This is a genomic window from Motilimonas sp. 1_MG-2023 (genome assembly GCF_030547455.1).
Taxonomy (GTDB): domain Bacteria; phylum Pseudomonadota; class Gammaproteobacteria; order Enterobacterales; family CBDFNC01; genus Motilimonas.
In genome coordinates, this window is the sequence record NZ_JAUOPX010000037.1 from 1 (window position 1) to 45,209 (window position 45,209).

Below are 45,209 nucleotides of genomic sequence, written 5' to 3' on the forward strand. Positions count from 1 at the left end.
GACATATTGATACCTGCTTAGTTACGGTGATCTTATCACCTCTAATCAGGTGGCCAAAATAGTTGTACCACTACATATTGACTTGTTAGTCTGCCGCGTGAGGGGGATAGCTTGCTATGGCGTTTTAACGCAACGCTTAGCTAGCTGATTTAATTTTGAGGACCAATATACTGAGTTCGAGGTAATTTGGATAGTCTTTATGCCCATATTTATCTGAATGTTACGAACGCTCAAGCCTTCCACGCTAGCGTAGAATTTTCGCCTATCCCGTTTTAGTGCAGCTGTATTTCTGATTGTCTGATCACCCCCATATTGAGCTTCACGAGGCTGACCACATTCTTTGCAACAAGTGGCTTGCTGGCCTTGCTCCATTAAATCCTGCCACTTAATGGCTTTGCTTTTGCTGACGGTAATTTGCCCCCATTCGGCTCTCGCTTGGTTTAATTTTTCAACGCATCGGCTGTGGTACAAGCCCATGTATTGATATTGCGGTTTTTTCGGCAACGCGATGTGAGCCAGTATTCGCTGGATCAAATCTTGATGGCTTAAGGTCAGAAATTCACGCCGCTCAGTTTGGTACGATTGGTAGCTAATTCGCACGTTTGTTTCCGTTAATTTAAGTAATTGATTGTTCTTGATCGCGCCACCTCGAATGTACCGAGACAGGTATTTCACCACGCCATTGCCATGCGCGAAGGCTTTTGCACAATGCACCACCCAGTCTAACCGCCCCCACTTATTAAACAGGTTACTGAGGGTTTGCGGCGTATCGCCTTGCGGCACTTTTAATTCGTTATTTTTGAGTGCGAGTCTGAGTTTGCTCAGGTACTTCCCTCGAAATAGCTGCATCATGACTTTGGCAGATAAAAAACTTTTCCGTTTCGGGGTTTGCTAGTGGTCTTCAACATCTAACCCGCCATGACTGTTTAAGCAGTGAATATGAGGGAAATTTAGGTGGGTGTCCCCATTATTTTTTAGCAATGAGTTCCTAGCAACTCAAGGTCTGGTATCACTGAAGGACATTTAGATAAAGGTTCATTACGGAAGATGAACCGCCCATTGCACATCTTCTCAATCAAGAGTGCATGATGGGTGGTGTGGGGGCTGGTGGTTAGAGACCTCCGGCTAACCGATTATGCGAATTTTTCAACTCTGCTGATTGAATAGTCGTGGCAATAAGCTCTTCAAAAAGTTCTAACTGTCCAGCTGGGATTAATTGATTCTGTATAGCTTTTCGTTTACTTGAGTCAAACAGCCGCTCTGCCAGCCAACCAATTAGATACATTAGTGAGAGACAACCTCCGGCAGTGGCTACGTTACCTTCTATCACGAGAGGTAAGTCTTGAACGTCTCCTCCCATGCTTTGTAGAACACTCTTAGCGTCTGGATTCGTGGTTAACGGCTTACCTTTTAGTATACCTAGCTCATGAAGGATAAATGACCCCGCACAAATCGAACCAATTAGCTGCTTATTTGGGTCAAGATTCAGCGCTGACATAAATCCAGTATCTCTCATGGCGGCTGGAATGCCACGTTTACCACTCGTTATAAGAACGACATCTTGATTCGTTACCTCAGAAACATGTCCGTCAGTTTTAACTTTCATACCAAGATGGGAATAATGTTCAGGTTTAGTTCCCAGTATGCTAACTGACCAACTATCAGTTGTTCGCCCAAGCAAGTCATACATAAGAAAGAAGTCTACATCTGTGAAATCATCAAATAAAACAACGCCAACTTTATACATTAAATTTTATCTCTTTCGTTGATCTCATAAGTCGCATGCGCGCGAACTTGTGAGCGTCGTAGGTGCCGCAGGCCCCGAAAGCCGCGATTTGTTATGCATCATTTCCGTTTTATACCATATACCCAATCCAAGCCTTGAATGGCCGTAGTCGGGAATGCTGTGGCGTGGCTGGCGCCTGAAACGACGGCAAAGTTTAGCTCCATCTCTGCGTTGCTTAATGCTGTAATTCTGTCTCTGAGCTGCATAGCACCTGCAACCATGTCTTGCCTTTCGCCAAAAGCTGGCGTTTCATACTCGCCTACGGATAAATATACTTTTATCTTCGCCTTTGCTTTGGTTAAGGGGATATTTAGTATTGCGTAATCATCAAACCAAACCGATGGGCTCCCCAATATGTAGCTGGAAAACAAATCCGGTTCAGTAAATAGAATATAAGCACCAAATAAACCGCCCAGTGAATTACCGACAAAGGCTCGATCCGTTTTGCTCGCCCTATATTGGCTTTCAATAAATGGCATTACGGTTTCACGCAAAAAAGTTGTGTGCGCTTTAGCATTTCCAGTCTGCAACTTCCAGGCTTTCGCCGATGTTGGCGTGTAGTCTCTGATCCTGCTGCTGGCACCCTTCGAACCTTTCTCATAAGACATTGCAACAATGATTGCATGCTGCATTAGGCCGCTATTCATCGGAAAACGCATAGCACCACTCACAATTGGAAAGCTGTAATGCGCGTCGGTGAGGTAAATTACCGGGTAAATCTGGTCAGTATTCGTCGTGTAGGAAGGTGGCAGTTGAATAAACAAGGGGTAGATACGCCCACTAGATTTTTCTTCAAGCTCGATTACTGAGCTTCGTGGTAATTCATAGGGGGTGTTAGCACTTGACGTAAAACAGACGAACAGAAATGCCAAACATATAAACAACTTCATTTGATAATCCATGATGTATAGCGGGCCTGTAGAATTTTTCTTTGAATAATATTTAGTGATTTTTTTTGAGTCTCTGTATCGCATTCTAAGCCATTAAAACGACTTTGCTAATGCATTTACAAACCTTAAATCACACTTGTTTTTGTTAAAATCGAGTAATTCTACAGCCTCAACGCCCGGCTCAACTGCAGGAGGTCAGATTGCAGCCGCTTGTTATGTGATTACTCTTCTTCATAAACCAAGCCTTCTTCAAGCCACTTTTGAAAGCTTGAACTAACTAACTCTTTAAGGCTCGGAACCATACTTCCACGCCCAACTGCATACACATTTGAATCATTTTCATTGAGGCTCAGAATGAAAGCCATACCTCCACCATTGTCTCCAATACTGATATAGCCAGGAGCATATTCTTTCGTTTCATAGCATTCATTTCGTTCAATCAAATCTTCAGGAAGATATAGATAAACATCTCCATCAAGTTCACCCTGATGACTTGAAAGAAATTCACGATACTCCTTTGGTAAAGGGCTATCAAAATACTGTTCGATTATAGAGATATTCTTCATGCTCGCTTCACATAACGAGCCTGTAGAATTACTCGTTCTAAAATATATTTTTATGATGCACCAAACCATAGCTGAGTTCTTGTTTTGACTCAATTGTTTAGTCTTTTTCTGCTGGGATGAAAATCATTGTGATTTGACGCTTGTATGGGGGCTGGAGGTTAGGGACTCCAGCTACCCGATTATATGTCTTTACCAGATACCATTGGTAATCGCCTCTAATTTCTGATTGATATTCATGTATACCTCTATGCCTAACGCCTATATTAAGCGGACAAAATAGTTGGTTATAATGTGTCGCGGAGCGGAACCTAACCAACTGTTTTAGTTCTGTTTAAATTTAGCCGTAAAGTCAAAGCAGTGATGCGCCTACTCGGTAAATACCTAAGAGCAGGCATTGCAGACGCTGAAACCGGTCTTTGGTTAGAGTCATGCAAAGGCGTACCACAAGGCGGGCCGTTATCCCCTTTGTTGTCGAATATTTTACTGGATGAACTAGAACAAAAGTTGGCGCGTCAACAACCTAAGTTTGCGCGTTACGCTGACGACATCATCATCCTAGTGAAGACGAAAAGCCAAGGCATAGCGGTCAAAGAAGAGCTGACTAGGTTTATCACCAAGCGGCTTAAATTGCGGATAAATGAAGAGAAAAGTCGAGTCGGCCCTGTGTCTGGCTCCAAGTTTCTCGGGTTTACCTTCCGTTACGGCAAAATTCAGATCCACGACAGTGCATTAAAGCGATTTAAGGCCAAAGTCAGGGAGCTAAGCAACCGTAATTGGGGGATCTCAATGGCCCTACAAATTCATAAATTGACGCAATATTTACGCGGCTGGGGATATTACTATCTGGTCGCTAACGCTTATCAGCTTACCGTGGATCTAGATCATTGGATCCGGCGCAGACTGAGAATGTGCTACTGGCGACAGTGGCGAAAACCGCGCACCAAAGTGAGAAGTTTAATCAAGTTGGGTGTCAGTGAACGTCTCGCCATTGCTTGTGGTATCACCAGCAAAGGGCCCTGCAGAAGCTCGAAAACCAAAGGAATCAATATTGGCATAAGCAATGAGTTCCTTGCTGCTCAAGGTCTGGTATCACTGAAGGACATTTGGATTACTATTCATTACGGAAGGTGAACCGCCCATTGCACATCTTCTCAATAAAGAGTGCATGATGGGTGGTGTGGGGCTGGAGGTTAGAGACCTCCGGCTACCCGATTAGGTTTTTTTATGGCTGATTTTTCGTTTAAATCTCTGAAGAAGATGTTTGTCATTGGCACAAGCATGGAGCCTTTGAATGGCGCTTGTATCATTTTGATTTTTGCCAAGCACCTTTCCATAAACACCATAATCTTCATTAGCCTGTTTATTTTCAAATGTGGCTAAAATTAGCCTTGTTGATTCAAGTGATTTCAAATAGCGTGTAGCAATCTCTACCAGATCATGAGTCTTAATGTTAGATATAACGTACCGATGTATTACACGATTCCTTAGTTGGTATAGAGCATTTAATTCATCGAATTTTTCATCGTCAATAATGCCAAATTCTTTAGCATGCTCGTATATTTTTCGCTCCATTATTCCCCATTCGCCATCTGCTTGGAAAAAGTATTTAACATCGATATCGTTAGTTTGGGCCTTTATTTGTTTTGCGATCACAATACTCAATCTAAGGTAAGCATCTATTTGATTAGCTGCAATAGCAATTATTTCAATATAAGACTCAGATTCAATGGCAGAAAACAGTAAATCATGAGATGCAGCTAATGAAGCGTGAAACCTATCGGATTTATCTAAATCGGCAGCAAGTTTACGATCCGTTTGCGGGACAATTACGACAGTATTTAATATTGTCCTTACAATTTTAAGTTGTTCTTCTATACGAGGATCATTTATTAATTTTGTGTCATGAATATATTTTCCGATTAGAGCTTGATCACCTAAAGCACCGTGGTATAAGCGAGTGCAGAATTCAGAATCATCAAGATTAGATTCTCTCCACTCTAATTTTTTTATACCTTCAGGATTCGCATTTGCAACTTTAGGAGCCAATTCCTCCAACGGGTAACAACTTAATTGAAAACAACCAATTGATTCGTCGTAAGGTTGAAAGCTATAAGGTGAGATTTCTTCCTCACCTTTAAAGGCTGGATTGAGATATTGCCAATCAATAGGAATTTGTATTATTAGTATACCGTTTGGCTCAGTCCAATGTTTCATTCGATACTCGATGCTATACCTGCTAAAAACCTAACGCTTCAATCAGCCTCATCGTTTCTTCCGCATCACTTAACCACCGCGACCTTACTCGATGTAGGTTGCATTGACCTTGTTAAGTCTGCCGCGTGAGGGGGATAGCTCGCTATGCCGTTTTAACGCAACGCTTAGCGAGCTGATTTAATTTTGAGGACCAATATACTGGGTTGAAGCGGGTTTGAATAGCCTTTATTTTCTCTATTTATCTGGATGTTACGCAGGAGCAAGCCTTCCACGCTAGCGTAGAATTTTCGCCTATCCCGTTTTAGTGCAGCTGTATTTCTGATTGTCTGATCACCCCCATATTGAGCTTCACGAGCCGACTCAACGGCTGACCACATTCTTTGCAGCAAGTGGCTTGCTGGCCTTGCTCCATTAATTCCTGCCACTTAATGGCGTTGCTTTTGCTGACGGTAATTTGCCCCCATTCGGCTCTCGCTTGGTTTAATTTTTGAACGCATCGGCTGTGGTACAAGCCCATATATTGATATTGCGGTTTTTCGGCAACGCGATGTGAGTCAGTATTCGCTGGAGCAAATCTTGATGGTTTAAGGTCAGAAATTCACGCCGCTCAGTTTGGTGCGATTAGCTAATTCGCACGTTTGTTTCCGTTAATTTAAGTAATTGATTGTTCTTGAACGCGCCACCTCGAATGTACCGAGACAGGTATTTCACCACGCCATTGCCATGCTCGTAGGTTTTTGCACAATGCACCATCCAGTCTAACCGTCCCCACTTATTAAACAGGTTGGTGAGGATTTGCGGCGTATCGCCTTGCGGCACTTTTAATTCGTTATTTTTGAGTGCGAGTCTTATGTTTGCTCAGGTACTTCCCTCGAAATAGCTGCATCATGACTTTGGCAGGCAAAAAACTTTTCCGCGTCGGTGTTTGCCAGTGACCATCAACATCCAATCCACTATTGACTGTTTAAGCAGTGAATATGAGGGAAATTTAGGTGGGTGTCCCCATTATTTTTATTTGATGTTAGATTAGGTGTTCGACGAGACTTATCAATGAGCGCATTAATCCCGCCATCTTCAACCAACTCTTGATAACGATAAAATTTATCTCATGATACACCCATGACTTTGCAGGCGCTCGATACATTGCCAAGTTCTTCGGCAAGATTGAGTAAACCAGCTTTGTGTTTGATGATAGGATTGTTAGTATGAAACATGAGAGTTACCTCTTTTTATGTTTTGATTTAAGATTAGACACCTTTATCAAAACGGGTAACTTTCACTTTTTCAAGTAGATGTGTCAGATCTTGTCTGAACTAATACACATCATTGCGCTAACGACAAAGGAATAGGGATGCGCCCGCAACTAAAAACTATTTTAATCTGTGTATCGGCCTTGTGTACTTTGTGGCTATGCGTAACGTCAGGTCACACCGCTTTTGCTATTTGTTTCTTTGCTATTCCAATCGGATTAGCCAAAATCATAGAACAGCTTACCGCGGCGTTAAAAAAGAGAGCATTTTCAGCGCTGCGCTTGGTTAGTTTCATTATCATCGCTTCTTCTGGACCTGTTGGCTTGATATATGCCCATCATGGGGTAGAAACCAATGCAGCACCATTAATCGTTGAGTTAGGTAAGTATCACCAAAAACACGGACAATACCCAGCGTCATTAACAGAGATAACCGCTGTTGATATTCCAAAGTGCAAAACTTCTCATGACATGTTCTATTGGCGTAATGAAAGCAATGATAGCTATACTCTGGGATGTGTGACGTTTGCGTTTAATAAGTTTTTATATCATTCCAAAACCGAGCAGTGGGGCAATTTTGACTAACTCACTCGCCTTATCAAGCGCATTGAATTTTGTTATTTGCTTCTTTGTATTGTATCTGGATACTCATTCTAATACGTACTGACCGCTCTTAAATGCTGCTCGATAATATAAGGCTTTTGTGGTAGTTTAGCCGCCTAAATTTTCGGAGTGTTTTATGATCCATAACCTTGTTTTACGTCGCCTGCGTTACGCGTTGAATTTAAAAGAAACTGACATGCAAGCGATCTTTGCTTTAGCTGGCCATAAGATCAAGCCATTTTCCATTAGCTTGTTATTGAAAAAAGAAGACGAACAAGGCTATTTAGAGTGTAGTGACGCGGTGCTCGAAAAGTTTTTAGATGGATTAATTATTCAGCGCCGCGGTGTGCGTGAAGGGCAAGCGCCTGCAACAGCACAACGTATGAATAACAATTTGATTTTGAAAAAAATCCGTATTGCGTTTGAATTAAAAGAAGATGACTTGCTCGATATTATGGATAAAGCGGGTTTTGCTTTGTCTCGCCCTGAGCTCAGCGCACTGTTTCGTAAATATGATAGCCGCAACTACAAAGCGTGTGGCGATCAATTACTGCGTAACTTTTTACACGGCATTTGTGAGCATTACCGACCTAAAAAAGGTTAATGCTTAAGTGTTAGTGCGCAGCTTACTGCTGCGCGTTTGCTTACTTTTTCTTGGCGTTAAACACCGCCATTTTCTCATTGGTAGCGGGCAGCTTATTCGCTGCACATCTGTTTGCCTATTTATTTTTAGCGTTAATCGCCACCATTTGCTCATTGGTAGTGGGCAGCTTATTCGCTGCACATCTGTGTGCTTATTTCTTTTTAGCGTTAAACGCAGCCATTTGCTCATCGGTAGCGGGCAGCTGGTGCTGCTCTTTCCATTGTGAATAGGGCATTTTGTAAATCCACTCTCGCGCTTCATCATCTGTTAGCTCAACATTACGCGCTTTCGCTTCAGCGGCTATCCACTTACTTAAGCAGTTACGGCAAAAGTCAGCGGTGATCATCAAATCAATGTTTTGCACTTCTTTATGCTCGTCTAAGTGAGCCAGTAGGCGGCGAAAGGCGGCGGCTTCAAGCTCGGTTTTGGTACTGATATCCATGGTAGAACCTTGTTTAGAATGGGCTAAAGATTGCTGCAGCAATGCCGATAACGTGATTAAGTATTCGTTATTTTATGGCACATTATGAACATAACGCCGCAACGTGATGGGGTCGATGTTAATCCATCCCTAGTTAGGCCACAAGGGCCGACTGAGGTAAAGGAAGACCGCCTCGAGGGCGTGGGTCATCCGCCACCACCACCGCCGACTAGCGATACGGTCACCATTTCTCCGCAAGCGCGTGAGCTGCTGGCAAAAGAGCAGGGCGGGCAAGGGCGAGATAAGCCAAAAGTCAGTGATGAATTAAAAGAGCAAATGCTTAGCCAGCGCCAGCAAGAGCTAAGTAAAGGCAGTAAAACCAATGAAGATGTGAAGCAAGAGCAGATTCAAGCGACCAAAGATGAAATAAAGAAGGTAAAAGAGGCGCTGCAAAAAATACAGCATGAAACCAGTGAAATGGCTGAAAAACAACGTGACCAGTTAAACTTGGCGTTGGTGCAATTGAATACTCAGCTGCTGGAGTTGATGCGCAGTTAACCCCTTATTAACCGCAATTCTGGATCAGTAAAATATACTTTACCCGATTGTAATAAGCTTAAGTAAAGCTGAGGTTTATTAATAATTGCGGCAGGGCAAGAGCATGAACGTATTTCAAACAATTTGTGATTACTTATTAGACGAATATTTGCAGCATGGATGCAGCAACTAAGCCATCAACAGCTTTTGAAGGATGATTTTACGGCGATTTGTATAATAATTAATCACTTATGCGTTCACCCTGATCATTGCGGTGACAACCCCAAGCGCAACACTTAGCAATGAACACTTAGCGATGGCTTGGGGGCAGAGGCATTGTTTGCCTTAATTATGGCTAACTTGTTAAAGAAAAATTATTCGGTGATCCAACCTTTGGCACACTCAACCGCACGTTTCCAGCCATTATGGCGGCGTTCACGTTTGCCGTCGTCGGCACAAGGTTGGAACGAACGATCCAGCACTGATTTGTGTTTAAGCTCTTCAATGCTGCCCCAGAAACCCACCGCTAAACCTGCGAGATAAGCCGCGCCTAATGCCGTTACTTCTGTTACTACTGGGCGCTGAACTTCGGTGTTTAACACATCAGACTGGAACTGCATTAAGAAGTTGTTGGCCACCGCGCCGCCATCCACTTTTAGAAAATCGAGCTTGATGCCTGAATCTGCCTGCATTGCGGAAATAACATCTAATGATTGATAGGCGATACTTTCCAATGTGGCACGGATTATGTGATTGCGGTTTACCCCACGGGTTAACCCAACAATGGCACCGCGGGCATACGGGTCCCAATGTGGTGCGCCTAGGCCAGTAAATGCTGGCACCACATAAGCGCCATTTGAGGTGTCTACTTTAGTGGCAAAATATTCGGTGTCGGCAACATCGCTAATTAGTTGTAGCTCATCGCGCAGCCATTGTACGGATGCGCCGCCCATGAATACTGCCCCTTCTAGTGCATAGCTTACTTCGCCTTTTGGGCCGCAGGCGAGGGTGGTTAACAGGCCGTTTTTGGAGGTAACTTTCTTATCACCCGTGTTCATTAATAAGAAACAACCTGTGCCGTAGGTGTTTTTGGCTTGTCCGGCTTCTACACACATTTGGCCAAATAAAGCCGCTTGCTGATCCCCTGCAATACCGGCGATGGGAATACGTGTGCCGCCTTTACCACCTATGTTGGTTTGTGCGTATACTTCCGATGATGATTTGACTTCTGGCATCATGGCGCGAGGAATACCTAATGCATCAAGTAGTTTGTCATCCCACTCTAGGGTATTGATGTTAAATAGCATGGTACGGCTGGCATTGGTTGGGTCGGTGACGTGGGTACGACCTTGGGTCATGTTCCAAATCAGCCATGAGTCCACGGTGCCGAACGCTAATTCACCTTTTTCTGCTTGCTCACGTGCACCTTCAACATGGTCTAAAATCCATTTTACTTTGGTGCCGGAGAAGTATGGGTCAACCACTAGGCCAGTATTTTCGAGAATGTATTCTTCTAAGCCTGCTTGTTTTAGCTCTTCACAAATGCTGGCTGTACGGCGACATTGCCAAACTATGGCGTTATAAATAGGCTTGCCCGTTGCGCGGTTCCAAACAATGGTGGTTTCACGTTGGTTGGTAATACCAATGCCGGCGATCTCATCAGAATGCAAACCTCCCTTAGCTAACGCTTCAACCAATGTTGAGCTTTGTGACGCCCAAATTTCTAATGGATCATGCTCAACCCAACCTGCTTGCGGATAAATTTGGGTGAATTCACGTTGTGCGCTACAAACAATATTGGCATCACGATCGAGTACGATAGCGCGAGAGCTAGTAGTGCCTTGGTCTAGAGCAACGATGTATTTCTTTTCCATGATAATGTCCTATTTTCTTTAATTGTAGATCGTGATGTTTATGCGTTTGTTGAAACTTGTGGTGCGTTTTCAGCGGGTTCATTTGCTGTTTGCTCGTCATTGGTAAGGTAAATACCAATCACTTTTGGATAGAGCCAGCCGCCGAGAGATGCGCCCATGATGGGAGCTAAAATGGGTACAATGAAATACGGAATGTCTTTACCGCCGGTAAGCGCTATATCACCCCAGCCGGCCAGGTAGGCGAAAAATTTCGGGCCAAAGTCACGCGCCGGGTTCATGGCAAAGCCGGTTAGTGGACCCAACGAGCCACCAATTACCGCGATTAATAAACCAACCAGTAACGGCGTGGCGGCACCATTGGCTGCGCCATTGCGATCATCCCCTAACGCTAGAATCACAAACATCAACACCGCAGTGATCACTAATTCTACTGCGAAGGCCCCGCCAAAGCTGAGTAATGGGTTGGGGTAAGTAGAGAAGATCCCCGCCAGCGCTAAGCTTTCTTGGCTGCCTCGTACCATGTTGTGAGTGAGTTCATAGTCAATAAATAAATTACTGTATAAGGCATAGACCAGTGCCGCGGCACTAAACGCGCCCAGCAATTGTGAACCGATATACGGCAGCACTTTACGTCTATCAAAACCGTGGCTTAACGTTAATGCAATGGTGACGGCTGGGTTAAGGTGAGCGCCAGAGACACCACCCGAGCAATAAATAGCCATCGCGACGCCTACGCCCCAAATAATGCTTATTTCCCACTGACCAAATGTTGCGCCTGTTAACACTAATGCAGCCACACAACCAACACCGAAAAAAATCAGTAACCCAGTACCGATAAATTCTGAGAGGCATTCTCCGAGCAATTGTTTCTCATTATTTTTTCTCATAAAAAATTAACCTATTTGTTGTTTTTTGGAAGAATTCGAACGCAAAGTTACAAGATGTTTACAAGTTGTAAACAAAAAACAGTTAAAAATGTGCGTACGCTCATAATTTTAACTTGATTGCTCATTATCGAGCCTTTTTGTCTCTTTTATATGCCCTTTTTTCACCCTTTTATTAGGTGGTTGGGGTGTTTAAATCTTATACCTATGGTTTTTTTGTATTAATTTATTTTACAAAACAGCTTTTTATGGGGGTTTTGTTGTGCTTTGTAAAATAATTAACAAAAAATACACTAGACTTAATTGTAATTTTCGGTAGATTAACCACAAATGCTCGAACGAACATTAAAAATTACCAATTCGAACAGAGGTTGAAAATGAACAAGCAAGAAAATGTAAATGAGGTGTTAGATCTGATTATTGTTGGTGGTGGCATTAATGGTGCGGGCATTGCCGCCGATGCGGCGGGCCGACAGTTAAAGGTCGGTTTATATGAATCAAGTGATTTTGCTTCTGCCACTTCTTCTGCGAGCTCTAAGTTAATTCATGGTGGACTGCGCTACCTAGAGCATTATGAGTTTCGCTTAGTGTCAGAGTCCCTTGCTGAGCGTGAAGTATTACTCAAAAAAGCCCCTCATATTGCTAAGCCCATGCGCTTTCGTTTGCCTCACCGTCCTTTTTTACGACCGGCATGGATGATCCGTGCAGGCTTATTTCTATATGATCACTTAGGCAAACGCACCACCTTAAAAGGCAGTCATGGCGTTGATTTTCGCCAAACCCACGTACTTAAAGATGAGATGGTAAAAGGCTTTGAGTATTCTGATTGTTGGGTAGATGATGCGCGCTTAGTGCTGCTGAACATTCAACAAGCAGCGCAACATGGCGCGGAAGTTAAGAACTATTGCCATGTTGAGAAAGCGCAGCGGGTGGGCGAACTTTGGCAAGTTACGTTATTTGATAAGCGCACCAACACGCGTTTTCAGCGCCAAGCTCGTGCACTGGTTAATGCAACTGGCCCTTGGGTGCGCAGTTTTATTACCGATAATATGGACGCGAAGTCACCTTACGGCATTCGTTTAATTAAAGGCTCACATATTATTGTGCCGAAAATCCATAATGAAGAACAAGCATACATCTTGCAAAACGATGACCAGCGCATTGTGTTTGTGATCCCGTATCTTGAAGATTACTCGTTGATTGGCACCACTGATGTTGAATTTAAAGGTGATGCCAGAAAAGTTGCGATTGATCAGCAAGAAGTCGACTATTTGATTGAGATTGTGAATAAGCATTTTATTCATCAAATTAAGCGTGATGATGTGGTGTCGACCTTTAGTGGCGTTCGGCCATTATGCGACGATGAGTCTGACTCACCCCAAGCGATCACCCGTGATTACACTTTATCGCTAGAGCAAAAAGAGTCGGGGGCGCCATTGCTGTCGATTTTTGGTGGCAAGCTCACCACTTACCGTAAACTCGCGGAATCGGCGATGAAGCAGCTGGCACCTTTCTTTCCGCGCATGGGCGGCAGCTGGACCGCTGACTCGTTACTCCCTGGCGCGCAAGGCTACGATGAAGCTGCATTAAGCAATCAGTTACGCCAGCAGTGTGCTTGGTTGAGTGATAAAACCATTCGTCGTTACTGCCAGTTGTACGGCACACAGGTAAATACATGGTTACAAGGGATAACTACAGAGGCGCAAATGGGGCAGCACTTTGGTCAAGGCGTGTACCAATGTGAAATTGATTACCTAATCACAGGTGAGTATGCTTTTACTGCACAAGATGTATTATGGCGCCGGACAAAGCTTGGCATCATCTTAAATGCGGATGAGCAAAGCTCCGTGAGCAACTATGTTGCGCAGCAGTTAGGGCGAACCCCTAAAGCGCAATCTGCTGTGGTTCAACCTTTGTTCGAAACCAATCAAAAAGTGGGTTAAGTTGCACTAACTCAGACTTTATCTGACAGTTACCCGTTTTTAATCGGTGACTGTCAGTTTCAATTTAAGCTAAATTCTTTCAGCCTAAATCGATTTACCACCCACTAATACTCCTAGTGGCGTTCTGCCACCGCACATTTGGCCTTGATACATTCGCTAAGTTAGTGGCATATCCTGAAGTTGTTTGGATATAAGAAGTCGTTTGGGTATAAATTGCCTTTTATTGCGCTTATCACGTAAACTAATTGCCACTCAATAGGGCTGTTGGATATAAGGAAAGAGCGTGAAAGCGAGCGAAAGACATGGAAAAATCATTGAGATAGTGAAAGCTCAAGGTTATGTCAGTACGGATGATTTGGTTGCGATGTTCGAGGTGAGCCCGCAAACGATTCGCCGTGATTTAAATGAACTCGCTGATGCTAATAAAATTCGCCGTAATCACGGTGGTGCCACTTTAGCCAATAGCGCTGAGAACTCCCCTTATAGCGCACGAAAAATCATGAACCAACATGAGAAAAATCGCATCGCGCAAGCCTTAGTCAAACACATCCCCGATGGCGCCACGCTATTTATTGATATTGGTACCACGCCAGAGGCGGTGGCAAAAGCGTTACTTGATGAGCATCAACAGCTGCGTATTGTGACCAACAATATCAATGCGGCCATTATTTTAATGAATAAGCCTGACTTTAAAGTGATTTTAGCCGGGGGCGAGGTACGTAACCGAGATGGCGGCGTTACCGGTGAAGCTACGCTCGATTTCATTTCTCAGTTTCGTTTAGATTTTGGCATTTTAGGCATCAGTGGCATTGATTTTGATGGCTCATTGCTCGACTTTGATTATCACGAAGTACGAGTGAAGCGCGCGATTATTGAAAACAGCCGCGCAGTATTTTTGGCGGTTGACCATTCTAAATTTGGCCGTAATGCCATGGTTAACTTAGGCTCGATTAAAGACGTTGATTTAATCGTGACCGATCAAACACCGCCAAAAGAGATAGATGACTTAATAAAGGCATCCGGCATCCAGTTGCAAATACAGCAATAGCGGGTTGTTGTACATCACCCGAGTTCTGGCTAAGCAAAATAGTATATTTCCCCTGCAAAAACGCGGTGGATATGTCCCTATACGCTTTGCGTTTTCATCCCTGAAAACGAAATTTTGCAGTCAAAATATACTTTATCCACTCGTAATATACCCAATCAACTTGAAGATGCATGTTTCAGAGCACCACCGTGTTTTCAATACTAGGCACGCTAATGCAGGAATGTAGGCACCTTTCAATTTAGCGTAACAACGTAGTGGAAACACGGCGGCGCTCCCAAAGGGCAAGTTTTACACGCGTTTATGCTGTGTTATTGATTTTGATAAGGGGAAGCCATTACCTGCAATCAATGCCTTGCCTAAACGCGTGTAAAATCTTGCTGAAATCAAGCATCTCCAGGTTGATTGGGTATAGACTTAAGAAAAGCAGAGGTTACATCCTTTTTTAATGGTCAGGGCGGATATCTCTTTGGCCAAAATGCGCTCGAATAAAGTCGATAAAACAGCGCACCTTAGGGGATAAAAATTGTCGGTGTGGGTAAACCGCATAAAGACCATAGGTTGACGCGTTATATTCAGGCAATACTCTTACTAGCCTGCCTTGATTAATGGCAGGCTCTGCTAGGAAGGTGGGCAACATAGCGATGCCTGCGCCAGCAATAGCAAGTGAAGCGATCGAGCTTGAACTATTAATCGTCATCCTGCCCTTTACATTGACACTCTCTGTTTTGCCATCTCTATCGGTTAACGTCCATCTGTGAGGTTGGCTATGGTTACTGTCTATCAGGCAGTCTAATGTTGCCAGATCGGCAACGGCTTTGGGGGGATTTACCTTTGCTAAATATTCCGGTGCAGCACAAAGCATGAGTGGCAGTTGATTGATTTTTTGCGCGACTAAGCTGGAGTCTGCCAAATGGCCGATCCGAATGGCCAGATCAATACCACCCGATAATAAATCCACTTTTTTGTTGGTTAGTAGAATATCTAACTCAACCTCTGGATACATTGCTAAAAATGTTGGCAGTAAAGGGGCGAGTAAAGTATCGCCAAAAATAACTGAAGTGGTGACGCGTAGTTTACCTTGAGGTTGATGTTGGGCATGTGTGGCACTGGCCTGCATTTTTTGGTAATGCTGCAGCAGAATAAGTGCTTGTTGGTAATAATCTTGGCCGACAGGGGTTAAAACCACTTGTCGCGTGGTGCGATTGAATAACCGCGTACCAAGCTGAGCCTCTACTTGCCCCACATATTTACTGACTAACGCTTTAGATATATCCATACGCTGGGCTGCGGCGGTAAATGAGCCCGTTTCTACAACAGCAACGATGGTGTTTATGCCCACTATAGTATCCACTAGATCACCAATTAGAGTTATTGTTAACTATTTGTTGATAGAGATTCTACGTTAAAATGGTTTTTCTCGTCGCAATTTTTTCCCATACTGCATTTGCTTAGTTATTTGAATTAAAGGAAAAAAAGATGACAAATTTAATACTCCATAGCCATCCTTTATCGGGCCATAGCCATCGTGTGGCGTTATTTTTATCAATATTAAAATTGGACTATACCTCTGTAACAGTGGATTTAGCTAAGGGCGAACAACAACAGCCGGCATTTTTGCAGCTTAACCCGTTAGGACAAGTGCCAGTACTACAAGATGATAACGAGATAATCGCTGACTCAAATGGGATATTGGTCTATCTAGCCCGTCAGTATGATGAGTCTGGTCAATGGATGCCACAACAGCCGATAGAGCAGGGGCGAGTTCAAGGTTTTTTATCCCTCGCTGCTGGTCAGCTAGCGAATGGTCCCGGTGCGTTAAGGAGACACAAGTTATTGGGGGTAGCAATTGATATCGATGCTGCAATGGCGACGAGTGAGCAGTTATTAGCTTATTTGGAACAGCATTTATCCGGACGCGATTGGTTGGTGGGTAAAACTCCGACCATTGCAGATCTTGCGATCTATACCTATACCAAGTTAGCACCGCAAGGAGGAATCAATTTAGCACCATTCCAGTCAATTAACCTTTGGCTTGCTCGGGTTGAAGCGCTTGATGGGTTTATTGCGCCAACTGAAATTAAGTAACCTGAATATTGGATAAATGAAATAGTATGCTTTCCTGCAAAAACGCTGTGAATATGTCCCTATAAGCTTTGCGTTTTCATCCCTGAAAACGAAATTTTGCCGTCAAACATACTTTATCTGGCTGTGTTAGGCTTAAACAGGGTAGAGGTTAAGTAGCGAGCGTAGTAAGTACTAAAGCAGAGGCATTGACTCGGCTGTTCCTTTAAATGAAGGCGATGAAAGATAACCGACACTATGATAAAAAATAGGAGACGCTAGCGTCTCCTATTTTTGTTACTTAGTTAAACTTTGGAAGAGGTTTTTTTACTTCTTCCATACACCCCATGGGCCAGTGGTCGTTGGGTTTTCACCGCGTGTCCACCATTGAGCAGTGTAAGTTACGCCATTTACAACCACTGTATCGCCTGTGTTGTAAATAGTGCTTTCACTCCAAGTGGTATCACCTGTTGGTGGCGCAGTAGGTGCTACTGTAGGTGCTACTGTAGGCGCTACTGTTGGTGCAACGGTTGGTGCTACTGTTGGAGCTGAAGTTGGCTCAGCAGTAGGCGCAGCTGTTGGTTCAGTGGCAACTCCACAAGAAATTTCTTTCCAGAACCAGTTAGTAGCAACCGGTGATTCCCAAACGCCTGGGTTGTTTTGTGCTACAAAACATTTACCTAGGTGGGTTACTTTATCACCGTTGTTTACTTTAGTTGAACCCGCTTTCCAAGTGATAAAGTCACCCGCTGGAGGCTGAGTTGGTTCAACCGTTGGTGCTACAGTAGGCGCTACCGTTGGCTGAGGTGTCGGCGCCACAGTCGGTGCAACTGTTGGTGTTGGAGTAGGCGCAACAGTTGGCGCTACCGTTGGTTTAGGCGTAGGAGCCACGGTTGGTGCTACTGTTGGTGCAACAGTTGGCTCTGCAGTCGGTTCTGTTGTTGGTGTAGGACCTTGGATTTGCTTCCATGGGCCACCTTTACTTGGTTCATCACCTTGAGTGTACCATTTTGCTTCGTAGGTACTGCCCGCATAGCTAACTTTGTCGCCACCAGTGTAAACTTTACTTGCATCCCAAGGGGACACGCCGCCTACAGGAGGCTCAGTTGGCGTTGGTGTTGGATCAACAGGCCCATCAATAACACGCACTTCTGGCCAGTTGGCATGAGACTCGTAAAAGTTAGTCACACACTTCTCGTAATCACCTGGTACCAGTGCAGAGTAAGCCGTTTGGAAACCAACCAATTCACATTCAAATGATTGGCCACCTGGGCGATCGTTGTAGTATTTCCAGTTACCGTCCCAGTTAGTGTAAAGCACGTCAGTGGCGCCGTTTAGGTTTAAGCTGCCGTATGGAAGTTGTTGATAACAAGTGTTTTTCTCATCATCTTCGATTGGGATTTGGTAATGTGAAGAGAGACCTTTCCAGTAACGGATACGGTTAACAGGCTGACCCTTGTTTTTGTTTTGCTCACCACATTCAATACCACCGTTGATAACGTTGATTGTGGTACCAAAACCGTAACCAATACCTGCGTCAATCTCGCGCTGTGAAGGCTTCCAAGTGCGGTCAATTACGTGCAACATGGCTGGTTTTGGCGCTTGTGGCGTTAGGAAGAACCAAATAGCAGAAGCTAAGTTCAACCAAGAATCTGCGACTAGGCCTGGGTTATCAAGTAGTACGGTTGCATCGCCGTCAAACATGACTTCAGAGAATGCGCCGTAGTTAAAGTGGTATGAAAGTTGTTTTGCACCGCGACCAAAATAGCCTTGACCTGCAGCACATGGCCAACGTTTGTTTTGCCAATCATTTTGGCCACAGCCTGTAGTATAACCCGCTTGGCCTTCTGACCAACCCATTTCACGAACGTGGACGAGTGCTTGTTGCCACTCTTCAAGACCTAGTGGGTTGTCCCAAGTATTGTCTTTAGCAATGTGACCACCCGTTTCTTGTGAGAAGTGAGCAAATGCGGTGATGATAGATTTCTTACAAATGGCATCTGAATCACGGCCGTCGGTGTATTCGCCACAAAAGGCTGGGAATTTACCAATGGCACGTAGGAAGCGGGTGTAAGTGTATTCAGGAGCAGCCATGCCCGTTAAGAAGTCCCACTCAGCTTGCGGGAACACGCGCTCAACACGTTTAACGTTTTCAGGGTTACTGGCCGCACCTGGCTCAATTGCTTCAACGACCGAATTTGGACGAGTGCGTAGGGCTTGTGCCCAAACATCGTACATAGGGTTCATTGTTTTCGCGTCTTCAGCGGCTTGAATTTCTGCTTTAGTAACAGTGTAACCCGTTGGGTTGAGAGGGTCTGGCTGAGGGTTCATGGCGTAGCTATTTGCTGCAATACCGCAGCCAACCATTACGGTTAATAGTTTAAGCTTAAACATGTTATATCCTTATTAAATTACCCTTACGGGTAAGGTCCATGAGTGACCAAATACCGCATGTTAAACAGTACTTGGTTGATATTAAGCAAGGAAGTGAAAGACAAATATGGAAGGGATACAACATGAAAATTGCACAATTGGAAAAACTATTCCTTGTACTATGAATCACCCCATCCTTGGTGTCTTGAAGGTTTAATAGTCAATCAATCCGATTGAAAGACACTCACCTCCACATCACAGCATCACTCGCGTAATAGGGTAACTATAGAGCGCAGGAGTTATCGGGCGCAATATTATTTTTTTATGAGTTTGAACTAGATCTTATTTGTAACCCAAATTCCCTGACTTTATTTTTAATTGACCAGTTACTTTGGTCATAAAATCTTCTATGGTCGGTCTTGTTAGCTTATTAAACTAATGGGTTTATTGGTATTAGTTTAATCTGGTTAATCAGATTAATTTCAAGGGATCATTTTTCTTTTTTTGCTGCGTTTGACTATGTTTGATATAGCAACATCCTTCTTACTTTAAATGGATATAAAGCTCATTTTGCAAGTGGGAATCATTGAATTGACTAAAACATCATTAAAATAGGCTGGTAATTTTACCTTTTACCGAGAGCAGGCTATTAAGTCTCCCTTTCTTTAAAGGTATCCTATGCGCCCGCTTGTAAGATTCAATTAAGGTCCGTTATGCTAACAAAAATGAAGCAATCTCTGCTGGTACAAGTTCTTTTTGCTGTGTTCGTTTTGGTAGCATTACAAACCTACAGTTCTATTTCTTTTACTGAAAGTAGCGTGTCAAATCTTGTGATTGATTTACACCGTAAGTTGACTGATTCCTCTGAAGCACTTGAACAAGAGTTGGGTAAAGCAAAACTTGAGAGTCAGCACGCTTTAACAGCCATGGCACAAGACACTCATCAAGCATTAAGCATGAGCTTGAAACAGCAGCTTAGTGAAAAACAGCAAAGTATATCCCAACTGCTTGACCATAATGCTAAAGCTAGCGCTGATGGGATGGCGACCATGCTGGCCTCTATTTCACCTTTAGCGATTGTTGACCGTGATATGCCTAAGCTAACTGAACTGGTGAAGGCCGCTCACCAAAACTCTAGTGTCGTTTTTGCTACTTTTTATGACGATAAAGGGCGCTACCTGACTCGTTACCTTAACAGTGCTAACCCTATGGTTAATCAATTGGTTAATGAGGGGCAAGGTAACCGTAGAATGGAAAAGCTGTTAAATGGTGCGCAAAATAACCCGAATATATATTTGGCACAAACAGACGTTTCTTACCAAGATCGTGTGGTCGGTAAGTTAATTATTGCGCTGGATAAAAGCTTACAAAACAAAGAAATCGAAAAAACAGAAGTAGAGTTTAAACAGCTCATTACCGATAGCGCGGCGCAAGTAGAGCAAATCATCACGCAACAAGCGGTGATTAACCAGAATAAGCTCGAGGTTAGTTTTACCGATGTTAATAAAAGTAACCGTGAATTAATCCGAGAAATTGATGATGAAATGAACCGTGCATCGAGTGGATTGGTCATTAATTTAACCTGGGTTATGGTGGTGCTAGGTGGCGTCATGTTAGCGGCGTTATCGTTTATTTTAGTCAACCGCATTATTTCAAAAGTGAAAGTATTAACTCGTGCGTTGGCTAGCCTTGCCAAGGGGGGCGGGGATTTAACTCAGCAAATAGACATTCATAGTGAAGATGAAATTGGCCTGATGGCGAATAGCGTGAATGAATTTTTAGCGAAAACGCGCTCCCTTATCATTGATGCTAATCAAGCAGCAGATAATACGACCAATCAAGTTAGTATTATTTTATCGAGCAGCCAAGATGTCGATCATGCAGTGCAGCGTCAAAAACAAGAAATTGCTCATGTCAGCACCGCCATGGCTGAGGTGACGCGTGCGATTGAACAAGAAAGTGTGAGTATTCAAGCGGCCTTAGAAAATATTGACAGCGTTAAGTCAGACTCACAAGACAGTGGTGTTATTGCGGCGCAAGTGACTAAGCAAATTAGCCAATTAGTGCAAAAAGTGGACGATGCTAATCAACGCGTCACTAATTTTGATTCACTTAGTATACAGATTGGCAGTGTTTTGGATGTGATTCAGGGGATTGCAGAGCAAACTAATTTATTGGCACTAAATGCCGCTATTGAGGCCGCACGAGCCGGTGAAAGTGGCCGAGGTTTTGCGGTAGTGGCTGATGAAGTAAGGGCGCTGGCCAGTAAAACCCGTGAATCAACAGAAGAAATTCAATTAAGCATTGAACGATTACAGTCGGAGTCAAAAGGGTTAGTGGGTGTGATTGAAGCAGCAGCTAACGATGCACAGCAGAGTATGAATGAAATAGGTCGCTCAGACGCCATTCAACACAGTTTACGCGATGCCATTCAAGGCTTGTACGACATGATCAATTCCATTGCCGCCATGGCCGAGGAGCAAACTGCCGTTGCCAGTGAAGTTAATGCCAGCACCGACAGAATGAACCAAGAATCTGAGCAGTCGTTACTCGCCGTGGCGCGCTCCAGTGAAGTGATTGCGCAACTGCAAGCTCTTTCAGCCGATTTGAAGCATACTATGTCGGCGTTTAAGGTTTAGTCGTTGATTAACAATGAACGCTCACAGCTTGTTAGCGCTTAAGGGGCTGCAAGCTGATGGTGTAAAATGTAAAGCGGCTTTTTCTTAGTTCAGTCGCTTTCCATTTAGGTTTTAATCCACAGTTCTGCTAAGTTAAACGATGCTTATCATCCGATACAGCAGTTCGCGATAACTCGGGCCGTAACCTGATATATTCGCAACTGATAGGGCATAACGTTTGTTTCACCCAATAATGTTACACGCTGCCTTCAGACTCCACGACTAAGATTCTGGCTTCCCCCCGAGGATGTGCAACATGCTCGGTTCCTATCGTGGCATAAAATATATCGCCCGCCTCAAGAACACTCGATTGTTCAATGCCGTTTTCTTTGAAAAACATTTCAACAATACCATGTAGCACAACAAACACTTCTTCGCCATCGTTGATGTGCCACTTGTAAGGCTGATCTGTCCAATGCAATCGCGTTGTAATTCCCTTCATATTTGCGATGTCTTTTGCCCCCCAAGGGCGTTCCGATTTAAAATCTTTACTTCTGATTATTTCCATAATTCTTCCAAATTATAAAGAGCGGCTAGCAGTGTAATACGACGAGTTTATAAGGCGGCAGGCTAACGTTTGGCCATTGTTGTGGTTAATGAACTGATTTAACCATGTATAAACAATTTTCTAATGGCATTTCATCAGGATAATCAGTAAACGAAAATCCAAATTTTTCGTAGGCTTTTATGGCTTTGGCATTATGGGCTAAGACAAATAATGAGATGTCATTTACCTTTAGTTGCTTTAAACCTTGCTCACTTAAATGAGACATCAGTTTTGCTGCTATACCATAACCTCGAAATTTCGGATTCACGATCAACCTACCCAAATGGCACTTATTTAATCGTTGGTAATATTGTCCAAAGGCTAAAAACTCAGATCTATCGGATAGTAGGGCATATGAACTGAGCTTGTTCAGGTTTAGATCATCTGTAAATGAAGCTAAATTGAACGGATACCTGAAATTTGGCCCTGACCATTCTGTGAGCGTTTGCTGATTGGAAAACCAACTCATCATTGCAACTAGATGCTGCTCTGTAGGTTGAACTAATTGCATATTAACTTCCCCGAAGTTGCTCTCTGTTAATGAAGTTTTTACAACAGGCATTTAATAACTGGTTGTTATTAAATGATAATAGCCAGCCAATGACAAGAGGGAATTGTCAGGTATGCTTTAAAGAAGCCGCTAGTTGCCGTAAGTGAAACCTGTTACACAATCGAACATAGCTGTGGGCTAAGTGGCTCCTGTTATATCCGTTAGGCGTCTATCTCTACTTTCCACCATTTAGGCCTTTTGGAAATATAGGAGTGATTTTTTGGTGCCAGTGTTTTAAGGTGGGGACGGTCAAATACCCCTAACACAATAGCGATTGTTGGGTCGTCGTCAATTGCGCCAATAGTGCTACCACAGTTAGAACAAAAAGCCCGAGAAGAATAGTCAGAAGAGCGCCATGTTGAAGGCTCTCCAGCAACGCCATTCCAGGTGACATTTTCTTTTGGAAATTCAACCCATGCTTGGGTTAATGAGCCTGAGTGACGTTGGCATTGTCGACAAGAACATGTATGTGGCTTTAATGCTGGCCCAGTTGCCGAAAATCGAATATCGCCACAAAGGCAGCCTCCTTCAAAAATTTTATCTTTCAACTTTTAAGTTACTCCTAATAATGACAGTGATGGCACTAACTACTTTTATTAGCTGCAGACCAAACGTTTGCTGCGCTTTGATTGGTAAGCGTTGTTGCCATTACCTTGTTCTATCTTCAATTTCGTCGAATGCTTCAACCGAAATTCGTTCAGCAATTTCACGCATCTTCTGCATTTTTTCTGGATTACAGTTGCCCCAGAATAATTCCCAGTCTTGGCGCGTTCGCCACTTTGCAATAGTTAAGACTTTTTCAGGGGAGTCAGAAGAGCGCAGCATAAAGCTACCGAGCGCACCTGCTACCGAATGGTGAATAGAATCAGTGGCTGAACGCCAAACGTCTTGAAACTCGTTCATTTTCTCAGCTGGTACGCGCCATTCATAGATAACTCTAAACATATCAAATCCTTATTGTATACCCAGGCAACTTCAAGATGCGGGTTCAGCGGGAGGCTGTTTAGGTACATACCTAATTTTAAAGTATTAGAAAGAGAATCGCTGTCAGCGCAGCACTCTTTATGTGCTGCTAGTTAGCTTTTTCCTGGTTGTTCTTCTTGACGTAGGGTGAGTACCTCGTAACCCGTACTTGTCACTAGTATCGTGTGCTCAGACTGAGCTGAAAGCTTCTTGTCACGAGTGATGACTGTCCAGCCATCCTTTTTTGTTTTAGTTTTCGCGGTCCCTTGGTTGAGCATGGGCTCAATGGTGAACGTCATCCCTTCTTTAAGTACCAGCCCTTGATTGGGTAAGCCATAATGGAGTATTTGTGGCTCTTCGTGCATTTCTCGGCCGATACCATGTCCACAATATTCTCTTACCACACTGTAGCCATGGGTTTGGGCATATTGCTGAATTGTATGGCCAATGTCGCCAAGTGTGGCGCCGGGTTTTACTTGTTTGATCCCTTGCCACATAGCTTTGTAGGTAACGTCTACCAATTTTTTGGCCAATGGCGATGCTTTGGGCATGACGTACATTTTACTGGAGTCAGCGATAAAGCCATTTTTTTCTAAGGTAATATCTAAGTTGACAATATCGCCATCTTTAAGAAAGTGAGTCGCTTTAGGTATGCCGTGGCAAACCACTTCATTAACGGATGCGTTCAATACAAATTGATAATCGTATTGTCCCTTACTCGCAGGGCGAGCATTAAGCTCATTAACAATAAAGTCCTCAACTCGGTCATTTATCGCCATAGTGGAAATGCCGGGCTTAACGTAGCCATCAAGCATCTCAAAAACCTTTGCCAGCAACTTGCCTGATTGGCGCATCAGGTCTCTTTCACGGTTAGATTTAATTATCACTTGGTTATTCATCGTTATGCCCTGCGATTAGCGCAATATTACTGGCCGAAACATTAACGGATTTCATCAGTTCGGCGATGATTTCATTAAATGATTTTTGTGGATGTAGCTCGGCCAACATGCCTATTTTGATCCAAAACTCAGCTTGTGAATTAATCGATCGCGACATGACAGAGCTGGCATTTCTTAGCTCTTTGTGTAGCTCATCCGATATTTTAACTATACCCAAAATATATGCTTAATATATAAAACGTATATGTATTGTATGTTTTGATGTTTGTTCGTCAAGAAAAAATTAACTACTAGGGCCCTTGGCCATGGTGCTGAGGGAGCCCTAGCTAACTTTTCTGTCCATCACGTTCGCTGTTTTGGTTAAAACGAAGTGCGACGATATTCTCGGTATGCTGGTTTCCAGTAGTTGGCGTACAGCTGTTGCTGCAGCATTTCATCGGTTAGAGGCGGTGCGAGGCCATCTGCTATCGCCTGTTTTGCCACGGCTTTGGCGATGGATAAGCTAATCGTTTTTATTTCACTCAGCGGAGGCAGTAAGGCCCCTGGTGCTTTGTGATATTTAATCGCTGTGTCAGCTAACGATTGGCTTGCAGCCATTAACATGTTGTCACTGATCTGCTTCGCATTAACGGCGATGACGCCTAAGCCAATACCGGGGAAAATGTAACTGTTATTGCATTGTGATATTTCGTAGTCACAGCCATTAACAGTTACCGCTGAGAAAGGGCTACCCGTTGCAACTATCGCTTGTCCTTTACTCCACATGAGGATATCGGTGGGAGTCGCTTCTACACGTGAAGTGGGGTTTGTAAGTGGTAAAATAATCGGTTTAGGAGTATTGGAAACCAGTGAGTGAATGATTTGCTCGGTGAATAAGCCAGGTTGACCGCTAACTCCGATCAAGGTGGTTATTTTGCCATGTTTAATGACTTGTTCGAGCCCCAAATGGGTTTTTACTTGCCATTGGTTAATCGCTTTTATCTGTTGTGCCAATGGCTGCTGAAACAGTTGTAAACTCGGCATATTATCGGTTAACAAGCCATATCTATCCACCATATAAACGCGGTTGCGGGCTTGCGCTTCAGATAGGCCTTCACGTTGCATTTGTCTTACTATTTGCTCCGCAATACCACACCCTGCTGATCCTGCCCCTAAAAACGCTATTCGCTGTTGGCTTAGCTTTTCACCTTTACTTTGACAGGCGGTGATCAAGGTTCCGACTGTAACAGCGGCAGTGCCTTGGATATCATCATTAAAGCAACATACTTCATGACGATATTTTTCTAGTAATGGCGTTGCATTATTTTGTGCAAAATCTTCAAATTGCAATAAAACATCAGGCCAGCGACGTTTTACGGCGGTAACAAATTGCTCGATAAAATCTGCGTATTGAGTACCACTTATCCTTGGATGGCGCCAACCCATGTACATAGGGTCGGCTAATAGTTGGCTATTATTGGTGCCAACGTCCAAGATGATAGGTAAACAATAAGCAGGACTGATACCGCCGCAAGCGGTGTAAAGTGAAAGTTTGCCGATCGGGATCCCCATGCCACCAATCCCTTGATCTCCTAAGCCTAAAATGCGCTCGCCATCGGTGACAACAATAACTTTTACATTTTGTTTTGTAGCATTTTGCAGCATATCTTCAATTTTGTTGCGCTCAGGGTACGACACCAATAAGCCACGCTTTCGGCGATATATCTTGGAAAATTTTTCACAAGCAAGCCCTACGGTGGGGGTGTAAATTAGGGGCATCACTTCTTCAATATGATGGTCGATCAGGTAATAAAATAAGGTTTCATTGGTATCTTGGATATTGCGCAGATAGATGTGTTTGTCTAAATCGGAAGTAAATGAGCTGAGCTGTTGGTAAACCCGTGCGGCTTGTTCTTCAATAGTTTCTATATTGTGAGGTAACAGGCCGGTTAAATTAAAGCTGTCGCGCTCTTGTTGCGAAAAAGCGCTGCCTTTATTTAGCAAGGACGTTTCAAGTAATGCAGGGCCAGCAAAGGGAATGTAGAGAGGGCGCTGAAATGTCATAAGATCTCAAAATTTAGTTTAATTAAAAATTAAACCCCAACGAAATGCTGGGGCGGTAGTTGTCTTTGATCCTGAATTAGATATGGAAAATCATTGGCATAAGGGTGATCATAGTTAAGGTGATCAACGCGATGGCAATGAGATTTAGGATCAGACCCGCTTTCATCATGTCACGTATTTTTAGCTCACCGGAGCCAAATACTATGGCATTGGGTGGTGTCGCTACGGGCATCATAAAGGCACAGCTGGCAGCAATTGCAGCCGGGATCACCCAAATTAATGGGGTGCCGGTTAATGATTCAGCCACTGGCCCTAATAATGGAAGAAAGCCTGCCGCGGTGGCGGTATTACTGGTTATTTCGGTTAAAAATGTAATCACAGCGGTAACCACGAGTACGCCGATGACAAGTTCAACCGCTCCCATGCCTTGAATCTGGTGCGCAATAAATTCAGCTAAGCCAGAGCTTTTGATGTGTGCTGCCAGTGCCAAACCGCCGCCAAATAGTATCAGGATACCCCACGGCACTTTTTCAGCACTTTCCCAGTCTAATACGCGCTCATTGTTATCTTTGCTCACCGGGATCGTGAAAAGTAAAATTGCGGCCGCGATGGCTATGCCAGTATCAGTGATGGCAAGACCTGTGGCATCACTGATGATTGGCCTAAAGATCCAACTGATAGCGGCTAAAGCAAAGATTACCAATACTTTCTTTTCCGCTGGTGTTATCGCGCCAAGCTCATCAAGCTGCTTTTGAAATACCGCTTTAGCACAGATAGAGTCACTGCGATCAACCCTGTAACTGATTTTTGTGAGCCACACCCAAGCCACGGTTAGCATGACAGCGGCAAGGGGTAAGCCCAGCATCATCCACTGACCAAAGCCAATCTCAATGTTGTAACTATCGGAGAGATAAGCAGCCATTAACGCGTTAGGTGGAGTACCAATTAAGGTTGCTATCCCGCCGATGCTGGCTGAATAAGCGATGCCCAATAACATAGCTTTGCCGAAGTCTTGGTTCTCTGGCTCTCTATTTTTCACTATCATGACTACCGATAGTGCAATCGGCAACATCATGACAGCAGTTGCGGTATTAGACATCCACATGGATAGAAAAGCTGTCACTAACATCATGCCTAATATTTGTATGCTGGGAGTTGAGCCTGCCAGCAGCATGGTTTTTAGAGCGATACGTTTATGCAGGTTCCATTTTTCCATTGCAATGGAAATAAGAAAGCCGCCCAAAAATAGAAATATCAGTGGGTGAGCATAAGGTGCAGCAACGGATTTTATATCAGCGATGCCCACTAAAGGTGAGATGATTAAGGGCAATAATGACGCAGCTGGAATCGGCACTGCTTCTGAAATCCACCAACTGGCCATCCAAAATGCTAAGCCAGCAGTGCGCCAAGCATTAACGGATAGATCTGCTACAGGCGGTTCGGTGATAACTGTTAATAACATCACGGCGGGCCCTAGTAATAACATTAACCAAGGGATTTGTTGTATTTTCTTTTGCATGATTAGCCATCCTTAGCACCTAATGCCGAATTGGTGGCATAAGGTACGTGGGTTGTTACAGCTGCGGAAATCGCAGCACCTGAATCGCTTGTTGCAAATAGGTTGCCAAATTGTGATTTTATTTTTTTAGTTTAATTATTACAGTTAGTTAGGTTTTTATTGGTCATGTTTTGACGTTGTAATGTGTGGAAACCCACACATTAATTGTTGTTCATTTGTTACTTTTTGCACACATTAATCTTGTGTGAACTGCGTGCGCTCAATGCCGTATTTGCTCACTTTGTCATAGAAGGTTTTTCTCGGTAGCTGCAAAATATCCAGTGCGAGTTTAACTGAGCCTGATGTTTGCCTAAGGGCATCTTCAATAATAGATTGTTCATAAAAAGCGACTTTGTCAGCCAGTGACATACTTTTAGCAGGAGTAGCAATGTTGTTTAAATCTGTTAGGGTTCCCAGCAGCACAAAACGCTCAGCAGCATTGCGTAACTCTCTAACGTTACCGGGCCAATTATGAGCCATCAGGCGTTGTTGGGTCTCATTGTCTAAAGCGCAGAGAGGTTTATGGAATCGGTTCGCCGCAATAGAGCTAAAGTGCTTAAATAATAAGGGAATATCGGCTTGACGTTGCTTTAAGGGAGGGATATTCACTTGCACTAAGTTAAGACGGTAATATAAGTCAGCGCGAAAATGTCCTTGCTCGGCAAGTTTGACTAAATCAACCTTAGTCGCCGCAACAATGCGAATATTTAAGTCAATGGCGGTATTGCTGCCAACTGGCGTGACCTTTCGCTCTTCCAGTACGCGCAGTAACTTTACTTGTAAAGCCATTGGCGTTGTTTCTATTTCATCTAGAAATACGGTGCCGCCATTAGCAAACTCAAACTTACCGATGCGGCTGTCACTGGCCCCAGTAAAAGCCCCTTTTATGCTACCGAATAGCTCACTTTCAATTAGGTTTTCAGGAATGGCACCGCAATTGAGAGCCACAAAGTTCGCTTGAGAGCGATTACTGTGATCGTGTAAGTAGCGTGCCACCAACTCTTTTCCGGTACCTGTTTCACCTTGGATCAGCACATCGGCCGGAGTGTTAACCACGGTATCCAGTAGTTGCAGCATCTGGTGCATGGCGGGGGTATTGCCGAGAATACGCACTCCAGGCTCACTATTATTTTTTATTTGTTGCTTTAATTGCCTATTTTCAATGACTAAGCGGCGTTTATCGAGCGCTCTGCCAACACTATCGAGTAATTTTTCATTGATTGGCTTAGCAAAAAAATCATAGGCCCCTTGATGCATGGCATTGACCGCCATTGGTACATCGGCAAAGCCTGTAAGCAGGATCACTGGTAATGCTGAGTCTAAGTTTTGTAATGTTTGCAGCAGGGCGTTACCATCTAGTTTTGGCATATTAATATCGCTGATCACCACTCCAGCAAAATCTCGCGTTAATCGGCTTAAGGCTTGAGTCGCGCTATCGAAGGTGCTGACCTTATAGCCCTCTAAAGTGAGTAACTGATGCAAAGAGTCGCGGATTATTTGTTCATCATCAATCACGACAACGTCGATTTTTTCTAGTGATTTCATTCGATTACTCTGTTTAATTCGATTGTGAAAATAGCACCTCCGGTGGCGCTGTTTTCTGCCGTTAACTCACCATCAAATGAGTGTATGATGCTTCGAGAAATTGCTAAGCCGAGGCCTAAGCCATATTCAGATTTAGTAGTGTAAAATGGCTCAAAAATGGTATCTATGGTTTGTAAATCTAAACCATTGCCGGTGTCTTGGATGCGCAGCCATACTTTTTTCTCATCTGATTCACAGGTAATGGTTAGGTGCTTGTGCTCAACTTCGGTCATGGCATCGACGCCATTAGAAAGTAAATTAACTAAGACTTGCTCAAATTTAAGGGGCTCGGCATGGATCTTTACGTTTGGGTTTTTCACACTTAGCTGCACGCCTTGGCTATTAATTTGCGGTCCAACAATGATTAAAGCGTTAGTAATGCTTTCTTGCAGTGAGGTGATTATCTGGCCTTGACCTTGTGGCTTACTGAACTCTTTTAATTGCGACACAATTTTATGAATGCGGGTGATCAGCGATGCCATTATTTGCAAGTTATCTTTTGCTGCTTGTTCCATTCCTCGATTCAGCATCCGCTGGGGGCTAACCAAGTAGGTGCTCATCGCACTAAGTGGCTGATTAATTTCATGATTAATACTGGCGGCTAGTTGACCTATGGTCGCCAATTTTGCTGTTCTAATCAGCGCATCTTGGGCATTGGCGAGCTCGGCTGAGCGTAGAGCTACCTGACGCTCTAAGCTGTTGCGGGTGTAAATGAGCTTGTTGTAACCGATGATCCTTTGACTTAAATAATAAACTAAGCCCAGTGATAATAGATACAGTAGCCCTGCTAACGCCATATTACTTAGTTGCTCGTAGATTAAGTGGCCATCAGGTAATAATACTAATAAGGTTAAATCTAGCATTGGGATCGATGCTTGCTGGTAAAAGTAGTCACCCAATGCCTGTTGGGTTTGTTGTATCCGCCACATCGGCGTATCCAGTAGTGGATGGTTAAATTGCTGGTTACGCAGCAGCGTTTGTTCAAGACCCAAATAGCGTTGGCTGGCGCTGATTTTGTGCCAGCTGATTAGCTTGCTTTCGCCTAATTGTTTTAAACGCCAGTTCTTGTAGTTCGATAGAAAAACAACGTTATCATCACCATAGACTAAAAATCGGGTGTTACTGTCACCAGCCAGTAAGTCGGAATCTTGCTCAAATTTGGCAATCGAGACTTTAACCGTGACTACGCCTTTAACCTGTTGATTTATCGTTATCGGTGCCGAAAAGTAGATCCCTCGCTCGCCCGTTCTCAGTCCTAGCGCATAATCAACGGCTTTATTACCTGCTAAAGCTTGCTGGAAGTAATCACGAAATGCGTAATTGCCACCGATAAAACTTTGCGGTGTCCCATAGTTACTGGCTGCGACGACGGTGCAAGGTTATCCATAACATAGACGTCGTTAGCACCGCTGGTTTTAGTGATATCTAATAGCAGCTGGTTTAATCGTTCAAGGCCTTCGGCGGAGCTGAGGCTCTGACGGATCAAGTAATGGCTGGTTAATAAATGCGGAATATGTTGGAAACGGCTTAGCTCGCTATTGATGTACTGGCTGAGTTTTTGCGCGTCGATATCAGCTTGTTGTTGTAACCTTTGATGGGATGTTCGTAAGCCAAAATAGTAAGTGAGTGCCAAGATAGCGAACAAACCAAAGAGGCTGATATTTATTGGTGAGCACACCCGTTTGAACATGGATAACCTGCATGAGTTGATTGATAGGTTAATGGCATAGGTTGATTGTAACAGCAAAGCTACATCAACACAGGGCAAGTAGGGTTACCCTGTGTTGATTAAAGTGATGGTTAAAGCGTAATTTGATGTGGCTTATTTTACGACATCGACAAAGTAGTGATTTTTACCGTTAATGTTTTCTCGGACTAAACCGTGCACATCGGTTTCAAAACCTGGAAATAGCTCATTGAATTCACGAGTGAATTTCAGGTAGTTAATAATGGTTTCGTTAAATCGCTCACCTGGCACCATTAATGGGATCCCTGGTGGGTAGGGGGTAACTAGCATGGCGGTAATTCGGCCATCAAGTTCATCGATACTGACGCGCTCAACTTCACGGTGGGCCATTTTACTCCACGCATCGGCAGGTAGCATGGCTGGCTCGATGTTAGACAAGTACATTTCAGTGGTCACTTTAGAAATGTTGTAACGCTTGTAAATGGCGTGAATCTGTTGGCAAAGGTCTTTTAAGCCTACTTTTTCATACTGTGGGCACTTTTCAATAAACTCAGGCATGATGCGCCATAATGGCAAGTTTTGATCATAGTCGTCTTTAAACTGTTGCAGCTCGGTAACCATGGAATTCCAGCGGCCTTTGGTAATACCGATGGTAAACATAATAAAGAACGAGTACAGGCCGGTTTTTTCAACGACTATGCCATGTTCAGCTAAGTATTTTGTGAGAATAGCTGCTGGGATCCCCGTGTCTTCAAATTCTCCTTTGGCATTTAAACCCGGATTTATGATGGTGGCCTTGATCGGATCGAGCATATTAAAACCTGCTTCAATCTCACCAAATCGATGCCAGTTATCTTTGCCATCGAGTAGCCAATCCTCACGCTCGCCAATGCCTTCTTCGGGCAAGCTTTCTGGTCCCCAAACACTAAACCACCAGTCATCATCGCCAAATTCTTGATCGACTTTGCGCATGGCTCGTCTAAAGTCGACCGCTTCTGCTAATGATTCTTCTACAAGAGCACGGCCACCTGGTTGTTCCATCATGGCGGCAGCAATATCACAAGATGCAATTATCGAGTATTGCGGGCTGGTGGATGAATGCATTAAGTACGATTCATTAAATCTATGAGTATCTAAGGGACGGTTTTTCGCATTTTGTACCAAAATTTGGGATGCTTGTGAAATACCCGCCAGTAATTTATGGGTCGATTGGGTAGCAAATACTACTGCATCTTCTGAGCGGGGGCGGTCGTCGCCGCCAATGGCATGCATGTTTTGATAGAACTCATGAAAGGTGGCGTGGGGGAGCCAAGCTTCATCAAAATGTAAGGTATCGACGTACGAGCCCATAACGTCTTTAATCTGCTCAACATTATATAGTACGCCGTCATAGGTACTTTGGGTAATGGTTAAAATACGTGGTTTTTTATTTTTCGCTTTGCTGGCGAATGGGTGAGCGGCAATTTTTGCTTTAATCGACTCTGGCGAAAACTCGTGTTTCGGGATAGGGCCAATAATGCCGTAGTGGTTACGGGTTGGCATTAAAAATACCGGAATGGCGCCAGTCATGATGATGGAATGGAGAATCGACTTATGACAGTTACGGTCTACCACTACGATATCACCCGGCGCAACGGTTGAGTGCCAAACAATTTTGTTGGATGTTGAAGTACCATTGGTGACAAAAAATAGATGGTCGGCGTTAAAAATACGCGCGGCATTTTGCTCGCTTTTCGCTACTGGCCCTGTGTGATCGAGCAATTGGCCTAACTCATCAACGGAATTACAAACATCGGCGCGTAGCATGTTCTCGCCAAAAAATTGATGGAACATTTGGCCAACAGGGCTTTTTAGAAATGCGACGCCCCCTGAGTGTCCGGGACAATGCCATGAATATGAGCTGTCGCTGGCGTAATCCATTAGGGCTTTAAAAAAAGGCGGCGCCAGTGCATCAAGGTACTTTTTGGCTTCTCGGATAATATACTTGGCAACAAAATCAGGCGTGTCTTCAAACATATGAATAAAACCATGTAACTCACGCAACACATCGTTGGGAATGTGCTGACTGGTACGCGTTTCGCCGTATAAGAAAATCGGGATATCGTTATTGCGCTTTCGCACTTCAGTGATGAAACTGCGTAAAGCCACTAATGCTTGGTCTACTTCCTCTGCTGTTCCTGCGCCAAACTCTTCATCATCAATGGATAATATAAAGCAAGACGCGCGACTCGCCTGCTGTGCAAAAGCACTTAAGTCGCCGTAGCTGGTAAACCCGACTATTTCATAACCTTGTTCGCCGATAGCTTGCGCTAAGTCGCGAATACCAGATCCTGAAATATTTTCAGAGCGAAAATCTTCATCAATAATTACAACGGGAAAGCGAAACTTCATAATGGGCTCCGTGCCAAAGGTATAAAATGCGAGTATAGAGTAGGTAGGTATAAATTAAAGTGTTGTTTTTTACAAAGACTAAGGCTGCCCAATATGTTTGGGCAGCCTCAGCGATTTTTTGGCTATTGCGGTGGGTTGATGGCAATAAGCTCAACATCAAATATCAGGGTTGAACCCGCTGGAATACTGCCGACACTTCGCGTTTTGTAACCTAAATTACTAGGAATAAATAAACGTGCTTTCTCGCCAACCGTCATTAGCTGTAAGCCCTCGGTCCACCCAGGAATAACTTGGTTTAAAGCGAAAGTGATGGGCTTTCCTCTGTCTACAGAACTATCAAAGACTGAGCCGTTAATTAACGTGCCATGGTAGTGCACTTTTACTTTGTCTTTAGCACTAGGATGCTCGCCGCTAACGCCCTCTTTGAGCCTTAAATATTGTAGGCCTGAGTCGGTTACGACGACACCTTCTTCTAGACGGTTCTTTTGCAAGAATACCTCTCCTGCTGCGATGTTATCAGCGGCAGCACGCTTGTCATTGGCACTTCGCGTGACATAAAACGCAATGAAGCCAATGAGCGCAATTGCAATAATAAACTTAAACACGTGGGGTCCTTATTGTGTTGATAGATTATGTGAATTGTAAACATTTGAGGAACAGGGTGATAACTATTTATGGCAAATCTTCATAAAGACCACTCATCGACTAATATCAATATGAAGCGCTAGTACGAGCGTGTGAGTGTCTTTTAATCACATGTTGTTTTAAAGATGTTCACTCTACTCTGATAAAAGGGTGTGATGTCCATCAATATATGTGTATTACAAAACCTAAAAAGTATCTTCAAAGCTGAAGATTAGCCCATTAATGACTAGCCTTATTATGTTTTCTGTTAATTAGTGGTGGAGTTATATGATTACTATATTACGTCGGTTCGGAGTTTGGTTGACTGCGCTTTCATTCACTTTATTAGTGAGTATGGAAGTTAATGCGCAAACACAACAAGGCAACAATTTAAGCATATGCCGCAGCCTGCTAGTAACGGGAAATGCGGAATACCCGCCGATACTATGGCGTGACTTTGATAATCCAGGCAAATTAACTGGGGTGGCGGTTGAGCTATTAGAGTTGGCGTTAATGGGGACGGGAATTGCTGTCGATGCTAGAGACCGAGGTGGATGGGCAAGGGCACAGCAAGATGCTCGCCGTGGGGAAATTGACATGCTGGCAGGGGCTTTTATTACGCACCAGCGCGAGCAGTATATGGATTACATCAAGCCACAATTTACTGACGTGCCCAGTGTGGTTTGGGTGGCGAAAGGCAAAGAGTTTAAATATCAAGAATGGCAAGATCTGAAAGGTAAGCGTGGTGGAACGTTAATTAACAACAGTTTTGGTCAAGCGTTTGATCAATATGCCAAACAGAACCTAGAAATTCGCAACAGTGCTTCAGCTGAGCGTTCATTCACCATGTTGATTGCTGGACGTTTTGATTATGCTTTGTACGAACTTTACCAAGGATTGACCATACTTGAATCTAGTGGATTTAAAAGTCATGTTGTCCACCTCAAAACACCTATTTCAGTTGAAGGTTTGTATTTTACGGTGTCAAAAAAATCAGGCTGTAATACCCCAGAATTAAGAGCTTACCTAAATAAACGGGTTGCACAATTAACGGAGTTTAAAACCTTTGAGCCGTTGTTTGAAAAATACTTAGCGGAATGGATCCGACAACAAAAAGCGCAGCTTGCTGAGAACTAAGCTAATTAATGGTGATCACTTTTATTTGCTCATTCGTTACGATCTACACCCAAACAACTTAAATGTGTTTGTGCTGAATTTTGCACTGTTAACTCGCTTAGGTACATTGATAGCTCATGGTCGGTCGACCGCAAAAAAAGGATAGTTGATATGAAATTTGCTCTATTTTTGACCGCGTTACTGTTCAGTTACACGAGTAATGCGCAAACCATTGAATATAAAGTGGCTGATAAGACTTATGAAGGTTTTTTTGAGGCTGCTCAAGGAGCCAATAAAGGGTTAGTGATCCTGATCCACGATTGGGATGGGTTAACGGATTATGAAGTAAAGCGCAGTCAAATGCTGTCTAAATTAGGCTACGATACGTTCGCTGTCGACCTTTATGGCAAAGGTAATCGCCCCGTTGAAATGCAAATGAAAAAATCAGAAACGGCCAAGCTATATCAAGACAGAGAAACTATGCGCCAGCTGATTTTAGCGGGTGTAGTTCAAGCTAAACAGCTGAGTAAAAACAAATCCATGGTGGTGATGGGCTACTGTTTTGGTGGGGCCGCGGTGCTAGAGTTAGCGCGCTCTGGTCAAGGCGTTGAAGTGAAGGGATATGCAAGTTTTCACGGTGGTTTAGCCACGCCAGAAGGACAAAGTTATAGCGCTGCCAGCGCGCCTATTTTGATTGCACACGGTGGTGCTGACTCATCGGTTCCGATGACTGATGTGGCACAATTATCAGTAGAGCTTGAACAGGCCAAAGTGGATTATGAAATTCAAGTTTACTCTGGCGCGCCTCATGCTTTTACCGTATTTGGCAGTGATCGTTATCACCAGCAAGCCGATGAAAAATCATGGGCTGCTATGCTGCAATTTTTAGACAAACAGTTATAAATCTTCAACATGAAAAATTTGCCGTCCTTGGCAAACTTTGCAAGGCAAAGCCAGCACGCATTAAGCCCCTTTAGGTTACTGTATAAAGCTATGTGGGGCTTAGTTTAGAAATAAGTGTTGAGTACCTGGGTGACGTGGTACTCATCATTTATAACTGCGATGTGTTTCCATTTATCAAAAGTTAAACAGGGGTGTGAGCTTGAAAAAGCAATCATGTCGCCTACGGCAATGTCACAGTCAATGGGGCAAGATAAAAACGCGTGCTGATCCATTACCGCGGTGACTTGCCAATCGTTAGGTGCTGCAGTAGGCAGGTTTTGCTGATGTGATTCAGTTGTTGGTTGTGCTGGCCGATAATGTAATGCTGGAATGGGCAAACCTGCATCAAAAGCAACATCACGTTTTCCCATCCCTATGATGACGTGGCCTGGCTCGGGAATAGACTGCACATATGCCCATACTTCCAATGCTGATTGTAAATCGCCACCCAAATCACAAGCCACAGTGTTTCGAGCCATCACTTCATTTTGTGCCTCAAGGTAAATACCGGTGTCGTGAATGAGATAACAGCCAGGGCGGATCACCGGAATAATACTCGGGTGCAGTGTTGCTTCGGCAAATGTCGCTGCAACGACATCGTACCAAGCGCTGCCTGCGCCAGTGAGAATGACTTGCCTAGTGTCAAAGGCGTTTTGAGTAATTAAATTATTACAAATGGTTATAACGCCAGTTAAAAAGTCGTGTATTTGGGCTTGCGCATTGTCACCATGGATCACGCCTTCGTAAACTTCAATGCCCGCCAAGGCGATAAAGGAGTGAAGGGATATTTCATGGACAACTGCGTCGACTTGCTCAGGGGTTCGACAACCACAACGTCCGCCGTTGACGCCTATTTCAATTAACACATTAAGTGTTAGGCCTGTTTCAGCGAAGAATGCTGCTAACTGTTGTACTTGGGCGATAGAGTCGACTAGGCAATAGAACTCAGCGTCGGGATCATTGAGTACCGACGCAATCAAACGCATATTTTGTTTACCCACCAATTGATTAGCCATAATGATGCGCTTGCAGCCATGGGCCGCAGCAGCGACAACTTGTGGCGCAGTTGCTAAGGTAATTCCCCATGCGCCGGCGGCTTGTTGTTGGCGAAATAAGGCAGGTGTCATGGTTGTTTTGCCATGGGGAGCTAGCTTTACACCATAAGCATTAGCAAATTTTTGCATCCAATTCAGGTTGTTTTCGATACGGCTTTGGTATAGCACAGCAACGGGTAAACTTACCTCTTCTTCAAGCAGGCGCCAGTTTGGCTGGTTTAGTTCGCCGAGGCCTTTTGTAAGGGAAGATTCTTGATACTTAGTAACAAACATAAAAGCCTCAAACAGGTTGGTGTAAAAGAGGTAATACTTACTTTGTAGTATGATGCACCAATAAAAAACCTATTTCTAGGGGAGTGACCTTAAAATTATAATGATACTTAGTGTTGATAAAGTTTGATAGTTTCAAACAAAAAGGTATATTTGTGTCATTGTGCTGATTCTGATGATGGTTGTTGTGATTGAGATTTCCAAGCCTAAAGCAACCTCATAAGAGCAGTGATTGAATCAAAACCCGAGCTGATTTAGGTAAAGCATGTGAATTATGAAATCGATATTGTGACCATCATCGGCGAGCACTTTGGCCAGCTACGTGATGCCGAAAAAAAAGTTGGGCATTTTATTTTGGCAGATTTAACCTTTGCGGCTAATGCCAGTATTAGTGAGTTAGCTAAGGGGGCGCAAGTGAGTGAAGCCAGTATTACTCGCTTTGCCAAGGCGGTAGGTTGTCGAAATGTGCGTGATTTGAAGCTAAAAATTGCTCAGTCATTGGCTCTAGGTCAGCGCTTTATTTCCGATGTGAATGTTGAGCCTACAGGCATTTCTGGGGTTTACGATGGCATTAAAGCAGCGCTAGATCTTAACAGCCAGCTAATCAATCAAGCGCTTATTGATAGCGCGACAACGTTACTCAGCGGGGCGAGGCAAATTTTGATCTTTGGCGTTGGCGGAGGGTCAACAATGCTTGCACAAGAGCTGCAGTATCGTTTGTTTCGTTTGGGTTATGCGGCCACCGCTTATAGTGACCCTATGTTGATGCGAATGGCCAGTGCAACCATGGACAGTAATGATGTTGCGGTCTGTTTATCCATAGGTGGGTTTTCGCCTGATGTATTAGCCGCGGCAAATATCGCTAAACGATTACAAGTAAAAGTGGTAGGTATTACTAAGGATGGCTCGCCATTAGCGGAAGCGATTGACGTGCTGCTGCCCATTCAAAGCCATGAAACGGACTTTATTTTTAAACCCACTGCGTCTCGCTTTGTCATGATGGCTGCCATGGATGTATTAGTGACCGAATTGGCGCTCAAACATAAGCGCAAGTCGAGAGACAAATTGAGAAAAATGAAGCAGGTATTACAGCAACATCGTGGTGGCGTTGACCGTCAACCGTTAGGTGATTGATCAAGATGAACAAAAAGGCGCAATAATGATTAAAGAGTACTGCGATACCTTGATCCAACATGCCCATGTAATTGATGGTACGGGGCGCCCCTCGGTGCAAGCAGATGTTGCGATTAAAGGTGATAAAATTATCGCCATTGGGCAGTCGTTATCCTTTATTGGCGGAGAAACTGTAGATGCCAGCGGTTTAGTGCTTGCGCCTGGCTTTATTGATGTGCACACCCACGACGATACCAATGTGATCCGCACCCCTGATATGGTGTTTAAAATTAGCCAAGGAATCAGTACTGTGATTGTTGGCAATTGCGGTATCAGTGCTAGCCCTGTGACACTCAAGGGCGACCCACCTGATCCGATGAACTTATTAGGTCAGCGCGCTGATTTTCAATACCCTACTTTTTCGGCATATGCAGAATCTGTGACTGCTGCTTGCCCTCGCGTGAATGTGGCGGCGTTAATAGGTCATACTGCGCTGCGCAGTAATCATATGGATGATTTATTTCAAGCCGCAAATACATCGCAGATACAACAGATGTGTCAGCAATTAAAACAAAGCATGGCTGAGGGGGCATTAGGTTTAAGCTCTGGGCTTGCTTATGCCAGTGCTAAGCAAGCGCCAATGAATGAAGTGAAAGCCTTAGTGTCAGAGCTTGCGCAATTTAACGGCATTTATACGACCCATATGCGAACCGAGTTTGATGGCATTATTGATGCAATGTCAGAAGCGTTTGAGACCGCAGAGCATGGTAAGGTGCCATTGATTATTTCTCACTTAAAATGTGCTGGCGCTGCAAATTGGGGGCGAACCACAGAAACGTTGGCCTACTTAGAGCAGCAAGCTCAGCAACAAAAAGTAGCATGTGATTGTTATCCTTACAGCGCCAGCTCTTCTACTTTAGATTTAGCGCAAGTAACCGATGAGTTCGACATATTCATTACTTGGTCTGAAGGTGCGCCTGAGCAAGCCGGAAAATTGTTGGTGGATATCGCTTTGGAGTGGCAGCTGCCACTACGCGATACGGCGATTAAATTACAACCTGCTGGGGCGGTTTACCATGGTTTGCACCCTGAAGATGTCAAACGTGTGTTAGCTTACCCTCGCACCATGATTGGCTCTGATGGCTTACCTAATGATCCACATCCTCACCCTCGCTTATGGGGGGCATTTCCTCGGGTATTAGGTCGCTATTGTCGTGAACAAGCGTTGTTTGAGCTTCCTGAAGCTATTTACAAAATGACGGGGCTAAGTGCGCAAGAGTTTGGTTTAGCAAAGCGTGGCGTTATTAAGGTCGGTAATTATGCCGATCTGGTTTTATTCAGCGCCGATACGGTAATAGATACTGCAACTTTCACCGATCCAATTCAAAGTGCCAAGGGCATAGATCAAGTATGGGTGAATGGCAAATTAAGTTTTAAACATGGGCGGTTACCCGCTACTCGAGCAGGGCGTTTTTTACGTCGTGGCAGCAATGATTAAATAAAAAGGAGAAAACTGATGAGCATTACACGTTATGGCGCAGAAGGTGGCACGGGGACTGGTGGACAGCATTTACCGTTTTCAAGTGCGGTTGAAGCCGGTGGTTTTTTATATGTGTCAGGCCAAACGCCGATGAAAGACGGGGAAGTTGTTGAAGGCGGTATTGTTGAGCAGTCACGTTTAGCGATTCAAAATTGCTTGGATATTATGGCTATTGCGGGTTATGAAACCAAAGACGTCGTGCACGTAAAAGTTGTATTAACGGACTCGCGCTATTTTCAATCATTTAATAAGGTGTTCAAAGAAGTCTTTGGCGAGCATCCACCAGCTCGTATTTGTATGGTATGTGATTTAGTAGTAGACGTTAAAGTTGAGGTGGATGTAACTTGCTTTAAAGCAAAGAGTTAACAATAACTTAACAATTTTTGAGCTACTCATAAGGTAGCTCGGTTTACTTTTTATCCGCAATCGCCGCTCTATTACTGCATTTTTTATATCGTTTTTGTCGTTTAGCTAAAAAATATATCTAAAAAACTTGAAATAGCTCATGTTGTACAAACAAATACATCACTGTAGGTAACTAGTTGCTCTAAGATATACTGGCAATCAATGGATGGTTGTTTATCTCAAGGATGAAAATATGAAAACGAAGATATCGCTCTTAGCGCTTGCGCTAAGTGCAGCTATTGGTGGCCAAGCCCATGCCGCCGGTGAAATTGAATGGGTACCAGGTAAAACCAAAGTTGCTAACGGTGACTTGGTTATCTACCAAGGCGAATGTTACCAAGCTAAAAATAATCCAGGTACTTGGGAAACCCCTTCAGCGGCTTCAAGCTGGTTTTGGGCGCCACAAGCTTGTTCTGGTGTAGAGCCAACTCCAACTCCTTCAGTTGAGCCAACTCCAGCGCCTTCAATTGAACCAACCACTGCTCCTACTGTCGCGCCAACACCAGTACCAGGTAATGAAATTCCATGGGTACCAGGTAAAACCAAAGTTAATAATGGCGATGTGGTTATTCATAATGGCGTTTGTTACGAAGCGAAAAATAACCCAGGGACATGGGAAACGCCATCTACTTCAAACTGGTTCTGGACGGAAGTGCCTTGTTCAGGTGTGCAACCAACAGTTGAACCAACAGCAGAGCCGACAGTTGAGCCAACAGTTGAACCAACAGTTGAGCCAACAGTTGAGCCGACAGTTGAGCCAACAGCAGAGCCAACAGTTGAGCCAACAGTTGAGCCGACAGTTGAACCAACGGCAGAGCCAACCATTGAACCAACGGCAGAGCCAACCATTGAACCAACTCCTGGTCCAGGCAATCACGAAGCTTGTCGTCCTGAAGGTTTATACAAAACACCTGGCGTAGACGTACCTTACTGTACTGTTTACCAAGAAGGTGGTATTGAGAAAGAAATCAACGGCACCTCACGCCGTATCATCGGTTACTTCACTAACTGGCGTAATGGTGCTAACGGTCAAGCGACTTACTTAGCGACTGATGTGCCATGGGATAAAGTAACGCACATCAACTATGCGTTTGCTCATATCGATAACAACTACCGTGTTTCTATTGGTGATAATGTTTACCCAACAGAAGCGGGTTACCAACTTGATCCAACTAACCCGAATACGGGTATGGTTTGGAATGATGTACCAGGTGCAACGGATGCCGATATGGATCCAAGCATGAAATACAAAGGCCACTTAAACTTACTGAACAAGTACAAGAAAGAAAACGGTGTGAAAACGCTGGTTTCTGTCGGTGGTTGGGCTGAAACAGGTGGTTTCTGGGGCGCGAACACTGGCTCTACTTGTCCAATGACAGATGCTCCAACAGCAGAAGACAAATGGACGATGCCGGGTCAAACAGATAAGAATGGTGTTGTAAACACAGGTCCTTGTCCAATTGACGATCTTGGCCGTGTTGTTAACGGCGGCTTCTACTCAATGACCACTAACTCTGACGGTAGTGTCAACCAAGCAGGTATTGATGCCTTTGTTAAGTCTTCGGTAGACTTCATTCGTGCTTATGGTTTTGACGGTATCGACTTAGATTACGAATACCCAACGGCACTAATGGATGGCGGTAATCCATATGACCGTGCGGCACAAAACCCTCGTCGTAGTGGTTTAATGGCTTCTTACAATGTATTAATGAAACAACTTCGTGAAGCAATCGATAAAGCATCTGCTGAAGATGGTGTTCATTATTACCTAACTGTAGCGGTACCATCTTCTGGTTATCTATTACGTGGTATGGAAGTGTACTCTGCAGGCCAATACCTTGATTTCATCAACATGATGACTTATGACTTCTCTGGCTCTTGGGGTGAAGTTGTTGGTTTCAATGGTCCACTTTACGATAACGGTAAAGATCCTGAAATGAACCTATTTGGTGTTTACGGTGCGTATGGCAACATTGGTTACTTAAACATTGATTGGGCTTACCATTACTTCCGCGGTGTAGTACCAGCAGGTCGTATTAACGTTGGTCTACCATTCTACACTCGTGGCTGGAAAGGTGTTGAAGGTGGCGTGAACGGTTACGGCGGTAAAGCACCAACTGACCAGTGTGAACGCGGTACAGGTACAGGTACTGAGCAAGGTTGTGGTAACGGCGCAGTTGGTATCGACAACATGTGGCATGACTCTGACCCACACGGTAACGAGTTAGGTGCAGGTTCAAACCCAATCTGGCATGTTAAAAACTTAGCTAATGCACATGTAGGTACATACGCTGAGCAACATGGTTTAGACCCAGTTAACAACGAAGCTGACAAGTTAGTAGGTACGTATACTCGTTTCTACGACAACGATGCTGAAGCGGCTTGGTTATGGAACCCAACTAAGAAAGTAATGCTAAACATTGAAGATGAGCAAGCGGTTCGTGCTAAATCTCAATATGTAGCAGATAAAGGCTTAGGCGGTATCATGTTCTGGGAAATGGCGGGTGACTACAACTGTTACGCGTTAGTAGATGGTGTTCGTACCTCAACGATTGTTCCTGAATCAAACTGTGCTGCCGGTAACGGTGAGTACTTCATGGGTAGTACTTTAACTTCATTAGGTCATGAGATTCTAGCGGCGGCAGGTGCGGCTGATATGAACATGGTTGATCCTTTAGTTAATCTTCCTGCTCAGAAACTGGATGTTGCCGTTTCACTAGTTGGTTACGTAACTGACGAGAGTGTTGCATGGCCACAAACTTCAGAGTGGTTGTTTACTAATAACAGTACTCAAACTATCTCGAAGATTGCATTTAGTATCCCGTCTTCAACTGACGTTAGCAAAGACCTTAAGGCAGTAGGCACGCTACTAAACCACGCTAACAACGGTGGCAACAAAGGTGCGCCAGGTATGCAAGACGATTTCCATCGTTTCGCTACATCGGTAAATATTGCGCCAGGTGCAAGCCATACGATTAAGATTGATGCTCACTTACCAATTGGTGGTGGCCCATCTTCATTCGTATTTACTACTGGCTCAGGTGAGTTTGCGGCTAAAACTGAAGTGAAAATGATCACTGACGGTGGCTGTGAAGCACGTGGCATCGATGTATCTACATTAGAGCCTTGGACAAGTGGTTGGTCTGCTAACTACGGAAAAGGCGATATGGTAACGCATAAAGGCCAAGTTTGGGCTCGTGCATGGGGTGGTAACGATGGTCAACCTGGCTCTGCAGAGAACTGGGTAACAGGCTGGAATCCAGTTTGTCCACTTTAATTAACTAGTTAAAGTTAATACTTAAAACCCGCTTCGGCGGGTTTTTTTATCGCTAACGGTTACTGATAGTTGGTGCATTTGTTTATTTGTCACAACCTTAGCAGCTGAGGGCATGTGATCTGTAGTCGCCTTAAGCATATTTATCGCTACTCGTTTTGCTTCAATTGGCCGCAGCGTCATTAAGGGGCCAATAAATAGTGATGCTAATGGCCTGAATAAGTGCTGACAGGCATATTCAAAGGTACGAGTTTCTGCGCGCTGTCCAAGTAGTAAACATGGACGAAACAAAGATAAGCGTGGCGGTTTAAGTTGCAGTAAGGCGTTTTCAACCTCACCTTTGATACGACTATAAAAAAGTGGTGAGCTCGCGTTTGCGCCAAGGGCTGAAACCAATAAAAAATGTAAATTTGGATTGTTTGATTGTAAGCAACCTTGAGCAAAGTTAATCACTGCTGTTTTATCAACTGCAATAAAGTTGGCTTTGTCACCTGCCGCTTTAAGCGTGGTCCCAAGACAGCAAAATACGCAGTCTATTTGACTCGGTAACGCCGTTTTGAAAAAGTCTGGATGATTAAAGGTTTCGATTGTGGCTGGTATATAAGTAAGCTTTTCCACCCCCGGTGTTGTTGGTGGGAGCATAGGTTGACGTCGACCGACTGCAAATACCTGCGTAAATTGAGGCGCGTTGAGTAATAGGTTAAGTAATTCATGGCCTATAAGGCCTGTCGCTCCAAGTATTACCGCTTTCATTGTTTACTCTTATATCTAATCAACTTGAAGGCCCATGTGTTACAGCATGTGCGTATTAACATGAAGTCGATCGGTTAATAACATCGATGCCGATCACTTGTACTCTTCTTTGTAGAACCTTTTTT

The 45,209-nt window shown here is 44.0% G+C and carries 39 protein-coding genes and 2 pseudogenes; 14 read left to right on the forward strand and 27 right to left on the reverse strand.

Going from position 1 to position 45,209, the window contains the following annotated elements; genetic code table 11:
- Positions 1 to 114: 114 nt before the first annotated feature.
- The 4 genes and pseudogenes from Q4519_RS16540 to Q4519_RS16555 all read right to left on the reverse strand — a co-directional run.
- Positions 115 to 870, reverse strand: a pseudogene (locus tag Q4519_RS16540) (transposase); the annotation flags it as partial.
- Between the two features lie 241 nt (positions 871 to 1,111).
- Entirely contained in the window at positions 1,112 to 1,747 is a 636-nt protein-coding gene (locus tag Q4519_RS16545; protein ID WP_303514154.1) for a DJ-1/PfpI family protein, read from the reverse strand.
- A gap of 98 nt (positions 1,748 to 1,845) precedes the next feature.
- The gene (locus tag Q4519_RS16550) at positions 1,846 to 2,676 is read right to left on the reverse strand and encodes an alpha/beta hydrolase (protein WP_303514156.1); all 831 of its coding nucleotides are present in this window, start codon (positions 2,674 to 2,676) and stop codon (positions 1,846 to 1,848) included.
- A gap of 221 nt (positions 2,677 to 2,897) precedes the next feature.
- Positions 2,898 to 3,242, reverse strand: coding sequence for an SMI1/KNR4 family protein (locus Q4519_RS16555; RefSeq protein WP_303514158.1), 345 nt, complete (start codon positions 3,240 to 3,242; stop codon positions 2,898 to 2,900).
- Between the two features lie 360 nt (positions 3,243 to 3,602).
- Here Q4519_RS16555 and Q4519_RS16560 point away from each other — a divergent pair, with 360 nt between their 5' ends.
- Entirely contained in the window at positions 3,603 to 4,373 is a 771-nt protein-coding gene (locus tag Q4519_RS16560) for a reverse transcriptase domain-containing protein (protein WP_303514219.1), read from the forward strand.
- An 81-nt stretch (positions 4,374 to 4,454) separates the two neighbouring features.
- Here Q4519_RS16560 and Q4519_RS16565 read toward each other — a convergent pair whose 3' ends face one another.
- From Q4519_RS16565 to Q4519_RS16575, 3 genes and pseudogenes are all read right to left on the reverse strand, one after another.
- Entirely contained in the window at positions 4,455 to 5,456 is a 1,002-nt protein-coding gene (locus Q4519_RS16565) for a hypothetical protein (RefSeq protein ID WP_303514161.1), read from the reverse strand.
- 621 nt (positions 5,457 to 6,077) lie between these two features.
- Complete coding sequence (locus tag Q4519_RS16570) at positions 6,078 to 6,308, reverse strand: transposase (protein ID WP_303514221.1); 231 nt, start codon at positions 6,306 to 6,308, stop codon at positions 6,078 to 6,080.
- Between the two features lie 170 nt (positions 6,309 to 6,478).
- Positions 6,479 to 6,670 (reverse strand): annotated as a pseudogene (locus Q4519_RS16575) (helix-turn-helix domain-containing protein); the annotation flags it as partial.
- A 137-nt stretch (positions 6,671 to 6,807) separates the two neighbouring features.
- Between Q4519_RS16575 and Q4519_RS16580 the strand changes: the two are divergent.
- Both Q4519_RS16580 and Q4519_RS16585 read left to right on the forward strand, forming a co-directional pair.
- Positions 6,808 to 7,290 carry a hypothetical protein gene (locus tag Q4519_RS16580; protein ID WP_303514163.1) on the forward strand — a complete coding sequence of 161 codons (483 nt, stop codon included), beginning with the start codon at positions 6,808 to 6,810 and terminating at the stop codon, positions 7,288 to 7,290.
- Between the two features lie 154 nt (positions 7,291 to 7,444).
- Entirely contained in the window at positions 7,445 to 7,912 is a 468-nt protein-coding gene (locus Q4519_RS16585) for a DUF1456 family protein (RefSeq protein ID WP_232802589.1), read from the forward strand.
- A gap of 190 nt (positions 7,913 to 8,102) precedes the next feature.
- Here the strand turns inward: Q4519_RS16585 and Q4519_RS16590 are convergent, their stop codons facing one another.
- Positions 8,103 to 8,393, reverse strand: a complete 291-nt coding sequence (locus tag Q4519_RS16590) for a DUF1244 domain-containing protein (protein WP_303514166.1) — start codon at positions 8,391 to 8,393, stop codon at positions 8,103 to 8,105.
- Positions 8,394 to 8,477: 84 nt separating this feature from the next.
- Here Q4519_RS16590 and Q4519_RS16595 point away from each other — a divergent pair, with 84 nt between their 5' ends.
- Positions 8,478 to 8,930, forward strand: a complete 453-nt coding sequence (locus Q4519_RS16595) for a hypothetical protein (protein WP_303514167.1) — start codon at positions 8,478 to 8,480, stop codon at positions 8,928 to 8,930.
- A gap of 353 nt (positions 8,931 to 9,283) precedes the next feature.
- Here the strand turns inward: Q4519_RS16595 and glpK are convergent, their stop codons facing one another.
- Both glpK and Q4519_RS16605 read right to left on the reverse strand, forming a co-directional pair.
- Positions 9,284 to 10,783, reverse strand: a complete 1,500-nt coding sequence (gene glpK, locus Q4519_RS16600) for a glycerol kinase GlpK (protein ID WP_232802586.1) — start codon at positions 10,781 to 10,783, stop codon at positions 9,284 to 9,286.
- 38 nt (positions 10,784 to 10,821) lie between these two features.
- Positions 10,822 to 11,670, reverse strand: a complete 849-nt coding sequence (locus tag Q4519_RS16605) for an MIP/aquaporin family protein (protein ID WP_303514170.1) — start codon at positions 11,668 to 11,670, stop codon at positions 10,822 to 10,824.
- Between the two features lie 374 nt (positions 11,671 to 12,044).
- Between Q4519_RS16605 and glpD the strand changes: the two genes are divergently transcribed.
- Both glpD and Q4519_RS16615 read left to right on the forward strand, forming a co-directional pair.
- Positions 12,045 to 13,610, forward strand: a complete 1,566-nt coding sequence (gene glpD, locus Q4519_RS16610; RefSeq protein ID WP_303514172.1) for a glycerol-3-phosphate dehydrogenase — start codon at positions 12,045 to 12,047, stop codon at positions 13,608 to 13,610.
- A gap of 283 nt (positions 13,611 to 13,893) precedes the next feature.
- Positions 13,894 to 14,658 (forward strand): DeoR/GlpR family transcriptional regulator, encoded by a 765-nt coding sequence (locus Q4519_RS16615; protein ID WP_232802583.1) that lies wholly within the window; start codon positions 13,894 to 13,896, stop codon positions 14,656 to 14,658.
- A gap of 442 nt (positions 14,659 to 15,100) precedes the next feature.
- On the opposite strand, the gene Q4519_RS16620 is transcribed toward Q4519_RS16615, so the two are convergent.
- Positions 15,101 to 16,009, reverse strand: coding sequence for a LysR family transcriptional regulator (locus Q4519_RS16620; RefSeq protein WP_303514176.1), 909 nt, complete (start codon positions 16,007 to 16,009; stop codon positions 15,101 to 15,103).
- A gap of 125 nt (positions 16,010 to 16,134) precedes the next feature.
- Between Q4519_RS16620 and Q4519_RS16625 the strand changes: the two genes are divergently transcribed.
- Entirely contained in the window at positions 16,135 to 16,743 is a 609-nt protein-coding gene (locus tag Q4519_RS16625; protein ID WP_232802581.1) for a glutathione S-transferase family protein, read from the forward strand.
- A gap of 303 nt (positions 16,744 to 17,046) precedes the next feature.
- On the opposite strand, the gene Q4519_RS16630 is transcribed toward Q4519_RS16625, so the two are convergent.
- Complete coding sequence (locus Q4519_RS16630; protein ID WP_303514179.1) at positions 17,047 to 19,113, reverse strand: glycoside hydrolase family 19 protein; 2,067 nt, start codon at positions 19,111 to 19,113, stop codon at positions 17,047 to 17,049.
- A 704-nt stretch (positions 19,114 to 19,817) separates the two neighbouring features.
- Here Q4519_RS16630 and Q4519_RS16635 point away from each other — a divergent pair.
- The gene (locus tag Q4519_RS16635) at positions 19,818 to 21,731 is read left to right on the forward strand and encodes a methyl-accepting chemotaxis protein (RefSeq protein ID WP_303514181.1); all 1,914 of its coding nucleotides are present in this window, start codon (positions 19,818 to 19,820) and stop codon (positions 21,729 to 21,731) included.
- Between the two features lie 235 nt (positions 21,732 to 21,966).
- On the opposite strand, the gene Q4519_RS16640 is transcribed toward Q4519_RS16635, so the two are convergent.
- From Q4519_RS16640 to Q4519_RS16700, 13 genes are all read right to left on the reverse strand, one after another.
- Positions 21,967 to 22,278, reverse strand: coding sequence for a cupin (locus Q4519_RS16640; protein ID WP_232802579.1), 312 nt, complete (start codon positions 22,276 to 22,278; stop codon positions 21,967 to 21,969).
- Positions 22,279 to 22,363: 85 nt separating this feature from the next.
- Entirely contained in the window at positions 22,364 to 22,828 is a 465-nt protein-coding gene (locus Q4519_RS16645; RefSeq protein ID WP_233050960.1) for an N-acetyltransferase, read from the reverse strand.
- A gap of 200 nt (positions 22,829 to 23,028) precedes the next feature.
- Entirely contained in the window at positions 23,029 to 23,415 is a 387-nt protein-coding gene (locus Q4519_RS16650; RefSeq protein ID WP_303514186.1) for a GFA family protein, read from the reverse strand.
- Positions 23,416 to 23,515: 100 nt separating this feature from the next.
- On the reverse strand, positions 23,516 to 23,812 hold the full coding sequence (locus tag Q4519_RS16655) for an antibiotic biosynthesis monooxygenase (protein WP_232802576.1): 297 nt from the start codon (positions 23,810 to 23,812) through the stop codon (positions 23,516 to 23,518).
- Between the two features lie 131 nt (positions 23,813 to 23,943).
- Positions 23,944 to 24,729 (reverse strand): type I methionyl aminopeptidase, encoded by a 786-nt coding sequence (map, locus tag Q4519_RS16660; protein ID WP_232802575.1) that lies wholly within the window; start codon positions 24,727 to 24,729, stop codon positions 23,944 to 23,946.
- Entirely contained in the window at positions 24,722 to 24,946 is a 225-nt protein-coding gene (locus Q4519_RS16665) for a ParD-like family protein (protein ID WP_232802574.1), read from the reverse strand. Before Q4519_RS16665 ends, map begins: the two co-directional genes overlap by 8 nt.
- 143 nt (positions 24,947 to 25,089) lie before the next feature.
- Entirely contained in the window at positions 25,090 to 26,772 is a 1,683-nt protein-coding gene (locus tag Q4519_RS16670; protein ID WP_303514191.1) for an NAD-dependent malic enzyme, read from the reverse strand.
- A 76-nt stretch (positions 26,773 to 26,848) separates the two neighbouring features.
- Entirely contained in the window at positions 26,849 to 28,291 is a 1,443-nt protein-coding gene (locus Q4519_RS16675; protein WP_232802572.1) for a DASS family sodium-coupled anion symporter, read from the reverse strand.
- A gap of 234 nt (positions 28,292 to 28,525) precedes the next feature.
- Entirely contained in the window at positions 28,526 to 29,875 is a 1,350-nt protein-coding gene (locus tag Q4519_RS16680) for a sigma-54 dependent transcriptional regulator (protein ID WP_303514194.1), read from the reverse strand.
- On the reverse strand, positions 29,872 to 30,906 hold the full coding sequence (locus Q4519_RS16685; RefSeq protein ID WP_303514195.1) for a sensor histidine kinase: 1,035 nt from the start codon (positions 30,904 to 30,906) through the stop codon (positions 29,872 to 29,874). The genes Q4519_RS16680 and Q4519_RS16685 overlap by 4 nt, the downstream gene beginning before the upstream one ends.
- A 293-nt stretch (positions 30,907 to 31,199) precedes the next feature.
- Positions 31,200 to 31,604, reverse strand: a complete 405-nt coding sequence (locus Q4519_RS16690; protein ID WP_303514197.1) for a hypothetical protein — start codon at positions 31,602 to 31,604, stop codon at positions 31,200 to 31,202.
- 132 nt (positions 31,605 to 31,736) lie between these two features.
- Positions 31,737 to 33,992, reverse strand: a complete 2,256-nt coding sequence (locus Q4519_RS16695; RefSeq protein WP_232802569.1) for an arginine/lysine/ornithine decarboxylase — start codon at positions 33,990 to 33,992, stop codon at positions 31,737 to 31,739.
- 122 nt (positions 33,993 to 34,114) lie between these two features.
- Positions 34,115 to 34,597: an FKBP-type peptidyl-prolyl cis-trans isomerase gene (locus tag Q4519_RS16700; RefSeq protein WP_232802568.1), complete on the reverse strand. Its 483-nt coding sequence runs from the start codon at positions 34,595 to 34,597 to the stop codon at positions 34,115 to 34,117.
- 307 nt (positions 34,598 to 34,904) lie between these two features.
- Between Q4519_RS16700 and Q4519_RS16705 the strand changes: the two genes are divergently transcribed.
- Positions 34,905 to 35,753: an ABC transporter substrate-binding protein gene (locus Q4519_RS16705; RefSeq protein WP_303514200.1), complete on the forward strand. Its 849-nt coding sequence runs from the start codon at positions 34,905 to 34,907 to the stop codon at positions 35,751 to 35,753.
- A gap of 150 nt (positions 35,754 to 35,903) precedes the next feature.
- Positions 35,904 to 36,635, forward strand: a complete 732-nt coding sequence (locus Q4519_RS16710) for a dienelactone hydrolase family protein (protein WP_303514202.1) — start codon at positions 35,904 to 35,906, stop codon at positions 36,633 to 36,635.
- A gap of 104 nt (positions 36,636 to 36,739) precedes the next feature.
- On the opposite strand, the gene Q4519_RS16715 is transcribed toward Q4519_RS16710, so the two are convergent.
- Positions 36,740 to 38,002, reverse strand: a complete 1,263-nt coding sequence (locus Q4519_RS16715; RefSeq protein ID WP_303514204.1) for an amino acid deaminase — start codon at positions 38,000 to 38,002, stop codon at positions 36,740 to 36,742.
- A gap of 264 nt (positions 38,003 to 38,266) precedes the next feature.
- Between Q4519_RS16715 and Q4519_RS16720 the strand changes: the two genes are divergently transcribed.
- From Q4519_RS16720 to Q4519_RS16735, 4 genes are all read left to right on the forward strand, one after another.
- The gene (locus Q4519_RS16720; protein WP_232802563.1) at positions 38,267 to 39,133 is read left to right on the forward strand and encodes a MurR/RpiR family transcriptional regulator; all 867 of its coding nucleotides are present in this window, start codon (positions 38,267 to 38,269) and stop codon (positions 39,131 to 39,133) included.
- Positions 39,134 to 39,158: 25 nt separating this feature from the next.
- A complete protein-coding gene (locus Q4519_RS16725) occupies positions 39,159 to 40,610 on the forward strand; it encodes an amidohydrolase family protein (RefSeq protein WP_303514209.1) in 1,452 nt (483 codons plus the stop codon).
- 18 nt (positions 40,611 to 40,628) lie between these two features.
- Positions 40,629 to 41,018: a RidA family protein gene (locus Q4519_RS16730; protein ID WP_303514211.1), complete on the forward strand. Its 390-nt coding sequence runs from the start codon at positions 40,629 to 40,631 to the stop codon at positions 41,016 to 41,018.
- 232 nt (positions 41,019 to 41,250) lie between these two features.
- On the forward strand, positions 41,251 to 44,334 hold the full coding sequence (locus Q4519_RS16735; RefSeq protein ID WP_303514214.1) for a glycosyl hydrolase family 18 protein: 3,084 nt from the start codon (positions 41,251 to 41,253) through the stop codon (positions 44,332 to 44,334).
- Between the two features lie 21 nt (positions 44,335 to 44,355).
- Here Q4519_RS16735 and Q4519_RS16740 read toward each other — a convergent pair whose 3' ends face one another.
- The gene (locus tag Q4519_RS16740) at positions 44,356 to 45,084 is read right to left on the reverse strand and encodes a nucleoside-diphosphate sugar epimerase (protein ID WP_303514217.1); all 729 of its coding nucleotides are present in this window, start codon (positions 45,082 to 45,084) and stop codon (positions 44,356 to 44,358) included.
- Positions 45,085 to 45,209 lie beyond the last annotated feature (125 nt).

What these genes read in the sequence shown, in the direction of transcription:
- Q4519_RS16545 (WP_303514154.1), bottom strand. Translation starts at nt 1,747, where the DNA reads ATGTATAAAGTTGGCGTTGTTTTATTTGATGATTTCACAGATGTAGAC.
- Q4519_RS16550 (WP_303514156.1), bottom strand. Translation starts at nt 2,676, where the DNA reads ATGAAGTTGTTTATATGTTTGGCATTTCTGTTCGTCTGTTTTACGTCA.
- Q4519_RS16555 (WP_303514158.1), bottom strand. Translation starts at nt 3,242, where the DNA reads ATGAAGAATATCTCTATAATCGAACAGTATTTTGATAGCCCTTTACCA.
- Q4519_RS16560 (WP_303514219.1), top strand. Translation starts at nt 3,603, where the DNA reads ATGCGCCTACTCGGTAAATACCTAAGAGCAGGCATTGCAGACGCTGAA.
- Q4519_RS16565 (WP_303514161.1), bottom strand. Translation starts at nt 5,456, where the DNA reads ATGAAACATTGGACTGAGCCAAACGGTATACTAATAATACAAATTCCT.
- Q4519_RS16580 (WP_303514163.1), top strand. Translation starts at nt 6,808, where the DNA reads ATGCGCCCGCAACTAAAAACTATTTTAATCTGTGTATCGGCCTTGTGT.
- Q4519_RS16585 (WP_232802589.1), top strand. Translation starts at nt 7,445, where the DNA reads ATGATCCATAACCTTGTTTTACGTCGCCTGCGTTACGCGTTGAATTTA.
- Q4519_RS16590 (WP_303514166.1), bottom strand. Translation starts at nt 8,393, where the DNA reads ATGGATATCAGTACCAAAACCGAGCTTGAAGCCGCCGCCTTTCGCCGC.
- Q4519_RS16595 (WP_303514167.1), top strand. Translation starts at nt 8,478, where the DNA reads ATGAACATAACGCCGCAACGTGATGGGGTCGATGTTAATCCATCCCTA.
- glpK (WP_232802586.1), bottom strand. Translation starts at nt 10,783, where the DNA reads ATGGAAAAGAAATACATCGTTGCTCTAGACCAAGGCACTACTAGCTCT.
- Q4519_RS16605 (WP_303514170.1), bottom strand. Translation starts at nt 11,670, where the DNA reads ATGAGAAAAAATAATGAGAAACAATTGCTCGGAGAATGCCTCTCAGAA.
- glpD (WP_303514172.1), top strand. Translation starts at nt 12,045, where the DNA reads ATGAACAAGCAAGAAAATGTAAATGAGGTGTTAGATCTGATTATTGTT.
- Q4519_RS16625 (WP_232802581.1), top strand. Translation starts at nt 16,135, where the DNA reads ATGACAAATTTAATACTCCATAGCCATCCTTTATCGGGCCATAGCCAT.
- Q4519_RS16630 (WP_303514179.1), bottom strand. Translation starts at nt 19,113, where the DNA reads ATGTTTAAGCTTAAACTATTAACCGTAATGGTTGGCTGCGGTATTGCA.
- Q4519_RS16635 (WP_303514181.1), top strand. Translation starts at nt 19,818, where the DNA reads ATGAAGCAATCTCTGCTGGTACAAGTTCTTTTTGCTGTGTTCGTTTTG.
- Q4519_RS16640 (WP_232802579.1), bottom strand. Translation starts at nt 22,278, where the DNA reads ATGGAAATAATCAGAAGTAAAGATTTTAAATCGGAACGCCCTTGGGGG.
- Q4519_RS16645 (WP_233050960.1), bottom strand. Translation starts at nt 22,828, where the DNA reads ATGCAATTAGTTCAACCTACAGAGCAGCATCTAGTTGCAATGATGAGT.
- Q4519_RS16655 (WP_232802576.1), bottom strand. Translation starts at nt 23,812, where the DNA reads ATGTTTAGAGTTATCTATGAATGGCGCGTACCAGCTGAGAAAATGAAC.
- map (WP_232802575.1), bottom strand. Translation starts at nt 24,729, where the DNA reads ATGAATAACCAAGTGATAATTAAATCTAACCGTGAAAGAGACCTGATG.
- Q4519_RS16670 (WP_303514191.1), bottom strand. Translation starts at nt 26,772, where the DNA reads ATGACATTTCAGCGCCCTCTCTACATTCCCTTTGCTGGCCCTGCATTA.
- Q4519_RS16675 (WP_232802572.1), bottom strand. Translation starts at nt 28,291, where the DNA reads ATGCAAAAGAAAATACAACAAATCCCTTGGTTAATGTTATTACTAGGG.
- Q4519_RS16680 (WP_303514194.1), bottom strand. Translation starts at nt 29,875, where the DNA reads ATGAAATCACTAGAAAAAATCGACGTTGTCGTGATTGATGATGAACAA.
- Q4519_RS16690 (WP_303514197.1), bottom strand. Translation starts at nt 31,604, where the DNA reads ATGTTCAAACGGGTGTGCTCACCAATAAATATCAGCCTCTTTGGTTTG.
- Q4519_RS16695 (WP_232802569.1), bottom strand. Translation starts at nt 33,992, where the DNA reads ATGAAGTTTCGCTTTCCCGTTGTAATTATTGATGAAGATTTTCGCTCT.
- Q4519_RS16705 (WP_303514200.1), top strand. Translation starts at nt 34,905, where the DNA reads ATGATTACTATATTACGTCGGTTCGGAGTTTGGTTGACTGCGCTTTCA.
- Q4519_RS16710 (WP_303514202.1), top strand. Translation starts at nt 35,904, where the DNA reads ATGAAATTTGCTCTATTTTTGACCGCGTTACTGTTCAGTTACACGAGT.
- Q4519_RS16715 (WP_303514204.1), bottom strand. Translation starts at nt 38,002, where the DNA reads ATGTTTGTTACTAAGTATCAAGAATCTTCCCTTACAAAAGGCCTCGGC.
- Q4519_RS16725 (WP_303514209.1), top strand. Translation starts at nt 39,159, where the DNA reads ATGATTAAAGAGTACTGCGATACCTTGATCCAACATGCCCATGTAATT.
- Q4519_RS16730 (WP_303514211.1), top strand. Translation starts at nt 40,629, where the DNA reads ATGAGCATTACACGTTATGGCGCAGAAGGTGGCACGGGGACTGGTGGA.
- Q4519_RS16735 (WP_303514214.1), top strand. Translation starts at nt 41,251, where the DNA reads ATGAAAACGAAGATATCGCTCTTAGCGCTTGCGCTAAGTGCAGCTATT.
- Q4519_RS16740 (WP_303514217.1), bottom strand. Translation starts at nt 45,084, where the DNA reads ATGAAAGCGGTAATACTTGGAGCGACAGGCCTTATAGGCCATGAATTA.